47 protein-coding genes and 2 pseudogenes (2 of these 49 running past the window's edge) are annotated in these 57,671 nt (G+C 60.6%); 25 read left to right on the top strand and 24 right to left on the bottom strand.

Going from position 1 to position 57,671, the window contains the following annotated elements; genetic code table 11:
* The 3 genes from AB0P14_RS03725 to AB0P14_RS03715 form a co-directional block, all read left to right on the top strand.
* Positions 1–677: the 3' portion of a LysR substrate-binding domain-containing protein gene (locus AB0P14_RS03725; RefSeq protein WP_363837876.1), read on the top strand. Its footprint begins 235 nt before the window's first position; the window shows 677 of its 912 coding nt (coding positions 236–912); its start codon lies off the left edge, out of view; it ends in the stop codon at positions 675–677.
* Between the two features lie 1,216 nt (positions 678–1,893).
* Positions 1,894–2,049 carry a hypothetical protein gene (locus AB0P14_RS03720; RefSeq protein WP_363837873.1) on the top strand — a complete coding sequence of 52 codons (156 nt, stop codon included), beginning with the start codon at positions 1,894–1,896 and terminating at the stop codon, positions 2,047–2,049.
* 196 nt (positions 2,050–2,245) lie between these two features.
* The gene (locus tag AB0P14_RS03715) at positions 2,246–2,563 is read left to right on the top strand and encodes an EthD family reductase (RefSeq protein WP_363837870.1); all 318 of its coding nucleotides are present in this window, start codon (positions 2,246–2,248) and stop codon (positions 2,561–2,563) included.
* 43 nt (positions 2,564–2,606) lie between these two features.
* Here the strand turns inward: AB0P14_RS03715 and AB0P14_RS03710 are convergent, their stop codons facing one another.
* The gene (locus tag AB0P14_RS03710; RefSeq protein ID WP_363837867.1) at positions 2,607–3,389 is read right to left on the bottom strand and encodes a GntR family transcriptional regulator; all 783 of its coding nucleotides are present in this window, start codon (positions 3,387–3,389) and stop codon (positions 2,607–2,609) included.
* Between the two features lie 315 nt (positions 3,390–3,704).
* Here AB0P14_RS03710 and AB0P14_RS03705 point away from each other — a divergent pair, with 315 nt between their 5' ends.
* From AB0P14_RS03705 to AB0P14_RS03680, 6 genes are all read left to right on the top strand, one after another.
* Entirely contained in the window at positions 3,705–4,514 is an 810-nt protein-coding gene (locus AB0P14_RS03705) for an ABC transporter ATP-binding protein (RefSeq protein ID WP_363837865.1), read from the top strand.
* 13 nt (positions 4,515–4,527) lie between these two features.
* Complete coding sequence (locus AB0P14_RS03700) at positions 4,528–5,574, top strand: ABC transporter substrate-binding protein (RefSeq protein ID WP_363837862.1); 1,047 nt, start codon at positions 4,528–4,530, stop codon at positions 5,572–5,574.
* Positions 5,575–5,576: 2 nt separating this feature from the next.
* Positions 5,577–6,401: an ABC transporter permease gene (locus AB0P14_RS03695; RefSeq protein WP_363837856.1), complete on the top strand. Its 825-nt coding sequence runs from the start codon at positions 5,577–5,579 to the stop codon at positions 6,399–6,401.
* Positions 6,402–6,466: 65 nt separating this feature from the next.
* A complete protein-coding gene (locus tag AB0P14_RS03690; protein WP_363837859.1) occupies positions 6,467–7,513 on the top strand; it encodes an ABC transporter substrate-binding protein in 1,047 nt (348 codons plus the stop codon).
* A 2-nt stretch (positions 7,514–7,515) separates the two neighbouring features.
* Positions 7,516–8,340 carry an ABC transporter permease gene (locus tag AB0P14_RS03685; protein WP_363837856.1) on the top strand — a complete coding sequence of 275 codons (825 nt, stop codon included), beginning with the start codon at positions 7,516–7,518 and terminating at the stop codon, positions 8,338–8,340.
* Between the two features lie 121 nt (positions 8,341–8,461).
* Positions 8,462–9,199 (top strand): sulfite exporter TauE/SafE family protein, encoded by a 738-nt coding sequence (locus tag AB0P14_RS03680; protein ID WP_363837853.1) that lies wholly within the window; start codon positions 8,462–8,464, stop codon positions 9,197–9,199.
* A 75-nt stretch (positions 9,200–9,274) separates the two neighbouring features.
* Here the strand turns inward: AB0P14_RS03680 and AB0P14_RS03675 are convergent, their stop codons facing one another.
* From AB0P14_RS03675 to AB0P14_RS03645, 7 genes are read right to left on the bottom strand one after another with little or no spacing between them, the layout of a single operon-like run.
* Complete coding sequence (locus tag AB0P14_RS03675) at positions 9,275–10,078, bottom strand: SDR family oxidoreductase (protein ID WP_363837851.1); 804 nt, start codon at positions 10,076–10,078, stop codon at positions 9,275–9,277.
* A 5-nt stretch (positions 10,079–10,083) separates the two neighbouring features.
* Positions 10,084–11,562 (bottom strand): pyruvate carboxylase subunit B, encoded by a 1,479-nt coding sequence (locus AB0P14_RS03670; protein ID WP_363837848.1) that lies wholly within the window; start codon positions 11,560–11,562, stop codon positions 10,084–10,086.
* An 18-nt stretch (positions 11,563–11,580) separates the two neighbouring features.
* A complete protein-coding gene (locus AB0P14_RS03665) occupies positions 11,581–12,966 on the bottom strand; it encodes a biotin carboxylase N-terminal domain-containing protein (protein ID WP_363837845.1) in 1,386 nt (461 codons plus the stop codon).
* A complete protein-coding gene (locus tag AB0P14_RS03660) occupies positions 12,966–13,496 on the bottom strand; it encodes a biotin/lipoyl-containing protein (protein ID WP_363837843.1) in 531 nt (176 codons plus the stop codon). Before AB0P14_RS03660 ends, AB0P14_RS03665 begins: the two co-directional genes overlap by 1 nt.
* A 32-nt stretch (positions 13,497–13,528) precedes the next feature.
* Positions 13,529–15,598 carry an acetate--CoA ligase family protein gene (locus AB0P14_RS03655; RefSeq protein WP_363837840.1) on the bottom strand — a complete coding sequence of 690 codons (2,070 nt, stop codon included), beginning with the start codon at positions 15,596–15,598 and terminating at the stop codon, positions 13,529–13,531.
* Between the two features lie 48 nt (positions 15,599–15,646).
* The gene (locus tag AB0P14_RS03650; protein ID WP_363837838.1) at positions 15,647–16,780 is read right to left on the bottom strand and encodes an acetyl-CoA acetyltransferase; all 1,134 of its coding nucleotides are present in this window, start codon (positions 16,778–16,780) and stop codon (positions 15,647–15,649) included.
* On the bottom strand, positions 16,773–17,162 hold the full coding sequence (locus AB0P14_RS03645) for a zinc ribbon domain-containing protein (protein ID WP_363837836.1): 390 nt from the start codon (positions 17,160–17,162) through the stop codon (positions 16,773–16,775). Before AB0P14_RS03645 ends, AB0P14_RS03650 begins: the two co-directional genes overlap by 8 nt.
* Before the next feature lie 343 nt (positions 17,163–17,505).
* Here AB0P14_RS03645 and AB0P14_RS03640 point away from each other — a divergent pair, with 343 nt between their 5' ends.
* The 4 genes from AB0P14_RS03640 (at position 17,506) to AB0P14_RS03625 (ending at position 22,850) form a co-directional block, all read left to right on the top strand.
* A complete protein-coding gene (locus AB0P14_RS03640; RefSeq protein WP_363837833.1) occupies positions 17,506–18,747 on the top strand; it encodes an aconitase X catalytic domain-containing protein in 1,242 nt (413 codons plus the stop codon).
* A gap of 10 nt (positions 18,748–18,757) precedes the next feature.
* Positions 18,758–19,180: a DUF126 domain-containing protein gene (locus AB0P14_RS03635; RefSeq protein ID WP_363837831.1), complete on the top strand. Its 423-nt coding sequence runs from the start codon at positions 18,758–18,760 to the stop codon at positions 19,178–19,180.
* 29 nt (positions 19,181–19,209) lie between these two features.
* Complete coding sequence (locus AB0P14_RS03630) at positions 19,210–19,902, top strand: biotin transporter BioY (RefSeq protein WP_363837828.1); 693 nt, start codon at positions 19,210–19,212, stop codon at positions 19,900–19,902.
* A gap of 140 nt (positions 19,903–20,042) precedes the next feature.
* Complete coding sequence (locus AB0P14_RS03625; protein WP_363838179.1) at positions 20,043–22,850, top strand: FAD-binding and (Fe-S)-binding domain-containing protein; 2,808 nt, start codon at positions 20,043–20,045, stop codon at positions 22,848–22,850.
* Here AB0P14_RS03625 and AB0P14_RS03620 read toward each other — a convergent pair.
* Positions 22,832–23,431 (bottom strand): annotated as a pseudogene (locus AB0P14_RS03620) (oxygenase MpaB family protein); the annotation flags it as partial. The gene AB0P14_RS03625 and the pseudogene AB0P14_RS03620 sit on opposite strands and share 19 nt — an antisense overlap.
* 201 nt (positions 23,432–23,632) lie before the next feature.
* Here AB0P14_RS03620 and AB0P14_RS03615 point away from each other — a divergent pair.
* A complete protein-coding gene (locus AB0P14_RS03615; protein ID WP_363837825.1) occupies positions 23,633–25,027 on the top strand; it encodes an IS1380 family transposase in 1,395 nt (464 codons plus the stop codon).
* 229 nt (positions 25,028–25,256) lie between these two features.
* A complete protein-coding gene (locus tag AB0P14_RS03610; RefSeq protein WP_363837822.1) occupies positions 25,257–26,489 on the top strand; it encodes a Shedu immune nuclease family protein in 1,233 nt (410 codons plus the stop codon).
* A gap of 84 nt (positions 26,490–26,573) precedes the next feature.
* Here AB0P14_RS03610 and AB0P14_RS03605 read toward each other — a convergent pair whose 3' ends face one another.
* The gene (locus AB0P14_RS03605; RefSeq protein ID WP_363837819.1) at positions 26,574–26,774 is read right to left on the bottom strand and encodes a hypothetical protein; all 201 of its coding nucleotides are present in this window, start codon (positions 26,772–26,774) and stop codon (positions 26,574–26,576) included.
* Between the two features lie 244 nt (positions 26,775–27,018).
* Here AB0P14_RS03605 and AB0P14_RS03600 point away from each other — a divergent pair, with 244 nt between their 5' ends.
* Positions 27,019–27,261 carry a hypothetical protein gene (locus AB0P14_RS03600; protein ID WP_363837816.1) on the top strand — a complete coding sequence of 81 codons (243 nt, stop codon included), beginning with the start codon at positions 27,019–27,021 and terminating at the stop codon, positions 27,259–27,261.
* Between the two features lie 796 nt (positions 27,262–28,057).
* Here the strand turns inward: AB0P14_RS03600 and AB0P14_RS03595 are convergent.
* Both AB0P14_RS03595 and AB0P14_RS03590 read right to left on the bottom strand, forming a co-directional pair.
* A complete protein-coding gene (locus AB0P14_RS03595) occupies positions 28,058–28,846 on the bottom strand; it encodes an Abi family protein (protein ID WP_363837814.1) in 789 nt (262 codons plus the stop codon).
* A 368-nt stretch (positions 28,847–29,214) separates the two neighbouring features.
* Complete coding sequence (locus AB0P14_RS03590) at positions 29,215–30,108, bottom strand: LysR family transcriptional regulator (protein ID WP_363837811.1); 894 nt, start codon at positions 30,106–30,108, stop codon at positions 29,215–29,217.
* Between the two features lie 117 nt (positions 30,109–30,225).
* On the opposite strand from AB0P14_RS03590, the gene AB0P14_RS03585 reads away from it, so the two are divergent.
* From AB0P14_RS03585 to AB0P14_RS03575, 3 genes are read left to right on the top strand one after another with little or no spacing between them, the layout of a single operon-like run.
* Positions 30,226–31,569, top strand: a complete 1,344-nt coding sequence (locus AB0P14_RS03585) for an MFS transporter (protein ID WP_363837808.1) — start codon at positions 30,226–30,228, stop codon at positions 31,567–31,569.
* A complete protein-coding gene (locus AB0P14_RS03580) occupies positions 31,559–33,217 on the top strand; it encodes an amidohydrolase (protein WP_363837805.1) in 1,659 nt (552 codons plus the stop codon). The genes AB0P14_RS03585 and AB0P14_RS03580 overlap by 11 nt, the downstream gene beginning before the upstream one ends.
* Before the next feature lie 52 nt (positions 33,218–33,269).
* Positions 33,270–34,550, top strand: a complete 1,281-nt coding sequence (locus AB0P14_RS03575; protein WP_363837802.1) for an ArgE/DapE family deacylase — start codon at positions 33,270–33,272, stop codon at positions 34,548–34,550.
* Between the two features lie 123 nt (positions 34,551–34,673).
* Here the strand turns inward: AB0P14_RS03575 and AB0P14_RS03570 are convergent, their stop codons facing one another.
* From AB0P14_RS03570 to AB0P14_RS03550, 5 genes are all read right to left on the bottom strand, one after another.
* On the bottom strand, positions 34,674–36,047 hold the full coding sequence (locus AB0P14_RS03570; RefSeq protein ID WP_363837799.1) for an NAD-dependent succinate-semialdehyde dehydrogenase: 1,374 nt from the start codon (positions 36,045–36,047) through the stop codon (positions 34,674–34,676).
* A gap of 46 nt (positions 36,048–36,093) precedes the next feature.
* Entirely contained in the window at positions 36,094–37,743 is a 1,650-nt protein-coding gene (locus AB0P14_RS03565) for a thiamine pyrophosphate-dependent enzyme (protein WP_363837797.1), read from the bottom strand.
* 61 nt (positions 37,744–37,804) lie between these two features.
* Positions 37,805–39,451 (bottom strand): amidohydrolase, encoded by a 1,647-nt coding sequence (locus AB0P14_RS03560; RefSeq protein ID WP_363837794.1) that lies wholly within the window; start codon positions 39,449–39,451, stop codon positions 37,805–37,807.
* A gap of 123 nt (positions 39,452–39,574) precedes the next feature.
* Positions 39,575–40,456, bottom strand: coding sequence for an alpha/beta hydrolase (locus AB0P14_RS03555; RefSeq protein ID WP_363837793.1), 882 nt, complete (start codon positions 40,454–40,456; stop codon positions 39,575–39,577).
* A gap of 85 nt (positions 40,457–40,541) precedes the next feature.
* Positions 40,542–41,876, bottom strand: a complete 1,335-nt coding sequence (locus AB0P14_RS03550) for an MFS transporter (RefSeq protein WP_363837790.1) — start codon at positions 41,874–41,876, stop codon at positions 40,542–40,544.
* A 132-nt stretch (positions 41,877–42,008) separates the two neighbouring features.
* Here AB0P14_RS03550 and AB0P14_RS03545 point away from each other — a divergent pair, with 132 nt between their 5' ends.
* The 5 genes and pseudogenes from AB0P14_RS03545 (at position 42,009) to AB0P14_RS03525 (ending at position 47,880) form a co-directional block, all read left to right on the top strand.
* Entirely contained in the window at positions 42,009–42,908 is a 900-nt protein-coding gene (locus AB0P14_RS03545; protein ID WP_363837787.1) for a LysR family transcriptional regulator, read from the top strand.
* A gap of 179 nt (positions 42,909–43,087) precedes the next feature.
* Positions 43,088–43,465 (top strand): annotated as a pseudogene (locus tag AB0P14_RS03540) (IS3 family transposase); the annotation flags it as partial.
* A complete protein-coding gene (locus tag AB0P14_RS03535; RefSeq protein ID WP_363838176.1) occupies positions 43,466–44,236 on the top strand; it encodes an aldo/keto reductase in 771 nt (256 codons plus the stop codon).
* Positions 44,237–45,653: 1,417 nt separating this feature from the next.
* Positions 45,654–46,637 carry a CocE/NonD family hydrolase gene (locus AB0P14_RS03530; RefSeq protein WP_363837784.1) on the top strand — a complete coding sequence of 328 codons (984 nt, stop codon included), beginning with the start codon at positions 45,654–45,656 and terminating at the stop codon, positions 46,635–46,637.
* Positions 46,638–46,764: 127 nt separating this feature from the next.
* On the top strand, positions 46,765–47,880 hold the full coding sequence (locus AB0P14_RS03525) for a magnesium and cobalt transport protein CorA (protein WP_218713650.1): 1,116 nt from the start codon (positions 46,765–46,767) through the stop codon (positions 47,878–47,880).
* 82 nt (positions 47,881–47,962) lie between these two features.
* On the opposite strand, the gene ppgK is transcribed toward AB0P14_RS03525, so the two are convergent.
* The 7 genes from ppgK to AB0P14_RS03490 all read right to left on the bottom strand — a co-directional run bounded on the left by ppgK (position 47,963) and on the right by AB0P14_RS03490 (position 56,064).
* The gene (gene ppgK / locus AB0P14_RS03520) at positions 47,963–48,712 is read right to left on the bottom strand and encodes a polyphosphate--glucose phosphotransferase (RefSeq protein ID WP_218713661.1); all 750 of its coding nucleotides are present in this window, start codon (positions 48,710–48,712) and stop codon (positions 47,963–47,965) included.
* Between the two features lie 151 nt (positions 48,713–48,863).
* Positions 48,864–49,919: a LacI family DNA-binding transcriptional regulator gene (locus tag AB0P14_RS03515; protein WP_363837781.1), complete on the bottom strand. Its 1,056-nt coding sequence runs from the start codon at positions 49,917–49,919 to the stop codon at positions 48,864–48,866.
* A gap of 4 nt (positions 49,920–49,923) precedes the next feature.
* Positions 49,924–51,426, bottom strand: a complete 1,503-nt coding sequence (locus AB0P14_RS03510; protein WP_363837778.1) for a GH1 family beta-glucosidase — start codon at positions 51,424–51,426, stop codon at positions 49,924–49,926.
* Entirely contained in the window at positions 51,423–52,334 is a 912-nt protein-coding gene (locus tag AB0P14_RS03505; protein ID WP_218713648.1) for a carbohydrate ABC transporter permease, read from the bottom strand. Before AB0P14_RS03505 ends, AB0P14_RS03510 begins: the two co-directional genes overlap by 4 nt.
* Entirely contained in the window at positions 52,331–53,353 is a 1,023-nt protein-coding gene (locus AB0P14_RS03500; protein WP_363837774.1) for a sugar ABC transporter permease, read from the bottom strand. The genes AB0P14_RS03505 and AB0P14_RS03500 overlap by 4 nt, the downstream gene beginning before the upstream one ends.
* Positions 53,354–53,472: 119 nt before the next feature.
* Positions 53,473–54,777 carry an ABC transporter substrate-binding protein gene (locus AB0P14_RS03495; protein ID WP_363837771.1) on the bottom strand — a complete coding sequence of 435 codons (1,305 nt, stop codon included), beginning with the start codon at positions 54,775–54,777 and terminating at the stop codon, positions 53,473–53,475.
* Positions 54,778–55,089: 312 nt separating this feature from the next.
* Entirely contained in the window at positions 55,090–56,064 is a 975-nt protein-coding gene (locus AB0P14_RS03490; RefSeq protein ID WP_363837768.1) for a glycoside hydrolase family 6 protein, read from the bottom strand.
* 479 nt (positions 56,065–56,543) lie between these two features.
* On the opposite strand from AB0P14_RS03490, the gene AB0P14_RS03485 reads away from it, so the two are divergent.
* Positions 56,544–57,671: the 5' portion of a glycoside hydrolase family 9 protein gene (locus AB0P14_RS03485; protein ID WP_363837766.1), read on the top strand. Its footprint extends 2,226 nt past the window's final position; the window shows 1,128 of its 3,354 coding nt (coding positions 1–1,128); it begins with the start codon at positions 56,544–56,546; its stop codon lies off the right edge, out of view.

Below are 57,671 nucleotides of genomic sequence, written 5' to 3'. Positions count from 1 at the left end.
AGGAAGCCCTGGAGCATGCTCGGGGCGAGCAGGCCACCATTTCCGGAAGCGTTCGCATGGCCTGTTTTCAAACCTTGGCACCGTTCCTGCTGCCGGGCCTGCTGAGTCGCTTGCGGGCCGACCATCCCGACTTGGAGCTGGAAGTGGTGGAGGCAGATGCCAAAGGCTGCTCTTCGGCTTTGCTCAGTGGACGGGTGGACTTGGCTCTCTGCTACGACATGGGACTTCCTCCAGAAGTGGCAAGCACGGCCGTACACGTTGCGAGACCTTATCTGGCGCTGCCACCCGGTCACCGCTTTGCGGATCGTAAAGAGCTTGCCTTGGCTGAGATGGGTGACGAACCGTTTGTGTTGCTTAATCTGCCGCACACCAAGGAGCTAATGATCGGAATTCTGGAAGGAGCCGGGCTTAAGCCCGACGTACGTTTCGAATCCGGGAGTTATGAAACGGTGCGCACCTTCGTGGCCAACGGCCATGGATATTCCATCCTGCACCAGCGTCCACAGCATGATTTCACCTACGACGGCGGCCGGGTAGTGCCCGTCGAGATCAAAGGTCCCGTGCCTGAACTGGCAACGGTCATTGCACGTTTGCGTACCCAGCGTTCCACGGCCAGAATGCGGGCAGTGGCGCAGGCGGTACGCCAGCAAATCGCCAGTCTCCAAACGCGGGCATAAGTACCTCTGTGCGTTTCATTTCCGAGAATGATTTCCCGGCGGACGTCGAATAATTTCTATTCCACCGATGTTGTCAGAGCGGCTGGCGCTGCCCGCGCTAACATGGGCAGACTCCATTTGGACAGGCTTTGTCGGGGAGTCTGCTGTGTCCGCAGGAGGGAGCGTTCCGCAAGTGCTGCGGTTACGATTTTCAAAACCTCGAATGGATACACGGCGACTTGGCCGAGGTGCTCTCCGGCAAGTCATAGCGATTCGACGTACAACCGACCAGCAGGGCGTGTTTGACTGGGCCCACGCGATCAAACGGACTTGCTCTTTCCCCGTGGTACCGTCCCAGCCTGACTGTGATGCCCGTAGGCGAGTCATACGGCATCTGACCAAGCATGCCCAAGACACTGGCTGGAGGCATGCACTGCTGAAACCGTCGATTAGCTTTTATAGGATCCTTGCCCAGAAGTCAACGATGCGGCATCGAATATTTTGGGTTGGTTATTATGCATTGGTCTGAAACAGTGGATGAATGTAACCGACTCATTAGAAACTCATTAAATTGGTTGACAAGTGCCGCCTTTTCAGTACCATCCGTTGTTATGCTTCCTTCGCATTGACAAAGGTCAGGAACGGCTTCTGACAACTCGAAGTGGTCGATCGAGACGACAGCGGGGCTCGTAACCGTTGACAACCGATGAACGGCTTGTAGTACCCAACATGCTCTGACCTGCGGCGATGGCCTTCGTTGGCATTTACATTCAGTTGTATTTCCTGCCGTCCAGGACCGGCTGTTTCGGTCCGAATTCGGGAGCCCGCTGGAGACTGAACTCGGCTTGGCGTTGAACTCGTGCTGCTATGCCAGCGCTGGACCGAATCAGCTAGTCGCATCTCACCACCATTCGCTTCGTCGGCCCGGCGGTGGCGAGGCCGAGGGCGTCGGCGAGGGCATCGGTGAGACGGTCGCCGTCGAACATGGCGGAGAGCATTGGCCTGGTGAACGGCCGGGCGGGTGCGGGGAGTCAGGATTTGAGGACTTGGCCTGTGCTGGACATCAGCTGCGCGCCAGCGGGGGAGTGGGCGATGTTGTCACGCTCGTAGCGGTCGAGGAACTGCTCTGCGCCTTGGATTGTCAAGGGGATACCATCGCGATGTCCATGCGGGCGCCGAGCTCTTGGTGGAACAGTCTTGCCGCAGTTTCCTCCGCCGGTGTTGGTGCCCTTCAGGCGTGTGCGCGGGCCCAGCGGACTGGGACGACGAGGAGGGTGAGCAGGACGTAGAGGAAATCGTCGTGGCCGCCCGGGACTTAGCGGCGGGCATGGTTGAGCCGTCACATTATGTGGCGGCCGCGGTCACTGTTCGGGCCGTGGCGATCAGCTCGTAGGTGTCGATGGTGGCTTAGTGGACGCACCTCATGGGGCGGGTGGCGATTTCTCCGTGGGTCGCCGTACGCGAGGGGAATTGAGCATCCTGTTCCATGGTTGCCCATTGACAAGATACGTTTCATAACGTTACGTTACCATTGAGCCTAATTTCTTAGCTCAAAAGTTCCCCTCCCCGCCAACACGAGAGGTTTCATCATGACGAAGATCGCAATTATTCTGTTCCGCAACGACCAGACTTTGGAGGAGCAGCACCGTTGGTGGCTGGAGGACCACGCGCCAATGGCGAAGAAGATGCCGGGGCTGCTCAGCTACACGATCAATCTTGCGGGCACGGACGAAGACAACAATGAGCCCGCCATTGCCGGCACGGACTACCTCGAGTTCGCCGATTGGGATGCTGCCATGACGGCCTACAACTCAGAAGAGTGGAAAGCGGCTCGCGCCCATACCCAAGCCAGCGGCGCCAAGACCATCCGAACCTGGCTGTCGGACACCAAGCAAATCGAAATCTAGTCCGGTTTTGTGGGGACGCGGCAACCGCCGCGTCCCCACGCATTTAAGTTTCAAAGGTGTAGTTAAAGTCTTGGTTGGCATCTGTGACCACGTCTGCCCGAATTTCAAAGCCGCTCGGATGGAAGTGTGTAATGGTGCATTCCAGGGGTTCCCCGGCGGAGGTGTAGGTGACGCGCTCCAACCGTGGGACAAAGGGAATGTCCGACAAATCCAACAAGTCCGCCAAATCAGCCGGCGGCGGCTGCAGAGTGACCACGAGCTTTGCGTGGTCCAATCGCTTTGTGCTCCGCTCCTGGATGACATGGTAGACCGGATGCTGCTCCAGGTCCGCTCGACTGACAAGCCGGCCGATCTCGGCAGGCATGAAGATGTCTGCAATGGCGAATGGTTTTCCCTCGCTGGCGTATGCCCGGCGGACAACCAGGAACGACGTATCGGCGGAGGCAATTTGAGCCGGAATGCCATCGGTTCCCTCAACCCACCCATACGCCAGCATGGATACCACAGGGTTCAGACCGGCCGCTGTAAATGACTCGACAAACGGAGCCAAACGATTCAATGACTGAATGGGACGGGTGGACGTAACAAACGTTCCCTTTCCCTGGCGGCGAACCAGGAACCCCTTCTCGGTCAATGTGTCGATGGCCTTGCGGACTGTAGTCCGGCTGACGCCGAAATCCTCGATCAGCTCTTCCTCGGTGTGGAACCGGGATCCGGGTTGGAGTTTGCTTACCTCGTCCACGAGCACGTCCGCCATCTGTTGATAGACGGCGACTGGACTGTTCCGCTGCAGGACGGCTAGACGGTTCTCAGCTGGATGGGCCATTGGAATCCCCCTTGAAGATGCGCGGACTGTTAACGTCACCTAATGCGTGATGACGATTAGAGATGTTTTGATGATACCCCGTCGACTGGAACTTGTGCGGGATATCTGGCATCAACGGTGGGTGCGCATCGAGTTCCATCGACATGGAGTCTGCCGGCCAGAAATTCATCTCCAAAGGTATTGCGATCCAAGTCACATCTGACTATGGTTGTTCCAATACGTATCCATACGTTACCAGTCTCATTGATCGACTTTGGAGTCACACTGATGCATACTACGTTGACCGACGAACCCCGTCGGCAAAAGGAGCAGGGAATGAGCCAAGATACCGCCGTTGAAGGAAAAATCGTCTTCTCTCAAGTCGACAAGATCTTTCCCTCACCCTCCAAGGGCGGGGAAAAAGTCTCAGCTCTGGTCGGTTTGGACTTGTCGGTCCAACTGTCTGAAATTGTCTCAATAGTTGGGCCGACCGGGTGCGGAAAGTCCACAGCCTTGAACATGGTTGCAGGTTTTGATTCGCCATCAAATGGCCGTCTGCTCTTGGACGGCCGGTCAATCCACAAGCCTGGTCCGGACCGTGCCGTCGTTTTCCAGCATGCGGCACTCTTCCCCTGGATGAACGTTTTTGAGAACGTGGTTTTTGGTGTCAAATCACGAGGAATGCCGAAGGCGGAGTACACAGAGAGCGCCGCGAAATTTGTCAAGGCAGTCGGTTTGTCCGGTTTCGAAAAGCACTATCCCTACCAGATCTCCGGCGGCATGCAACAACGCGTGCAAATTGCCCGGGCACTTATTTCCAATCCTGAAGTCCTGCTGATGGACGAGCCGTTCGGTGCCCTGGACTACCAAACCAGAATTCTCATGCAGCAACTGCTGTTGGAACTTTGGGAGGAATTCCGTCCCACAATCCTCTTCATCACCCACGACGTCACGGAAGCAATTTACGTGTCAGACCGGGTCATTGTGATGGGTGCCCGTCCGGGGCGCGTCAAGCTGGAGGTCACCGTAGAGGAACCCAAGCCTCGTCCCCTGGAGTTCCTGACGTCTGAGACATTTACAAATTTGGAACACCAAATTCTTGAAACCGTCCAGCACGAAATCACCGCGGCACGTGCAGCCCACTAGCAGGAGCATCCACATGTTCAAGAAGACTTTTGCATTGCTGACCGCGATCACCCTGATTGGTGGGCTGGCTGCATGCGGAAACGCCGGCGCCAACAAATCAAGCGACAACAATGACGGCATCAAGTTCAATTGGGGCATCGCACAGGGATCGTATCTGGCCCTGTACGTGGCCGACGACAGAGGCTACTTCAAGGATGAAGGGCTGGATCCGCAATTCCAAGTATTCCAGACCGGCACACCGATGCTGGCCGGCCTCCAGAGCAACAGCTTGGACATCATTACGACCGGACTCGCCTCTGTATTTGCACTTGGCCAGGGAATCCCGCTCCGATACATCGCCCTCGAAGGCGACGCGTCCGCCGCCGAAGGAATGGTTGTAGCAGATGGCTCGCCCGTGAAATCGGTCAAGGATCTTCCGAAGGCAGGAAAGATCGGCGTGCCCACTGGGACGTGCGCCCAGATTTCGGCATACTGGGCCGCCGAGGCAGCAGGCGTCAAGTATTCAGACCTCGACACGGTCAACATCACCCCGAATCTCTATGCGAACGCGTTTTCAAGCAATTCAATCGGTGCTGGCTTCTCTTGGTCCCCATATTTGATCGACCTAGCTCAGCAGGGCAACAGAATTGTTGGCTATGACGCATCCTGGGTACCAGGAGGAGGGACCTGCCCTGAGATGCATGCAGGAAACCCAGCCTTCCTGGATGCCAACCCGGAAGTTCCGCAGAAGATGCTGCTGGCCCTCGCCCGTGCGTGGGCGGACATAAATGCTGACCCCAGCGTTGCCAGCGCTGCGCTGGTGAAGCGCCTGCACGTCAGCCAGGCTGTGGCGGATGAGACGGCGAAACTCTACATCGATGCCAACCCGACGCTTGCAGACCAACTGAACCCCGATCTTCGATTCTCGTTCAATGGTGACAAGGGTCTGTTTGCGCAGTTGAACCTGGCGTCGACGACTTTTGCGACTTTGGGTGTTATCAAGGAGCCGGTTCCGGAAGCGACGCTTCGGAAGGCCCTGGATCCGCAGTACATTGAGGCTGCAGTGAAGGCAGGGAAGTAGCCATGGTTTTGACGAAATCTGTACGGCAGGCCCGGCCCACCGACCCGGATGCGCGGCGGCGGTACATTCCCAGCCCCGTCATCTCTGTCATCTCGCTGGCCGTCATCATGGTTGTCTGGTTCATTCTGACCAACACCGGCATTATCGGCCCCCGGCAATTCCCCTCGCCGCAGGCGCTCTTCTCGCGCTTTATCGAGCTGGTCAATGACGGATACGGTGGTGCCAGTCTCATGGACCACATCACCATCAGCCTGACGCGCACCCTGGTTGGATTCGTTATCGGCTCCATCCTGGGCATCATTGTTGGTCTGATCGCCGGCTCCAACCGGGTCTTCAACGCCGCGATCTCACCGATCATGTCCTTTATCCGCCCAATCCCCCCGATCGCCTTCATTCCGATGGCCGTGCTGTACTTCGGCCTGGGCGAGACGGGCAAGATCGTTCTCATCACGGTGACTTCGTTCAACTACACCGTGGTCAACGCCCAGGCCGGTGCGGCGGGGGTTCCCATTGCCTACCGGCGTGCGGCCGCCACCCTTGGTGTCAGCCGGATGCAGGAGTTCTTCCACGTCATTGTTCCGGCAGCCCTGCCCAACATCTTCGCCGGGCTCAAAGTCGCCCTCGCATTGAGCTGGGCTGTCGTTGTCGCCGCGGAACTCGTTGGCGCACAGAAGGGACTGGGCTTCATGATCAACCAGGCTGCCTTGTTCTTCGACATCCCCACCGTGTTCATTGGCATCATCCTCATCGGCCTCATCGGCCTGGCCCTCAACCTGACCCTGGGCTTCCTAGAAAAGAAACTCGTCCACTGGCTCGGACGCGGATAAACACCAACCACAGCTAATGTACGTGACCATTGCTTCACGTGCAGACTACTTTCAGGAGCATCGACATGTTCAAGAAGACTCTCGCGGCGCTGGCCGCAGTTGCACTAATTGGTGGACTTGCTGCCTGCGGAAATGCCGGCGGCAACACCTCAGCGGGGAATCCCGACGGCATAAAGTTCAACTGGGGCGTGCCCCAGGCCGCCTACCTGACGCTTTATGTGGCGGATGAAAAGGGCTACTTCAAGGATGAAGGGCTGGATCCGCAATTCCAGGTATTCCAGACCGGCGCACCTCTCCTCGCCGGACTTGAGAGCAACAGCTTGGACGTAGTTACAACGGGGCTGGCCACAATTTTCGCGCTGGGCAAGGATATTCCGCTGCGCTACATCGTCGCTGAGGGCAACGCTTCTGCTACGGAAGGGCTCGTGGTATCCGCCGACTCCCCAATAAAAAAGGTCACTGACTTGGCCAAGGCCGGAAAGATTGGCGTTCCGACTGGGACGTGTGCCCAGATTTCGGCATACTGGGCGGCCGAGGCTGCGGGGGTCAAGTATGCAGACCTTGACATCGTCAACATCACCCCGAACTTGTTCGGAAATGCCTTTGCCAGCAAGTCCATAGATGCCGGCATCTCTTGGGCCCCGTACCTTGCAGATTTGGAACAGCAAGGTCAGCGGATTGTAGGACACGACAACGAATGGGTTCCTGGCGGGGCCGCCTGCCCGGAGATGCATGCAGGAAACCCAGCCTTCCTGGATGCCAACCCGGAAGTTCCCAAGAAAATGATTGCGGCACTGGGGAAAGCATGGAATGACATCAAGGCCGACCCGTCCGTAGCCACGGAAGCGCTCATGACCAAGCTGCATGTCACGAAGCCCGTGGCTGAGGCAACGGCGAAGCGATACATCGAGACGTACCCCACCCTCGAAGATCAGCTGGACCCGAGCAACATATTTTCATTCTCCGGTGACAAGGGTCTGTTTGCGCAGTTGAACCTGGCGTCGACGACTTTTGCGACTTTGGGTGTTATCAAGGAGCCGGTTCCGGAAGCGACGCTTCGGAAGGCCCTGGATCCGCAGTACATTGAGGCTGCAGTGAAGGCAGGGAAGTAGCCATGGTTTTGACGAAATCTGTACGGCAGGCCCGGCCCACCGACCCGGATGCGCGGCGGCGGTACATTCCCAGCCCCGTCATCTCTGTCATCTCGCTGGCCGTCATCATGGTTGTCTGGTTCATTCTGACCAACACCGGCATTATCGGCCCCCGGCAATTCCCCTCGCCGCAGGCGCTCTTCTCGCGCTTTATCGAGCTGGTCAATGACGGATACGGTGGTGCCAGTCTCATGGACCACATCACCATCAGCCTGACGCGCACCCTGGTTGGATTCGTTATCGGCTCCATCCTGGGCATCATTGTTGGTCTGATCGCCGGCTCCAACCGGGTCTTCAACGCCGCGATCTCACCGATCATGTCCTTTATCCGCCCAATCCCCCCGATCGCCTTCATTCCGATGGCCGTGCTGTACTTCGGCCTGGGCGAGACGGGCAAGATCGTTCTCATCACGGTGACTTCGTTCAACTACACCGTGGTCAACGCCCAGGCCGGTGCGGCGGGGGTTCCCATTGCCTACCGGCGTGCGGCCGCCACCCTTGGTGTCAGCCGGATGCAGGAGTTCTTCCACGTCATTGTTCCGGCAGCCCTGCCCAACATCTTCGCCGGGCTCAAAGTCGCCCTCGCATTGAGCTGGGCTGTCGTTGTCGCCGCGGAACTCGTTGGCGCACAGAAGGGACTGGGCTTCATGATCAACCAGGCTGCCTTGTTCTTCGACATCCCCACCGTGTTCATTGGCATCATCCTCATCGGCCTCATCGGCCTGGCCCTCAACCTGACCCTGGGCTTCCTAGAAAAGAAACTCGTCCACTGGCTCGGACGCGGATAAGGAACAGCCCGGACGTTTGATTCGAAAATCCCCTTGAGCCTCGGTTGTGTGTCGGCATGTTCGCCCGGCACGCAACCGAGGCTTTTCTCGTGTAATCGGCCAGGGCTGGAAAGAGTGGACTATGGAAACGGCTTGGCTGCTCGGTGTGGCAGTATTTTCTGGCGCCATCATGCAACGCCTGACAGGCATGGGGTTCTCCTTGGTGGCAGCCCCCTTTCTGGTCTTGATCATGGGGCCCGTCGCCGGCGTGACCATGGTCAATTTTTGCAGTGCTGCGGCGTCGGCCTGCGTTCTCGCAGTTGTCATCAAGCACGTGGACTGGAAAAGGTATCTGGTACTGGCACCGTCAGCCCTGCTGGGCATATTGCCAGGAGTTGCCATAGTCGCCATTGTGCCGAGTGCATGGCTGCAAATCGGTATCGGCACAGTAGTTGTGGCAAGTCTGACCTTGTCACTTTGCCTAAGATCAACGAAACCTGAAGCGGGACTCGGGGCACTGATAACTGCTGGCGCCACCAGCGGCATCATGAGCGCGACAGCCGGCATTGGGGGCCCTGCGATCAGCGTCTATGCAGTGGCAGCGCGATGGGAGCAACGGAGCTTTGCTGCGACCATGCAGCCATATTTTCTCACCACCGGGGCAGCCGCGATTGCGGCGAAGATGCTTCTTGATCCTGCAGCAATGCCGGGGCTGCCACTCTGGACCTGGGGCGTGGCTGCCGCTGCCATTGTATCTGGTCTGGTGGCCGGGGAACTGCTCGCGAAGCGCATGCCCCTGGCATGGGCACGGCGGCTGGTGATCTTCCTCGCCTATGCAGGTGCCCTTGCCGCCACCCTGCGGGGGATGGCGGAACTTTAGTGGAGCATGTTGGGTGCTGAATCAGGCATTGCAAAGGCCGGCCTCCATTGGGAAGCCGGCCTTGTCGATGGTGGGTTACTCGATTCTGGCCAGGCCATCGGTGGCTGTCCATCCGCCGTCGACCATCACATTCGAGGCCGTAACGAATGCACCGGCATCAGAGGCGAGCAGCAGCATGGGCCCGACAAAGTCCCGAGGCTCGGCCCAGCGGCGGAGCATGGAACGGTTGGCGACAATGTCCACCCATTCCTGCTTTGAGCGAACATCGGCAGTCAGCGGTGTCGCCACGGGGCTTGGCGCAATGAGGTTGACCCGCACACCTTGCGGACCGAGCTCCACCGCAAGAGTTCGCATGAGCTGCACCAATGCAGCTTTGGTTGCTGCATACATGCCGGAACCCGGTTCTACCACGGAGGCACGAACACTCGAGAATGTGATGATCGAGCCCTTGCCGCGTTCGGCCATCTTGGCACCAAAAGCTCGGGCCAGCAAGAGTGTGTACTTGATGTTCATGTCCATCTGGAAGTCGATGTCAGCTTCGCTGTGATCCAACAGGGTCTTGCGTACAAGAACAGCGGGTGTGATGACCAGGACTTCCACATCCGGATGTGCCGCCACGAGCCTGTCAATGTCATCAGAAGACGTCATGTCCAAGGCCACGCCGGTGCTTGCCAAGCCGTCGGCGGCCAGCGCGGCGACGGCAGCGTCCGTCAGCTCGGCAGTGCGGTCTGAGCAGATCAGTTCGGCGCCGAACGCGGCCAGGCCCTTGGATAGTTCCAGTCCGAGCCCGCCGCCAGCGCCCACAATGAGCGCCTTGCGACCGGTGAGGTCGAACAGCGATCCGAGGCTGCTCTTGATTTCTGTTGCAGTGGTTGTCATTGGTTCTATCCCTTTTCCATGTTGTACTGCATGCGCACCGACTGGCCCGGGCGGGTTAGCCGGAAATTGCTGATCTTCTGGTTCCTGTTGACGGAGTCGATCAAGTAGCTGAAGGCGTCCGTGGGTACGTGCTTGTAGCCGCCCCAGTCCTTGAGGTTCCAGCCCCTGAGAAGCGGCGGGGAATAGAACAAGGCGAGAGTGAGAGCCTCCTCTGTTTCAAAGGGCCCATTTTCGGCTTTGAAGCGCTCCACCATGGGTTCCAGCACTTCGCCGGGCCGCTGGGTGATGGGCGCTTCCCCTTTGGCGACCTTGTCCAGGACGTCTTGGTCCACGGGGCCCGGAGGTGTGCCGTAGTAGCCCAACAGGTAGCCCCGGATCTCGTCAGGAACCACCGAGTACCGATCCCCAGTGACCACGTTGAGCACGGCAGTGATGCCCACATATTGGGCCATGGGACTGACCAGCAACGGGTAGCCCAGGTCCTTGCGCACCTGAATGACTTCCTCCAGAACTTCCGGCAGCCTGTGGACCATTCCCTGGTCCGTGAGCTGCTGGCGCAGGTTGCTGAGCATGCCGCCCGGCACCTGGTGCTTGAGCATTTCCGGATCGTGCTTGAGCGCGTGGCTGGTGGGCAGCCCCCGCTTGCGGGCCAGGAGCATGAAATATGACTCCATGTCGCGGATGGCTTGGCGATCCACGTCCACTTCGAAGCCGCGATCCGCCAAGTTGTCCAGCAGGAAATCGTGGGAGGGATGCGAGGTGCCCCACGCCAGCGGGGGTACCACGCCATGGAACACGTCGGGGGCGTCCTCGCCCATGTCCATCGCGGCCTGATGCACTTCCGGTCCGGTGCCCGTGGATGTATGGCAATGCAACTGCAGCTTTTGCCCTTGGAGCACTCCACGCATCCGCTTGAGCAGCATGCGGGCCCTGTCCGGGGTCAGCATGCCGCTGGGGTCCTTCAGCGACACATGATCCACGCCCATGTTGACGAGTTCACGGGTCTTCTCGATGAAGTGTTCGTCCGTGTGGTACGGGCTTTCGGTGTAGGTGACGCTGCCAATGATGTTCAACCCCAGTTCCTTGGACACCTTTGCCGAGTACTCCAAGTTCCTCATGTCGTTGAGCGGGTCAAACAACATGATGGAGCTGATCCCGTTCTCTGCGAAGGTCCGTATGGTCTGCTCCGCCACGTCATCGGGGTACTGTGTCCACCGGAACACGCTTTGTCCGCGCGAGTTGAAGTTCAGCAACGTGTTTGGCATGAGCTTCTTCAACAGGCGGATGCGCTCAAACGGGTCCTCCTGCAGGTACATGATGGAGGTGTCCATCATGGCGCCTCCGGCCACGTCGACAATTTCAAAACCAGCCCGGTCCATGGTGGTGGCGATCGGGATGATCTCCTCCGTGGACAGCCTGGTGGCCCACAGGCACTGAACACCGTCACGGATGGTGACGTCCTCGATGCTGACTTTCTTTCCCATCGTCTGCTCCGTCTCTACTTAGGCCGTCTGCAGCGCGGCGCCGGCCGGCTGCTCCAACAGGTCACTTTGGTTTTCTTCCAGCCACTTCGTGTGGACCTGGTTGGCCGCATAATCCGGATGGCTGAGAATCTTTTCCAGGAAGCCGATGTTTGTATGGATTCCGCCAATGCTGGTCTCGGCGAGTGCCCTCAGCGCCCTCCTGATCGCCCTGTCACGGTCGACGTCGTGAATCACCAACTTTGCGATCATCGAGTCGTAGTACGGGGAGACTTTCCAGCCGGGCACGCAATGCGTGTCCACGCGGATGCCGGGACCTCCAGGCAGCACCAGTTCGGTGATAACCCCGGGGGAGGGTGCGAACCCGTTGGACGGATCCTCCGCACAGATGCGCAACTCGATCGAGTGCCCTCGCAGCAGCACCTCGTCCTGGGTGAAGGTAAGCCGGTGCTCCGGGTCTGCAACCCACAGCTGCTCACGGACCAGATCGAAGCCTGAAATCATTTCCGACACAGGATGCTCCACCTGGATGCGGGTGTTCATCTCGATGAAGTGGTGTTTGCCGGTGAGCATGTCCACCACGAACTCCACCGTGCCGGCACCAACGTAGCCGATCTCAGAGACCAACTTCACGGCGTCGGCCTCGATCCGCTGCCGCGACTCAAGCGGGATGCTGACCGCGGGGCCCTCCTCAATCACCTTTTGGTAGCGGCGCTGGACGCTGCAGTCGCGCGTGCCCACATGCACCACTGTCCCGCCGTGGTCGCCAAGGACTTGGACCTCCACATGCCGGATCTTCGTCAGGAACCGCTCGCCAAAGATGACCTCGGAACCGAAGGCAGCCAGTGACTCGCGTTGGGCGTCCTCGAAGTTGCTGCGCACATCCTCCTCGGACTGCAGGATGCGCATGCCGCGCCCGCCGCCACCGGCCGCGGCCTTAATCAGGATCGGGTAGCCGCCGGTGCGACCCAGTTCCACCAGGTCCTCGTACGTGGCGGGCTTGTCGCCGGTGCCCGGTACCACGGGGATCCCGGCTGCCGTTGCGATCTTGCGGCCAAAAACCTTGTCGCCAAGCTGCTCGATAACGGTAGCGGTGGGGCCGATGAAGATCAGCCCGTTGTCGGCGCACATTTGTGAAAACCCGGCGTTTTCGGCCAGAAACCCGTAGCCGGGGTGGACGGCGTCGCATCCGGTTGCCAGCGCAACCTGGACGATCGTCTCGGGACGCAAATAGCTCTCGGACGGCTTGGATGGGCCAATCTTCACGGACCTGTCGGCCAGCTTCACGTGCCGGGAACCGGCATCGGCCTCCGAGTACACAGCCACACTCTCCACGCCCGCTTCCTGGCAGGCTCGGATGATGCGGACGGCAATTTCGCCACGGTTGGCGACCAGGACACGGCGCATCAGGACTCCCCGTCCGTGGCCTCAATGTAAAACAGCGGCGAGCCGTGCTCCACCAAGGCCTCATTCTCCACGACGGTCCGGCGCACCACGCCATCCACGGGGGAACCAATGCGGTTCATCAGTTTCATGACCTCAATGATGGCCAAGTCCTGACCCTTCGTCACGGTGTCGCCCACCTGGACAAACGCCTCTGCCGTGGGACTCGGTTTGGCGTAGAACACGCCGGTCATGGGTGCGGCAACAACCGTCAGCCCGGTCACCTCTGATTCATCAATGCTCGACGCCGGGGCCTGGGGGTGAGCCGAAACAGCGGGCTGTGCCGACGCCGGCTCTGCAGCTGCGGGGGCCGGAGGTGCAGCGGCTGCCGCTGGCGGAGCAACTTCGCTCACCGCTGTTCCACTTCGAGTGGAAACTTCCAGAGTGACATCGCCAATCGTAATCTTGACTTCACCGTCACGAGGAGCGGAATCAATGATGCGCAGGATGCTGTCGAGTTCTTGGAAGGTGAGGGTGGGGACGTTCTCAGTCATGATGTTCTCCGCTTTCTGATTCGATATTGGTTCTAGGCCTGGATGGCAAGGGCATCGACCGCTGTTACCTGGCCGTTGCTGATGATGACCGGATTAATCTCCACTTCCGTCAGCCGCCCGGATGAATCCGCCACGAGCTGTTGGAGGGCGCCCATGACAGCTGCAACCTGATCCAGCACTGCATCGTCGGTTTCGCCGGCGAGGATGTCCAGGGACTGCAAACCGGCCCGAATTTCCACGGCAGTTGCCGGGGTGGGGATGAGCACGCGGTCGTTGATGGCCTCGACATTGGAGCCGCCGGCACCGCAAAGAATGAAGCCGCCCAAAGACTCATCACGTATGTATCCCAGGATTAGCTCGGTGCCGGGTGCAGCCATGCGCTGAACCACGACTCCACGGTATTCAATGTCTTCCAGTTTGGCGATGTTTGCCAGAATTTCCTTGGTTCCCGACAGCACCTGGGCGGCGTCGTGAAGGTGCAACTTAACGCCACCGGCGTCGACCTTGTGTGGGATATCCGGTGACTGGATTTTCACTGCAACAGGGAAACCAACGGCATCCGCTGCTGCGATGGCTTCCTCTGCCGTGGCGGCCAGTCGCTGGTCCGGGACCTTCACACCGTAGCCAGCGAGTGCTGTCAGTACGTCAAACTCCACGGAGCGGTGCCAGTCATGGCCGGCAGTTGAATGATCTCCGGCCACTTCAGGGCGGACCATGCCGGGAAGTCCGGCCTGGGCATTAGTGAAGGCAGTGAGGCGGTCCATGGCCTTCAGCCCGCGCTCGGGGCTGCGGTACACCGGGATCTTGGCATCGCTGAGAATCTTGAAGGCTTCTGCATTGAGGCTGTTGCGGGAGGCCCACGACACCACAATTGGCAGGTTCAGAGTTTCGGCTGCTTCCGCGATGGCGGTGGCGATCTTGACGCCGACCTCGCTGTGCACCGAGGCCACACAAGCCAGGATCTGGTCCACGGCCGCGTTTTCCTGCAGAACCGAAACAACCTTTTCAAAGAGGTCGGGCTCATTGAAGATCTGGGCCGTCACATCGATGGGGTTCTGCGCAGTTGCAAAAGTGGGCAGCAGCGCGCGAATTTCCGATTCGGTCTTCTCGCCCAAGTCTGCCAGCTTGAGGTGTTCGGAGCCTTCCAGGAAGTCCGCGGCCACCACGCCGGCGCCGCCGGAAACAGACACCACCCCGACGCGGCCGCCGGTGGGGCGGAAGTGGTGCTGGGACAGTCGCAGCACGTCCACCATGTCCAGGGAGTCACCAACTTCCACCACCCCGTATTTGGCGAAGATCGAACGGTAGCGGTCAATGTCGCCGGCCAGGCGGCCCGTATGGGAGACCACCGCAGACATGCTGCTGGCGTGCTGGCCGGCCTTCCAAATGACCAGTGGCTTGTCAGTTTCCAATGCGCGGTAGGCTATCGATTTAAGTGCTGCAGACTTTCCGAGTCCTTCGATGTAGGCCACCAGAGTGGTGATTGAGTCCTCGGAGATGAAGTGTTCCAGCACCGTCTCAATGTCGATGTCCGCAGCGTTTCCTGTATGCACAAAATAGCCGAAGTCGACGCCCTCATCATCGCCGATGGTCAACAGCGATCCGCCCACACCTCCGCTCTGGGTCACGAACCCGACGCCACCGGCATTGAAGTTGTAGTCAAAAAACGCGCCGAATCCCGCATAGACACCGGCCTGCATGTTGATGAAGCCGACTCCGTTGGGTCCCAGGATTCGCACATTCGCGTCACTGGCCACCTCCAGCAGCTGTTCCTGAAGGATGGCACCCTCCGGCCCTGCGTCGGCAAAACCTGAGCTGAGGACCAGTGCATAGGGAATGCCGCGCTCGCCGCATTCGGCGACTACCCCGGCCACTCGCGGTGCCGCCACCGCAATGATGGCCAGGTCGATCCCTTCCGGAAGTTCAGTGACCGTGTGGGTGCAGGGGATCCCCTGGACCACGTCCCGGTTGGGGTTGACCGGAAATATCTCACCGGCAAATCCGTGGCTGCGCAATTGCTTGATCGGCTTGCCGCCGATGGCGTCCTCATTGCTCGATGCGCCAACAATTGCGATCCGTTGGGGTTTGAATAAGCGCTCCATTGCTGCTCCTGATTCTAGGTGTATGGGTAAGGTGGTGCCGAGTGAAAGCTAGATGCTGAGGACCAGGGTGGTGTGGGCGGACATCGTGCCGCCTATCCCATGGGCCACGGCTCGCCGTGCGCCTGGCACCTGACGGTCCCCGGCACGGCCGCGCAGCTGCTCCATGGCCTCGAGTACGGTGTAGATGCCAAACATGCCGGGGTGGGAGAAGGCCAGGCCCCCTCCGCTGGTGTTGGTGGGCAAACTGCCGCCGGGACTGGTGTGGCCGTCTTGAATGAACGTTCCCCCGGTGCCCTTGGCGCAGAACCCCAGGTCCTCGAGGAGAAGTATCGTGTTGATGGTGAATGCGTCGTAGACCTGTGCGATGTCCATGTCCTCCGGACCCAGTCCGGCCTCGCCAAAGGCGGCCAGGCCTGAGACGGCGGCGCCCGTCCGGACCAAATCCTTCATCGCCATCATGCCTTCGTGCGAGGAGTACTCGCTGGAACCCTTGACGGTGACCGGTGACCGATCCATTTTGGCCGCGCGCTCCGCCGTCGTCACCACAACGGCTCCCGCCCCGTCCGTGATCAGGCAGCAGTCAAGCTTGTGGAAGGGGGTGGAGATTTTGGCTGACGCCGTGACGTCTGCTGCCGTGATGATCTCTCGGCGCTGCGCAGCAGGGTTCAATGCGCCCCAGCGGCTGGCCGCCACAGCAACGGCGCTGAGCTGGTCACGGGTGGTGCCAAATTCGAGCATGTGCCTCTGCGCCATCAAGGCGTAAGAGGAAATCGGGAAGAGTGGGTTGTACAAGGACTCAACAGGAGGGCAGGACGCGACGGCAGGCCTCTTGCCGGTGGCTTTGAGCATGGTTCGTTGGGTGCTGCCGTAGACCACCAGCGCTGCCTCGCACTTGCCGTCCCGGATTGCTGCCACGGCATGGTGGATGTGGGAGAGGTTGGATGCCCCGCCGTGCACCGTTGAATCCAGGTAGCGCGGGGTGATGCCCAAATACTCACTCAAGGCGAGCGTGGGCAAATCCACCTGGGCGGTAGCGGTGAAGATGCCATCGATGTCCTTCAACCCCAGTCCCGAGTCGGCGACGGCCTTGAGTGCGGCATCTGCCATGACATCCAGGGTGTCCCTGTGCGTGGGGGCAGAAGTGGCGGCCATTCCCATTCCGGCCAGCACAATTTCACTCATTGCCGGCTCCCTGGATTGCCAGGACGGGCACCTGCTGGCCACGTCCAAGGTCGGCCGTGCCCACGCGGACGGGGCGGCCCATGGTCAGCAGGGTCAGGTCATCGGCCTGAAGCTGGGCGTAGTATTTGCTGCCGTCCGTGATTAAGTCCAGGTCGGCCAATCCAATGATCCTGGCGTCATCGCCGTCTCCAATGACCGTGTAGCTGTAGAGCGTTCCGGCAGCACCGAGTGCCGGGATCCAGCCGGGGCTGGCCGTGCCGCATTCTGGACAGGCGGCCCGCGGGGGCATGAACACTGCGCTGCACTTGAGACAGTGCGGCAGCACCGGATCGCCGGCGGCGGCGCGCTCGGTGTAGTTGCGGAAATGAGCATGTGAATTCAAGATCGGACCCCGATCTTGCTCTGTCGTGTCATAGCTTGCCTTTCAGGGGCCGGCCCGAAGCCTGGTTGGTCCGGGAGGAGCGCGGTCTGCATAAACATCATTCAAGATACGTATCGAAACGTATTGTTGTCTACGCTAGTCACATGTGAGCTGGATCGCAAGCTCCCGGGTGGTTTATTTTATGGCCCCGCATCCATGCAATCAGCCTGAATCCTTGCTTTTGTGCGTTTCCTGGGGAAAATCAGCGGCAACCTTTGAGTGAGGCTTGCGTCACATCGCAATAACGTCTATAAAGGTATTGAAAGGTATCGAAACATATCTATATGACTATCAGGAGGTATCGATGATTTTGACCACGGAGGAACAGGCGATTCTCGACAAGGGTGACGCCCGGGCCGAGGCTCTGAAAGAGCAAATCCAGGTCGGCGAGTTCTTTGGTGCCGAGCGCATGGTGCCGGTGGTCAACGCCCACTTCACCGGCGACCCCGAGGTCTTCGGGCAAGCCGGCATCGACTACCTGGAGCGCATGACCGGGGCAGGTTTGCGTACGGTTGTCCCCACCAGCCGCAATGCAACCTGTGTGGACTTGGATCAGATGGAGAGCTTTCAGCAGTTGGCCTCCTTGGCCAAGGAAGAGGTCGGTGTACGCAAGCAGCTGACGAACCTGGGTGTGCTGGTGGTCAATACCTGCATTGGCTACCAAACGATGTACCAGCCCCGCCTTGGAGAGCATGTGGCCTGGGGTGATACCGGCACCGTGGCCTACGCCAACTCAGTTCTTGGTGCACGCACAAACTATGAGGCAGGAACAGCTGCCCTGCTGGCCGGAATTACAGGGCGCACGCCCGGCTATGGCTTCCATCTGGACGAAAACCGCCGGGCAAACGCCGTCGTGCGTGTCTCGGCAAATATGACTGATCTGGCACACTGGGGTGCCCTCGGTGCCGTGGCCGGCTCCACTTTCCGGGGCTATGACAATGTTCCTGCCATAATTCTGCCGCCAGGAGTGGTGCCGTCCTCTGACGCACTTAAGCATCTGGCCGCGGCAATCGCCAGCTACGGCTCCATGGCCATGTTCCACGTTGTGGGGCACACTCCGGAGGCCGCAACGCTGGAGGAAGCCAGGGGCAGCCGCGAACTGTTGGGCGAAACAGAGTTCGACCAGGCCGCCCTTGACGGTTCCTTGGGGGCCTTTGACCCTGCTGCGGCTGCGCCGGATGTGGTGGTTTTCACGGCTCCCCAGCTGTCACTTTTCGAGGTGCAGGACCTTGCCCAAAAGCTCCAAGGACGGAAGGTCCGGCCAGAAACAAAACTGATCATCACCACCAACCGCAGCGTTCTTGTTGAGGTGGAGCGCACCGGACTGCTGGAAATATTGGCAGCAGCTGGTGCGGTGATCTTGCAGGATACCTGCTGGTACCTCATGGATCCTGCACAGCAGCGCAAGGACTTTGGCTGGAACACCCTGGCGACAAATTCGGCCAAGTTGGCGAACATCGTCAAGGCCCACGGCTACGTGCCGACCATCATGACAACCGCGGACTGCATTCTTGCGGCCACGGTCCCTGCAGAATCCCAAGCCTAGGAGAGCTGAGATGAAATTTAGCCTGAAGCGCGCCGTCGGAAAGACCATTGAAGGGGAAGCGCTGGTCAGCCCGGTGCCGTTCAGTGCCCGCTACGACCTCAACCGAAACGAAGGAATCATCAGCCGGATCGGACATCCGCTGCAAGGCCAATCCATTACGGGGAAGATCTTCATCTCACCCGGTGTCCAAGGCGGCGTGGCAGCCGGCTGGGCCCTTCTGGCAATGGAACAACGAGGTGTCGGATTTGCCGGGCTTGTTTTTGGAGACACGAACCCGGTCATGGTGCAGGGTGCCGTCACCGCGGGGATTCCCATTGCCAGCGGCGTGGACAGCGAATGCTGGACCAGGATCAAGAGCGGGGACAGGATCAGCCTTGACCCGTCGAGCCTGGAGCTGACTTTGCTGGAAACCGTGGATGGGCGCGATATCTGATGGGCAGGCCGGGCGGGCTGGCGAATGCATTGGAAGAAATCCAAGGGCCCGGAGGCATCAGGGTGCCGCAGCCCAAGCCCAAGAAGCAGACGCCGCGCAGGTCCGGACGAGGTCTGCGGGAGGGCAGGAGGCTGCGGTGGTCGTCGCAAGACCTGGCCTACATCGCGGTCTTTGCGGCCCTGATTGCTGTGTCTGCAGCAGTCCCTGCCATTCCTGCAGGCAATGTCCTCGGCGTCCCCCTCACCATACAGACCTTGCTTGTAATCCTTACCGGCCTGGCTCTGGGAGCCTGGCGGGCCGGTGCCGCGCTGGCCCTGTACGTATTGTTAGGCGTCATCGGGCTACCCATCTTCTCCTCGTTCAGGGGCGGGCCGGGCATCTTGATCACTGCAGGTGCCGGCTACATTGTTGGGTTCATCGGCGGGGCACTGGTGGCCGGAATCGTTGCGCAATTTCTGCTTCGTCGGAGACTGCCAACCATTGCAGCATTGTTCACGGCGGCAGTGGCGGGAACGGTGGTTATCCATGTTGCGGGAATCATCGGCATGATGATTAACGGCAACCTCTCGATAGAAGCGGCTGCCCTGATCGACCTGGTGTTCGTGCCTGGTGACCTCCTTAAATGCGTTCTGGCCGTTGTTCTCGTGTTGCCGCTTCACCGGGCGTTTCCCGATTTGATGATTCGACGCCGTCCAGGGAATCTCCCGGATCTCAAGCAATGACATATTTGGGGCTGGGCCATCTGTCACGACTGCCTTCAGCCTGCCGGCATTCGCCACAATGAAGGGAAATTGACATGGCTCCGCAGAGACAACGGTCAGTGGAAGAAACTACGCTGGACATCGACCATGTTCGTGCGGCCATGGCTGATCCGGGGCAGGTTCGTACGGCGGCTCTGGATCGGCATGCGAATGCCCACGACGCCTCCCACTTTCTCCTCATTCCCCAGGCCGTGGCCGTTCCCGTAAACGCCGCCGAGGTCGCCGCGTTGATGCGTGTCAGCGCCGTGCGCGGGCTGCCGTTGACGCTGCGTTCGGGTGGGACGAGTCTGAGTGGGCAGGCTGTCAGTGGTGGCCTGCTGGTGGATGTGCGCAAGAATTTCCGTGGCATTGAGGTCCTCGATGGCGGGGCCCGGGTTCGGGTGCAGCCTGGGGTTACGGTGCGGGAGTTGAATGCGCGGCTGCTGCGCTTTGGCCGCAAGTTTGGTCCGGATCCGGCCAGTGAGGCGGCGTGCACGATTGGCGGGGTGGTCGCGAACAATTCTTCGGGCATGGCCTGTGGCACCACGGACAACGCGTATCGGACGTTGGAGTCGATGACCCTGGTGTTGCCCAGCGGCACGGTCATCGACACGGGCGCCGCGGATGCTTCGGCCCGGTTGAAGGCGTTGGAGCCGGAATTGTTCAGGGGCCTGGGTGAGCTGGCCGAAAGGGTGCGCAGCAACCCTGCATCACGGGCCACGATTGAGGCGCAGTTCGCCATGAAAAACACCATGGGCTACGGGCTGAACTCGCTGCTGGACTTTGATGATCCGGTGGAGATCCTGGCCCATCTGGTTATTGGCAGTGAGGGCACGCTGGGGTTTGTGGCCGAGGCCGTGTTCCGGACGGTGCCGCGGCTGGCCCACGCCACCTCCGGGTTACTGGTGTTCAAGAACCTGGAGGCTGCCAACATGGCCCTGCCGGCCCTGGTGGACAGCGGGGCTGCGACGATTGAGCTGATGGATTCGCTCTCGCTGAAGGTGGGGCAGGGGCTGGTGCAGGTTCCGGGGGTGGTGCGGGACCTGGATGTGGCTCAGCATGCGGCGCTGCTGGTGGAGTACCAGAGCGGCGATGCGGAAGAGATTGCGGAACTGAACGCCAGGGCGGTGGCATTGGCCGGGTCGTTGGGGTTGGATGGGCCGGCGGAGTTCAGCACGGATGCCACGGTCCGTGCGGGGTTGTGGCATCTGCGCAAGGGCCTGTACACGGCGGTGGCCGGGGCCCGCCCGCAGGGGACCACGGCGCTGTTGGAGGATGTGGTGGTGCCGGTGCCCGTGCTGGGCCGGACCTGTGTTGCCCTGGGTGAACTCTTTAATAAGTACAGTTATGCCAATTCGGTCATTTTTGGGCACGCCAAGGACGGCAATATCCACTTCATGCTGACCGACAGGTTCGCCAGTAAGGATGAGCTTGACCGCTATGCCGCGTTCACCGAGGACATGGTGGAGGTGGTCCTTGGTGAGGGTGGCTCGTTGAAGGCCGAGCACGGCACAGGGCGCGTCATGGCGCCGTTTGTGCGCCGCCAATACGGCGACGAACTCTACGATGTCATGCGCCGCATCAAGGCGCTGTGCGACCCGGCCGGCATGCTGAACCCCGGCGTCATCCTGGACGAGGACCCCATGGCACACCTGCGCCATATCAAGGCGGCGCCGCCGGAGGTTGATCCGGAGGTGGACCGCTGCGTGTCCTGCGGCTACTGCGAGCCGGTGTGCCCCAGCAGGAACCTGACCCTGACCCCGCGCCAGCGCATCGTCACACTGCGCGACATGGAACAAGCCCGCAGCGAAGGCAACACGGAACTCGCCGATGCGCTCGCCAAAGACTACGACTACGCCGGTGTGGACACCTGCGCGGTGGACGGCATGTGCCAAACCGCCTGCCCCGTGGACATCAACACCGGCACCCTGGTCAAGCGCCTGCGCGAAAAGGATGCCGGAACGGTGGAAAACGCCGTGTGGGGGACTGCCGCCAAACACTGGGGCGCCGTTACCCGGGGCGCCGGGCTGGCACTGGGCGTGGCCGCGAAGGTCCCGCCCGTGCTCGTGCAGCCGGTGAACACGCTGGGACGAAAGGTCCTCGGCGCCGACACACTGCCCCTGTATTCCCCGGAGCTGCCCGCGGGAGGGAAAGCACGACGGCGGCCGGCACCTGCCGGGGAACCGGCGGCCGTGTATTTCCCCGCCTGTGTCAACGTCATGTTCGGTCCTGCCGGGGAAGGTTCGGCCGGGGTGCAGGCAAGTTTCGAGCAGCTGTGCGCGGCCGCCGGGGTGGAACTGCTGGTGCCCGAGGGCATCTCGGAGGCGTGTTGCGGGACGCCGTGGTCCTCCAAGGGCATGGCGGCCGGGCTGGCGGACATGCACGCACGGACACTGGCACTGCTGCGCGAAGCCACCCGCGACGGGGAGCTGGACGTCATTTGTGATGCCTCCAGCTGCACCGAGGGGCTGCTGCACACCATTGAAAGCGAGCGGCTGGTGCCCGGACAGAGACCGCTGCGCGTGCTCGACGCCGTGGAATTCACGGCCCGGACCCTGCTGCCACTGCTTGGCGGGGACTGGCAGAAAGTGGAATCACTGGCCCTGCACCCCACCTGCTCCTCGGTCCGGCTGGGCCTGAACCCGGCCCTGGTGACGGTGGCCGAGGCCGCCGCGGAAACGGTCCAGGTACCCGAGAACTGGGGCTGCTGCGGCTTCGCCGGGGACCGGGGCATGCTGCACCCGGAACTCACCGCCTCGGCCACGGCGGCACAAGCCGCGGATGTAACGGCGATGAACGCCGTCGAACACGCATCCTGCAACAGGACCTGCGAGCTCGGCATGACACGCGCCACCGGACAGGACTACCGACACGTACTGGAAATCCTCGCCGACACCATTTCCACCACAGATCACGTAACAGGCAGGTAAAGCGGATCCACTCGGGACCATCGGCCTGAAATCTGTGGGCATCCGGGCGATGACGCTGCGTCGGCGAGGCGGCTGTCGTCGAACATGGCGGACAGCATTGGTTTGGTGAACGGCCGGGCGACAGTGGGAAGTCTGTACTTCAAGACTTGGAGTGTGCGGTCCATCAGATGGGCACCAGCGGGGGAGTACGCGATGGTCGCGCGCTCGTAGCTGTCAAAGAACTGCTCGGCGGCTTGGAATGTTGCCGGGATGCCGGCGATGTTCATGCGTGCGCCGAGCTCCTGATAGAAACGGGTGGTTGCGTTTTCCTCTGCTGGCGTTGGTGCCCGCCAGGCATGTGCACGGGCCCAGCGGATGGGGACGACGAGGAGGGTGAGGAGGACGTAGCGGAAGTCGTCCTGGCTGCCGGGGACGTGGCGGTGGGCGTGGTTGAGCAGGCGGATCATCTGGCGGCCGCGGGCGCTGTTAAGGCCGCAGGTGATGAGCTCGTAGGTCACGATGGCAGTGTCGTAGGATCGCTTCATGGGGCGCTGGGTGATTTCGCCGTTGCGTTGCAGTGTTGCGGCGATGCGGGGGACGGCGAAGTTGCGGTAGTAGGCGAGAGAGCCAGATTAGTTCTTACGGATTATTCCAGTGAACCCAGCAACGAAGAGTGTTACTAACCTCGAGATTTCATGACCGTATGACTGCGCGGCGTCATTAAAGCCTGAAAGGTGCCTCTGACATGGGAAAATGTAGTTACCACACCAAATTTTCCGCACATGTTCAGGAGCACCAATCAGGTGAACAACATTACCGGCTTTTACCCTTCCCTTCGAGTTGACGCCACCGGCGACGGGGTCGTGTCCCAGGGTGGCGGGATTATCCTGACGGAAATGCTGAAGGCATCCGGCCTGACTATTGGGTTGGCCGAGGTACTGGAGCCGTGGCGCAAACCGTTCGCCACACACAATCCGGGCAAGATCCTCACAGACCTGGCGTTGTCGCTGGCCACCGGCGGTGACTTCGTTTCCGACATTGACCGGCTCCGCAACCAGCCCGAAGTCTTCGGCCCGATCGCCTCGGACCCCACGATCAGCCGCTTGTTCAAGGTCCTGGCCACCGCACAGCCCGCGAAGGTGTTGGCGGCAATCAACAAGGCCCGCGCCACATCCAGGGCACATGTGTGGAAACAGGCAGGTGAAGACTCGCCCCTGCACGATGCCAGCAGGAAGAACCCCCTGGTCATCGACCTCGATGCTTCCTTGGTGAATTCCCACTCAGAGAAGGATGACGCCCGGCCTACCTGGAAGAAAGGCTTCGGCTTCCACCCGCTGTGTTCCTACGTTGACCACGGCGCCGCAGGTACCGGGGAGCCCTTGGTGACGTTGTTGCGGCCCGGCAATGCTGGCTCGAACACGGTCGCCGACCACATCCAGATCGTGAAGGATTCCATCAAGCAGTTGCCGAAGGGGTGGCGGTCCGGGCGGAAGATCATGATCCGCACGGACTCTGCTGGTGGCACGCATGGGTTTCTGGACTGGCTTACCGATAAGCGCCGCAACTTCTCCTACTCCGTCGGGTTCACGATCAGCGAGTCCGTCGCCAAGGTGCTGCCGCTGATCCCGAAGACGGGGTGGAACCGGGCCTACGACAGTGACGGCACCGAACGAGACGGCGCCTGGGTTGCCGACATCACCGGCATGCTCGATCTGTCCTCGTGGCCAAAGGGGATGCGGATCATCGTCCGTAAGGAGATCCCGCATGTGGGCGCGCAGTTGCGGATCACCGACATCGATGGGCACCGGTACACGGCCATGGCAACGAATCAGGAACACGGCCAACTCGCTGACCTTGACGTCAGCCACCGACTCAGGGCCCGCTGTGAGGACCGGATCCGGAACGCTAAAAACACCGGTTTCGCGAACTTGCCGTTCAAATCCTTCACCGCCAACGAGCTCTGGTGCCATGTGGTCATGATGGCCACCGAAATCATGGCCTGGACCCAGATGATCGGCTTCAAAGACACCAAAGCCCGCCGGTGGGAGCCAAAGAAGCTCCGGGCCAGGCTCTTTGAAATCGGCGGGAAACTCGCCAAACACGCCCGCCAAACAACCCTGCACCTGGCCTCCACAGCGCCAGAGGTGCAATTGCTGCTCAAGGCAGTGAAAAGGATCGCCGCGCTCAGCCCGCCATAAAAGGCAACCAGCCGACCATCCGCACACACCAAGAAAAGCAAAAACCAGCACCACCGTGACAGGTGTGGAACCGTCACCGATACCCGCCCCACAGGTCAGCGGCCAGAATGTCACACCCAAATGCCACAATAAGAACCATCAGGCAGACGGTCAGCCCTGATTCACCAGAAACCTCGTGTCATGAAATTTCGAGGCTAGAGTGTGAGCAATAACCAATTGGGGGCACTAAATGGCGCAGAGTCATGACGTTATTTCTTTTTCCGTACCGTTCGATGCTCTGGACGAGCCGACTGAATCTGATTACGTCGAACTACGTAGTCCTGGGATCTTTTACAAAAGCCGAAATTCGACGCTCAATTTGGTAGCCTCCCAAGACAGGGGGCTATGTTTCTACCGGGCCAGACAGGTCTTTGACGACACAAATTATCGCGAAGAAACCGGCGAACTACGTGAATCCCCGAAAGACAATCAGGAGTGTGTCATCCTCGTGCAGAAACCCCGTGTCCAAATTGAAGCGATGATCACGCGAGAAGCCGGAAATATTCGGTCCGTTGAGTTTCAACGACTGAAGACGTCAAACGGTACAACGGTTCTCCAGCGCGTTTTGGAGTTCAATAGAGACGAAGCCGCGGCCTTGCAAAGCTTCTTCAAACACTTGGATGCCATCGATCTCGAAGCAACTCCGGGTAACACTCAATATCTGGATGACAAGACTCGATTCGAGGTCACCAGGAGCGAGGCATCTCTTCTGGAGGTTCTGCGTGAGAACCCCGAAATGACAACGAAGTTGATTTCCGATGACCCTGAACTCTCGCGGTTGCGCCAGTTGTACGAAAGACGAGAGGCTGTAGCGACGTTTGAGGTGCTTGTAGCTAACGACAGCGCGTCTGAAAGCGACTACCAGAAGTTTTTTGAGGCGAACAAATGGCTCATCGGCTTGTCTATTGATGCCCATCTATTCACGAGTGTCGATGAAGGCAAGCTCGAACAAACAACCACAGGGTTCAGCGTCACCGGAGCTGGGAAGCGCATTGATGCCCTGTTGAAAACGGCAGGCGTAATCAACTCGATCGCGTTCGCCGAAATCAAGAAGCCTAATACGAAGCTCGTCGCTCCTACTTCTTATCGGTCTGAGGCGTGGGGTCCTTCAACCGAACTCGGCGGCGCTGTCGTGCAAGTCCAGCAGACCATACACAAGGCGCTCGAGACAATTGCGCGTTCAAAGTTGGACATCCGAGATAGCAACGGTGCGTTGAGCGAGACACTATACTCCTATGCACCTCGAGGCTATGTAGTCGCTGGCCGACTGAATGAGTTCCTTTCCCCAAACGGTGACGTTGAGGAGTACCGCTTCCGTTCCTATGAGTCATTCCGAAGAAGCATTGCTGGGATCACAATTCTCACCTATGACGAAGTTTTGGGACGTGCGAAGGCCGCCATTGAATTTGACGAATCTGCTTGACCGGAAGAAGTGAGGTGTACTATTTCGAGTCCTGGCAACCGCCGACAAGATGCCCTCGTTACCTCCGATCGGCCGATTAGGCGACTACGTCTGGGTCGGCCAACGAGGCGGTCCCGCTATTGTCGACAGTTCGTAGGACGGGTGGCCCTTGACGATCATGTCCAGCACGACGGCGAGGTCGCCACCGTCCTCGGGCAAGCGCGAGAACCCTGCGTTGCTGTCCGCGATCTCCTGTGCGCGCTCTCCCTTAGTCGTACTTGACGCAGTCCACCGAGCTGAATCCATCCACAACAGTGAACTCGTCCTGACAAACTCAATCGAGCATATTCATGACTCGACTTTCTCTTATTGGCACCGGGCGGATGTTGGCGATCGATAAATTGATTAGCACCGGATGGTACCTGCTCGATAAGGCGGTTGGTGCGGCAGCTAGTCAACCGCAGCTCTTTGCCGCACGAGGCAAGGTTGCCGAAGGAAATGGGCAGTGTTCGACCGCCTCATTCAATACTCAGCGTGAGAGGATCCATACATGGGTTTTTTCTCCGTTGCACGCGCATTTGGCAGCCTTCATCCGCTATCCGACGAGGAGCTTGCAGAAGATCACGAGGCATTGCGACTGCGTTACGTCTCCGGAGAAGATCAATACGATGAGTTGCACCGGTACAACGACGAGATGGTGCGCCGTGCCAACGAGGCCTACAACCGCGAGCACCCAGGCCCACCAGAGTCCAGAAATCGCGAGCATGGCTGGTACCTACCGAACGACGACTAGCCGTTCGACGCCAGGGCCGGCTTTGCGGACATCATTCGGCCCGCCGTTATTTGAAGGCTCAGAGGCCTCAAATTCCTGAGGTGAGAATGGCTGACTGAAAACGTGGAAGGATTTCAACCTACTCATTAGAAACCCATTAAATTGGGCGACAACTGCTGCCTCTTCGGTACCCTCCATTGTTATGCCTGTCCCGCACTGTCAAAGGTCAGGAATGGCTATTGACAACTCGAATTGGTCGATAGGGGCGACAGCGGGGGTCATGGGTTCGAATCCCATAGGAGGCCCATTGGTGGTCGGTAGTTGCCAAGGGCCCTCAACGATGGGCGTTTTTGCCGCGAAATGGGCCATTTTCAGGGATATTGACCGCATAGATTGCAACCGTCGTCGGTTCAAATCTGATAGGGGCCCTCGAGTTTTTTTGGGGCCAAAAAGCCCGGATTTACAGGGTTTTCGCAGTGGCGGGGTGGGTTTCCGCCCCGTTATTTCGCGTCTAAATGGCTTTGGTGTTCGAACGCAACGGTCGTCGGTTGGAATCGTTCGATAGGGCGGGGCATGTACCGGTGACCTGCGGTTTCGCTGTGGAGGAGTGGCTTCGCGGTGTGCTATTCGGATCGAACTCATTAAAAACTCATTAAATCGAAACCCGGTCCGTATCGCGTTCGAATCTTGCCATGGGGCTTTTGACGTTGGGTTGACTCCGCGGATGGTGGCTTTTTGGTTGCCGCCAGATCAGCGTTTCGCTGGCCTTGCCCTGGAACTCCGTCGCTGGCCGGATATGTTGTGTGCGTGGTAGTGCTCAAGCGTGCCAAAGTTCCTGCGTCGCCCAGCCCGGGGGGACGCCCATTGTGCTGGTCGTGAATCCGGGCTGTTCAGGAAAGCTTTGGATAGTGTCGACGACTTTTTGCGACCAGGGGGATTCCGTGTCGATGGATCGCAGTAAGTAGGCCAGGATGTCGAGTGCGTTGTACAGCCCGAACACGGCTTTTGCGCTGGTCTCGTCACGCAAGTGGTCTAGGGTACGGATGAGTCCTGGTTTGGGCCGGCCAGGAGCGGCGACAGATTTTCGATTGAAGAGGCGCGCGTGGTGCCCGGACACGTTGCGAATGTAGTTGAGGCTGGAGATCCAGCTAGTCATCAACTTTTTGGTGGGCGCTCCGTAGGCTTGTGCGATCTCGGTGGTCAGGGAGTTTTTGAGGCCTGTGTACAGGCGTTCGAGGTGTCCCATTTCCAGGATCTCGGTCAATGCCCAGATTGGCATTTGATCGTCATACTTCGTCCGGAAGTGAGTGTCGAACGCCTCATCTGAGTCAGTCCGCCGTGCGTCGGCTCGCTGTAGCCACTGAGCGTGGCGACGGCTCATCGTATTAGTTCGTGGGTCGAGGTGCTCGCCGGTGAAGGCGGAGACGAACGCCGACGGCTGCTGAGGGGCAAATGGTGAAGAGCGGCCAAGTATGTATCCGATCTGCAATCGAAGTGAGACTTCGATACGTTCGATGCCATCGAGAACGAGCAGTCGCAACTCTCGATCGAAATCGATGGAGCGGGAAGCCTGCTCTAGGGACGTTCCGTGCTTGTAGTGATTCAAAATGTGAAGCTGTGGATTTGTCCATCTTGACCTTGGTGAGTTCGCGGGCCAAGTCGCGGTCCTGCCCGGCACTCGCTCGGGCGTCTCCCGCCAGGTCGCTGCCGGCAGGTGCGGTGGTTTCATCAGCGGTGAGGCCTGGCAGTGATTACTGCCCCGGCGCATTAGAAGTGCCGTCGTTCACACCACCATTGTGCAATAGTTGGGCGCGAAAGCTGAATTCAGATCCTGGGACGCGGGATATGCTGCCGCGGCGGGCAGCTGATCACGTGCGTGCCGCTGACTTCACGCTTACGGCGTGGCTCTACTGCCAGCACGAGCCTGAACTCGTCGAGTTTCGCCTGCACAGACGAACTGCGGAAGGGCTCGAGTTACGGAACCGCCCGGCTGATTTCCGCCAATCGGTGTCCGGACCATGCAGCCAGCTCCCCGACCAGTGCCACAATCTCGGGAGCGGCGTAGTGCTCGGCATCCCACGCCGCGTAAAGTTGGATCTCCAGCTGCCGGCCCTCAAACTGCAGGAATACGGTGTTCAAGCCGAATTGCGGCGGTTCCACCACTACGGCGAGTCCCTTGCCCGCGGCCGCCAATGCTTGGGCCACTGTGCTGGAGCTGACCGATGCGTCATAGACCAAGGGAACATCCGCCTTGTCACGGGCTTCGTCAAGCACGCGGCCAATGGCGCTTCCGGCGCGCGGCACGATGAGCCGTTCGTCCGCCAGATCGCCCAGTTCAACCGTCCCGCCATTAATTAGCCGGGCTGTTTTGGCGGGGAACTGCACCATAATGGCCACCCGGGCAATGCGTTGGCCAATGTAGGGTGACGGCGGTTGTGCCGTGCTGATGCAGAAGTCAACGCTGTCATTTTCTAACAGGTGGTAGAGGTCCTCCGGCGTGGACGCGCGAATGTCCGCAATCGGCGTTCCGCCCCGTGCCACGAAAGGAGCCAGGAGGTGTTCCATGGTGGTTGACGGACAGGCCGCCACCAGCTCCAGCGACCCGGTTCCCAGTGAACCCATGAGCTTGGCGGCGCGGTTGGAGCGCTGCAGGATGTCCGTGGCAATGGGGTAGTAGCGCCTGCCTGCCGCATTGAGCTGCAGCCCGGCGTGCGAACGGTGGAAAAGCTTGACACCCAATTGGGTTTCCAGTGCGGCAAGTTGGCGGGAGATGGCGGGCTGGCTCACGAAGCAGCGCGCCGCAGCCCCAGTGACGGTGCCAGTGTCCGCCACGGCAGTGAAGTATTCGAGGACGCGCAATTCAATCATAACTACAGGTTATACCAACCTATCAATATGGGTATTGGACGGAATGGCCTGCCGCTGTGAAAATTAATCCTGTCACATGGTGTGGCCCATGCCACTTAATCGCCTCCTGGAGACCCAATGCCTTCCTTAACTACAGCCCAGCACGTCGCGCGGCAACGACAGCGTCGTTCAACGACCGGCGCCTTTGTTGGCACCGCCCTCGAATGGTACGACTTCTACATCTTCGGCACCGCCGCTGCTTTGGTCTTTGGCCACGTCTTCTACCCGGGCGCAGCGCCTGGTGCGGCGCTCATGGCCTCCTTCGCCACCTTCTGGGTGGGCTTCCTGGCCCGCCCCATTGGCGGTGTGATCTTCGGCCACCTGGGCGACAGGATCGGCCGCAAGAACGTCTTGGTCACCACCTTGATCATGATGGGCGTGGCCACCACCTTGATTGGCCTGCTTCCCGGCTACGCCCAAATCGGTGTCGCAGCCCCCGTCCTGCTCGTCATCCTGCGTGCCCTCCAAGGCATCGCAGTCGGCGGCGAGTGGGGCGGCGCCGTCGTCATGGCGACGGAAAACGCCGTCGGCAAGAAGAAGGGCATGGCCGGCGCCTGGGTCCAGCAGGGCTCGCCCTTTGGCTCCATTCTGGCAACGCTCATGTTTGTCATTGTTGGATGTCTCCCCTCGGAACAGTTCCTGAGCTGGGGCTGGCGCATCCCGTTCCTGATGTCTGCACTGCTGGTGATCGTTGCCCTGGTCATCCGGCTGCGCGTGGAGGAATCGGCGGCGTTCGTTGAATCCAAGGCCACCAACAAGGTGGTGAAAATTCCCATCGTGGAGGTCTTCAAGAAGGCGCCCACCATCTTGTGGCTGGGTGTTGCGGCCTCGGTCATCGGCATTTCACTGGCCTACTTCACCAACACGTTCCTGCTCGCCTGGACCACCACGGAGCTGGGCATTCCACGCCAGACCATGCTGAACATCCTGCTGGGCACCGCCGTTCTCCAGTTCATCTGGCAGCCGCTGGCGGCCTTGATTGCCGAACGCATTGGCGCCGGCAAGGTCATGATCGGCGGGCTGCTGCTGAACATACTCCTCACCGTCCCGTTCTTCATGTCGATCGTGTCCGGCAACCTGGTCTTCCTGACCGTCATGTTGTGCCTGACAATCCTGGGCGGCAGCGCCTACTACGCCATGCTGGCAACCCTGCTCTCATCATCATTCCCCGCCAATATCCGATACACGGGTGTTTCGCTCGCCTACCAGCTCTGTGCCACCATCATTGGCGGATCCACGCCGCTGATTGCCCAGTGGATCCTGACCTCCACGAACGGCAGCCCCTGGGGCGTTGCGGCGTTCTACGTCTCGATGCTCCTGGTGACACTGTTCGGTGTCTGGGGTTTAGGCCGCAAGGTGCGCAAGATCAGTGAGCAGCAGGCAGAGGAAACAGAAGACAAGGAGCGCATTCATGCGCATTGATGCGATTTTCGACAACGGCCGCTTCCGCACAATGGACCCGGACCGGCCCAGCGCCAGCCGGCTGGGTGTCCTCAACGGTAGGATTGTCGGCTTTGATGAAGAGCTCGACGGCGTCACTGCGGACCGCGTGATTGACCTCGCCGGCGCTCCGGTGCTGCCCGGTTTTCACGACGCCCACTACCACGTGTCCCTCACCGGGGCGCGGCTGGCCTCCATTGACCTGCGACCCGGCACCGTCAACACCTTGGACGAGCTGTACGAGGCAGTCCGGCGCGGGGCCGAAGCGTTGCCGTCGGGGGAGTGGGTTCGCGGCTCCGGATACGACCAGAACATCATCGGCGCACACCCCACGGCAGCCGGGCTTGACCGGGTGGCCGGCGGACGCCCCGTCCTGATTGAACACGTGTCCGGCCACATGGTGGTTGCCAACACCGAGGCGTTCAACCGCGCCGGCTATCCGGGCGCCGTCGGCGTGCCGGATGTCAGCGGCGGCCACGTGGCACGCCTTCCCGGCGGACGGGCCTTAGGCCTGCTGCAGGAAACAGCCAACGGGCTGATCTACAACATCGTCCGGCCCATCCCGCTCGACGACGTCCAGCGCAACATCGGACTGGCCTCCGCGCAGGCCGTGAAGTTCGGCCTGACCAGCCTCACCGAACCCGGGCTGGGCGCCATGGAAGCGGTGGGCAACAGCCCCGTGGACTTCCACAGCTACCAGCTCGCACTGGAAACCGGCACGCTCAAGCCCCGCATGACCCTTATGCCGTTCATCAGCACGCTGCACGGCATTGACGGGTACAAGGACGGCTCTCTCGAGCGGGATTGGTTTGGCTTGGATCTGGGCATCCGCACCGGCTTCGGCGGAGATCGGCTGAAGCTGGGGCCGGTGAAGATTGTCTCGGACGGCTCCTTCATTGGCCGTTCGGCGGCCATGCATCACTGCTACCACGGCGAACCTCACAACAAGGGGTTCATGCAGGTTGACCCGGAGGAACTGGCCGCCATGATCATCGGCGCCCACCGTGCCGGCTGGACTGTGGCCACCCATGCCATCGGCGACCAGGCCATGGACCACGCCATGGACGCCGTCGAACAAGCCCAGCGCGTGGCGCCGCGGGCAGGGGTGCGGCACAGGATTGAGCATTTTGCCCTGGCCAGCGACGCACAAATTGCCCGGGCAGCCATGCTGGGCATCATCCCCGTCCCGCAGGGCACGTTCATCTCGGACTTCGGCGACGGCATGATGGCCGCCGTCGAACCGGAAAACCAGCACAACATCTACCGCATGAAATCCCTGCTGGACGCCGGAATCGTGCTGCCGGGATCCACGGACTCACCCGTGTCCAACGGCAACCCGCTGCGCAGCATTCACGACATGGTCAACCGCCGCACCGAATCCGGAGCCATCATGGGCCCGGCCGAACGGCTCACCGTCGAAGAAGCCGTGCGTGCCTACACCTACGGCTCCGCCTACGCCGTCAACGAGGAACACAACAAGGGAACGCTGAGCCGCGGAATGCTGGCCGACTTCACGGTGCTCTCCGATGACCTCTTCACCATCGAAGCGGAGCGCATCGCAGATGTGACCGTTGGCGCCACAGTTATTGGGGGGAAAACCGTCTACACCGACGGCGCTATCCTCGACTAGGAAAGGCCGCCTGAGAAACATCGTTTGACCTCACCGCTTGAAAGGAACCACCATGATCACCACAGAACAACGCCAAAGCATCCTGGACGCCGTTGACACAGCCTTCGACGAGCAAGTCGCCTTCACCTCCCGGCTCATCGCCGAACCCTCCCTGCGCGGATGCGAAAGTGCCGCCCAGGAGATCATGTACCAGGCCATGGTCGAGCGCGGGCTCAAAGCCGACCGCTGGACCCTTGACCCGGAAAGCCTGGCCACGCACCCGGGTGCCGGGGCCGTCGTCGTCGATTACAGCCAGACGCCCGCCGTGGTGGGCAGCTATTCACCGCGCACGACAGGCGGACGCTCGCTGATCCTGAACGGTCACGTGGATGTGGTGCCCGTGGGCCGGCAGGAACTGTGGTCGCGCAGCCCGTGGGAGCCGGCGATCATTGACGGCTGGCTGCACGGGCGCGGCGCAGGCGACATGAAGGCCGGGCTTGCGGCGAACCTGTTCGCGTTTGACGCTGTCCGCAACGCAGGTCTGCTGCCCACGGCCTCGATTTACATCCAGTCGGTTCCGGAAGAGGAGAGCACGGGCAACGGCACGCTTGCCGCCCTGCAGCGCGGTTACACGGCCGACGCCGTGCTCATTTCCGAGCCGACCGAGGGGAAGCTCGTGCGCTCGCATGTGGGGGTCATCTGGTTCTCCGTCCGGTTGACCGGACGTGCCGCCCATGCCTTTGAGATGGCCGCCGGCAGCAACGCGGTGGATGCCGCCTATGCCGTCATCACCGATCTGCGTGAACTTGAAAGCGAATGGAATGAGCGCGCCAAAGACCACGAGCACTTCTCCGAGACGGAGCACCCCGTGAACTTCAACGTGGGCCTCATAGAGGGCGGGGACTGGGCCTCCAGCGTCCCGGACTGGTGCGAGTTCACGATGCGTGTGGCCGTGCTGCCGGGTACCTCCGTGGAGGATGCGTGGGCGGAAATCAACGACACCGTCCAACGCTCCGGACGGGAAAACCCGGCCGTCGCCGGCATGGAACCGACCGTCACAAAGAGCGGCTTCTTCGCCGACGGCTACGTGCTGGAGGAAGGCAGCGACGCTGAAAACGGCCTGTCCGCCGCCCACGCCCAGGCCACCGGCAAGGAGCTGGAAACACTCATCGTCCCCGGCTACATCGACTCCCGCGTGTACGGGCTGTACACGGGCACGCCGTCCATGGTGTTCGGCCCCGTAGCGGAAAAGCTGCACGGCTCCGACGAACGCGTCAGCCTCGACTCACTGCGCGAGGTCACCAAGACCATGGCCCTGTTCATCGCCGACTGGTGCGGGGTGGAAGAAGCGTAGAGCAGGTGCCGGGGTTTCCCGGCGCACGCGTTAATACAGTTAAAAAAGGAGGCAGCTCCCGCCGTCTGGCGGAAGCTGCCTCCTTTAGTGCGCAAGTAGATCAGGCGAATTGGGTCCGAAGGATCAGACGGAGAACTTCACGAGCTTGCGGTTGACGAACTCCTCCATGCCGTACTTGCCCAGTTCGCGGCCCACGCCGGAGCGCTTGACCCCGCCGAAGGGCAGCTCGGCGGCGGTTCCGCCGGCTTCGTTGATGGAAACCATGCCGACCTCCAGCCGGTTCGCGATGGCGCCGGCCCGGTCAACGTTGGCCGAGTGGACCGAGGCGCCGAGCCCGTAGACGGAGGAGTTGGCCAGCTCAACGGCAGCGTCGTCGCCGTCGACCTTGTACAGCACAGCCACCGGGCCGAACAGCTCCTCGGAGTAGGCGCGCATGTCAGGGGTGACATCCGCCAGGACGGTGGGGGCGTAGAACGCGCCCTCGCCCTCAAGGACCTGGCCGCCGGTCAGGACGGTGGCGCCCTTGTCAATGGCGTCCTGCACCTGGGCGGCCAGTCCGTCGCGGGCGGCGAGGGAGGAGAGTGGGCCCATGAACGTGTCCGCCAGGGTGGGGTCGCCCACCTTGATGCCGGCGACGGCGGCCGTGAAGCCGGCCGCGAAGTCCTCGTACACGCTTGAGTCAACAATCATGCGCTTGGCCGCGTTGCAGGCCTGGCCGGTGTTGCCGAAGCGGCCAAAAACGGCGTGCTTGGCGGCAGATTCCACGTTGGCGTCGGCCAGGACCAGGAACGGGTCGGAGCCGCCGAGTTCCAGCACAACTTTCTTCAGATTCCGCCCGGCGACCTCGGCCACGGCCATGCCGGCACGCTCGGAGCCGGTCAGGGACACGCCCTGCACGCGCGGGTCGGCGATGATGTCCGCCACCTGCTCGTTGCTGGCGAAAATGTTCACGTACGCACCCTCGGGGGCACCGGCTTCGCGGAAGATCGCCTCCATGGCCAGTGACGATTCGGGGCACTGCGGTGCGTGCTTGAGCAGGATCGTGTTGCCGTTCATCAGGTTCGGCGCGGCAAAGCGGGCCACCTGGTAGTACGGGAAATTCCACGGCATGATGCCCAGCAGCACGCCCAGGCCTTCCTTGCGGATGAACGCGTGGCCGCCGGCGGCAACCTCCAGCTCCTCGTCCGCCAGGAACTTGGCGCCGTTGGCGGCGTAGTAGCGGTAGATGCTGACCACGATGTCCACCTCGATGCCGGCCTGGAAAACGGGCTTGCCCATTTCGCGGGTGATGATGGCGGCCAGCTCGTCGCGGCGTTTGGTGTAGAGATCGGCGACCCGGTGCAGCAGGGCCTCGCGCTCGGTGATGGCGGAGGCGTTCCACTGCCCGAAGGCTGTGTGGGCAAGAGCCACGGCGTCGGTGATCTGCGCGTCGGTGGCGGCGTCATAGCTCGCCTCGAGGGTCCCGGTGGCCGGGTTGATGACTGCATAGCTGCTCATGGGAGCTCCTTCGTGGGTTCGGTTGGGGTTCACGTTACGGCACCTTTTACGGCAGGGCGATGGCGGGGTCGGCCACCACATGGATCAGGGCCGGGATGCGGTCCCCGGTCACGGCCTTCAGGGCGCGTTCGACGGCGCCGGCCACCTGCTCGTTGCCCGTCACCGTTTCGCCGTGCCCGCCATAGGCGCGGGCCAGGGCGGCGAAGTCCGGGTTGGCGAGCTGGGTTCCGCTGACGCGGCCCGGGAAGTGGGCTTCCTGGTGTGAGCGGATGGTGCCGTACTGGCCGTTGTCCATGACGATGGTCAGCACCGGCGCGTTGAATTGGGCCGAGGTGGCCAGTTCCTGTCCGTTCATGAGAAATTCGCCGTCGCCGCACACGGCCACCACCAGGCGTTCGGGATCGGCCTTGGCTGCTGCGATCGCGGCCGGGATGCTGTAGCCCATGGAGCCGTTGCGGGTGCCCAGCTGGGACGGGAACACATCCGTGGGCAGGTAGTACTGGGCCCACGCGCAGTGGTTGCCGGCGCCGAAGGTGGAGACGATGTTCGCGGGCAGGTGCGCCAGGAGCTCGGCCATGACGGCGGACATGTGTGCTGTGCCTTCTGACGTGGCGGGCAGTTCGGCCAGTGCCGGGATGGTGGACTGGGCCACGTGGGCGGCCCGGCCGGGTTCGAGCCAGCCGGCCCAAGCGGCGGCGCGGCCCAGCTGCAGGCCGGACACGGCTTCGGCGAAGGCAACGGGGGAGGCGAGCAGGTGTTCGGTGACGGCGCCGGAGCGTCCGCGCAGGGAGGAATCGATCGTGACCAGGATGTTGGTGGCGGACGAATCCTGGCGCAGGGTGAAACCGTCGGTGGGGACGTCCGTGGGAACGGCACCCACGGCCACCAGCACATCGGCCTGCTCAAACATGGCGGCCGTGACGTCGTGGCGGCCATAGCCGAGCCAGCCTGCGTTTACGGGGGAGGAGGACGGGATGTGGTCTGCCGCGTGCCAGTCCTGGATGACCGGGATGCCGTTGGCTTCGGCGAATTCTGTCAGGCCCTGTGCTGCGGCCGGGGTCCAGCGCTGGCCGCCCAGGAACAGCAGGGGGCGTTCGGCGCCGCGCAGCAGTGTTGCCAGTCGATCCACTTCGGCAGCCGAGATGGCGCCTTCGGTGACCTTGATCTGCGGGTGCAGGGTGCCGGTGAACTCGTGTTCGAGGACGTCCTCGGGCAGTCCCACCACCACGGGGCCGGGGCGGCCGGAGCGGGCGGCGAAGAACGCTTCGGCCACCACCTCGGAGGCGCGGCTGGCCTCATCCAGCACAAACACGCGCTTGGTCTGGGTGCCGAACCAGGCGTGCGGGTCGAACTCCTGGAACGACTCGCGCATCCTGTCGGCCAGGGGGATCAGGCCCACGAACAGCACCATGGGGGTGCCGTCCTGCCAGGCCGAGTGCAGGGCCACCATGGCGTTGGCGGCGCCGGGACCGCGGGTCACCATGGCCACGCCGGGGTTGCCGGTGAACTTGCCGTGGGCTTCGGCCATGTAGGCGGCGCCGCCCTCGTGGCGGCACACAACGGTTTCAATGTCGCTGCCGTGGAGGCCGTCAAGGACGGCGAGGTAGCTTTCGCCGGGGACGGCGAAGACGCGCTTGACGCCGTGCAGGGCCAGTGAGTCGACGATCGCCTGGCCGGCGTGGGTGGGATGTGCCATGGGAGGGTCCTTCGAAAGTGGGGAGAAAAGAGAGGGAGAAAAGAGGAAGAGTGGGTGGAGCTCAGCCTTGGGGGAAGGCGCCGGCGGCCAGCGCCCCGCCCACCACGGTGGCCATGACGGTGATGTTTTCAATGTCGGCGGCCGGGACTGCGTAGATGTCCTCGGAGAGGACGACGAAGTCGGCGAGCATGCCCGGCGCCAGCGTGCCCTTGATGGTGTCCTCGTGGACGGCGCGGGCACTGCCCACCGTGTAGGAGCGGATGGCCTGCTCCACCGTGATGCGCTCTTCCGGGACGAAGTCCGCGCCGGAGGCCGTCACCCGGTTGACCAGTGCAGCAATGTTCAGGATGGGATTGGCATCCACCACGGGGGAGTCGGTGCTGGCGGGGATCTCAATGCCGACGTCCAGGAACGCCTTCACACGGTAGGAGATGCGGGTGCGTTCCGGGCCCATGGCGCGGGCAACGCCGTCGCCCAGTTCCGTCACGAAGCGGCCCTGCGGGACAGGGGTCAGTCCCAATGCGGCCATGCGGGTGATCTGGGCGTCGCTGGCAACGGAGACGTGCTCCACGCGGTGGCGGGCGTCGGGGCGCGGGCTGATCTGCTGCGCCTCCTCGAAGATGTCCATGACCACGTCCAGGGCGGCGTCGCCAATCGCGTGCACGGCCAGCTGCCAACCGGCCAGGTGGGCGCCGATCAGGCGTTCGCGCAGCTGGGTTTCGGGGAACTGGAGGAGCCCGCGGTTGCCGGCCTCGGCGTCGTAATCGCAGCACATGAACGCGCTGCGGCCAATGAGGGAACCGTCGGAGAGGACCTTGGTGGGCCCGATCCGCAGGAAGTCATCGCCCAGTCCCGAGCGCAGGCCCAGGTCCAGGCCGAAGAGCTGGTGGCCGTCAATGGTCTCGTCGCCGATCGGGTGCAGCGTGGTCAGGTACGGCATGACGGTGGCGCGCACGCCCAGCTGTCCGCGGTCCTTGGCGAGCTGGAAGCCGGCCAGGTCCCGCACCGACATGCCGATGTGGTCCGGGGCGCCAATTCCGGGTTCGGTGATGGAGGTGATGCCCAGCTTCAGCACTGCCTCGCTGCCGGCAGCCACGATGTTCGCCACTTCCTCCACCGTGTGGGCGGGGATGTGGTCCATGACCAGGGCGCGGGCGGTTTCCTGCAGCAGCCCGAGCGCGCGGCCCTCGCTGTCGGCGGGGGCGGCGCCGCCCTCGGGGGCCTGGACGTTGCGGCGGCCGAGGAAGCCGGAGAGTTCAAAGGCTGCCGTGTTGGCCACGCCCATGTGGCGCGAGTTGTGCACCAGGTAGACGGGATGTCCGTGGCTGACGGTGTCCAGCTGCTCCGCCGTCGGATGTTCACCGAGGTAGTTCTGGTCGTAGCCTGAGCCCAGAACCCAGGTGCCTTCTTCCGCTGCGGCGGCATGGCGCCCAACAGCGGCCAGCAGTTCATCGAGGGAATTGACGACGCCGGGGCGCAGGTCGATCTCGTGGGTCGCCTGGCCAATGTGGGACAGATGGCAGTGGGCGTCGTTGAAGCCGGGGACCACAACGGCCCCGCCCAAATCGACGACCCTGGCAAAGGCGCTCGCAGAAAGATCGGCGTCGAGGCTGACCACGCGGCAGTTGTGGATGCCCATGGCTGTTGCTGACGGACGGTCGTGGTCCTGGGTGTGGATCACGGCATTGGTGTACAAAACATCCAACATGAGGTGCCTTTCTGCTGCGGGGTGTGTTCTACGTCCCAGTATTGGCTCAAGCATTCATGCTGTCCAATACATAAATTGTGCTTTTATCATGCCTAAAAGTTATTGATGGGGATCCGTGTGCCGTCATGAAGAATCCACAACGTGCCCGGCCAGCCAGTCCACTGCCGCCCAGGCGGCCGGCAGCATGCCGACCATGTGGAAGAAGCCGTGCATTTGCCCGGGCCAGCGGCGGTGGATGACGGGAACGCCGGCGGCGGCCAGGATGTGTGCGTAGTCCTCGCCCTCGTCGCGGAGCACGTCATGGGCGGCGGTGATGACCACGGCTGGCGGTGCTCCGGCGTGGCTGCCCGCGCGCAGCGGGGCAACTGCCGATTGGGTGCGGGCGTCGCGGTCGGGGACGTACTGGTCCCAAAACCAGGCCATGGTTTCCGCCGTGAGGAAGGTCTGGTTTTCCGGTTCGCCATAGGAGGTCCGGGCAAAGTCCGCGTCGACGGCAGGGTAAATAAGCAACTGCCCGGCCAGCCCTCCCGGCACCGCATTGCTTTCCAGGGCAAGCGCTGCGGCCATGTTGCCACCGGCGCTGTCGCCGGCGATGAACAGGGACAGGTCCTTGGCGCACGACTGCCGCGCGAACCAATGCAGTGCCGCGCGGCAGTCGTCGAGGGGGACGGGATAGGGGTGTTCCGGGGCCCGGCGGTAGTCGGCCAGTGCCACGATGGCGCGGGCGCCATGCGCCAGCCGCTGCGCCATGGGGGTGAAGCCGTCAACGTCCTGGAAAACCCAGCCACCGCCATGCAGATAGCAGATGGCGGATTCGGCCCGGCTGTCGGGGGAGGCTCCGGCAGTTGTGCCGGGGACGAGGCCCGGGAAGACAAGCCGGACGCGGATGGATCCGTCGTCGACGGCAATCGTGTGGTCCTCGACACGTCCGGCGGGAGTGCCGGGGGTGTAGGTGTCATTGCGGGACGCCGCGGCGGCCCGGGCCTGGGGGAGTGGCAGTGCCATAAGCGGCACGCCACTCCCTCCCTTCGCCATGTCAGCGAGCAGTCTCTGTGTGGGAAGGTCCAGTGCCATGGGTACGACGGACTGTCTACGCGTTGGCCGTGGTGGGTTCCGAGGCGGCTAGCGAGTCCCGGGCCGCCATCTTGGTGTGCAGCCCCCAGACACCCAGAAGGGTGACAATGGCAATCACGCCGTAGAACGCGGCGACGCCCCACGGGCCGAAGCCGTTCAGAATGGACTGGGCGATCAGCGGTGTGGAGCCGCCGATGATAGAGGCGCACAGGCCGTTTGCCAAGGCCACACCGGTGAAGCGGACGTTGACGGGGAAGGCGCGAGAGATGAAGCTGGCCAGCATGGCGTAGTAGGCGGTGCCGCCGAGGATGGAGATGCCCAGCACCACGGCAATGAGGACCGGGTTGGCCGTCATAATGGCCAAGAACAGCGGCACAATGATGACCAGGTTCAGCAGCAGCCCGCCAATCATGACCTTGGTGGTGCCGACCTTTTCGGCAATTCGGGCGGCAATGGGCTGCCAGATGAACTGGATGACCGCCATGAGCAGCAGGATGTTCAGGATGGTCTGGCGCGCCATGCCGAAGCCGCCGTCGGCAACGGGTGTGGTGGTCCAGGATAGCAAGAAGGTGTTGTTGAAGAAGGCGATGGCGATACCCAGGACAGAGGCGGCAACACCGAGCCACACGTAAACGGAGGCCTTGCGGAAGACTTCAACGATGGGAAGCTGAACCACCTGGGACTGCTTCTTGGTTTCCAGGAAGTCCTGTGATTCCTCCACCTTGGCGCGGATGATCAGGCCCACGATAACCAGGACTGCCGAGAATAGAAACGGGATGCGCCAGCCCCAGGAGATGAAGGCTTCGTCCGGGAGTAGCCCAACGAGGAGGAACATGCCGGTGGCCATGATGGAGCCGGCAGGAGAGCCCTGCTGTACCCAGGCTCCGGCTGCGCCCTTCTTCTTTTCGCTGGCACTCTCGGTGGCCATCAGGGTGGCGCCGGCCCATTCGCCGCCGACGGCCAGGCCCTGGGCGGCACGGAACACGACCAGGAGGATGGGTGCTGCTACTCCGATCGTCGCGTAGCCGGGAAGCAGACCGATCAAAGTGGTGGCAGTGCCCATCAGGAACAAGGTGGCAACCAAGACGTTCTTGCGCCCGAACCTATCGCCGAGGTGGCCGAAGAGGACGCCGCCGATCGGACGGGCCAAAAAGCCCACCCAGAATGTGGCGAACGAGGCCAGTAGGCCCACTCCGGCATCAACGCCGGGGTAGAAGACCTTGCTGAAAACCAACGCGGCGGCGGTGCCGAAGATAAAGAAGTCGTACCATTCAATGGCTGTGCCGACGAAGGCGCCGGCGGTCGCGCGTTTTTGCCGTTGTGTGGGGGTGAGGACTGAGGTGGATGGCATGGGGTGCTCCCAGGTTTGGCATCGACTGTGACGCGGGACATATCTGATTTCAACTAATCATGGGCGCTCGAATTCATCCTGTCCAAGACCAAATATGTTCATTCTCCATGCCGAAAGGTTATGGTTGGCTTTATGAATTATCGGCGCCTGCTCTATTTTCTCTCCGTTGTCGACGTTGGCACTATCACCGGGGCCGCCGCTGAACTCCATATTGCCCAGCCCGCACTGAGCAGGCAGATCAAGTCCCTCGAAGCGGAACTGAAGCTGCGCCTGTTCCAGGCGCAGGGTACCCGGCTCGTGCTCACACCCAGCGGTCGCGCCTTCGTGCCCATGGCCCGGCGCCTGCTGGTGCAAACCCGCCAACTGGAAAGCGCCGTCGAGGTGCTGCGCTCGGGCTCCGTGCAGAGACTGACCGCAGCGGCAACAAGTGCAAGTGTCAGGGGATTTTTGGCCGACTTCATCGCTTCCATGCCCGCCACGGAACCGATGATCCTCACCAGAACAGTGGGCCACTTTGAGCTTGAGGACGAGCTGGCCAAGGGCGCCGATTTCATCATCAGCCCCATGCTCCCCAGCGGCGGGCTGACCTCGGTGAGCCTGGGTGTTGTCTCGCTGCGCGCCCTCGTGGGGCCAGGTCATCCGTGGCATGGAGACGGGCGCACCACCGTGGGGATCAGCGAGCTGTGTGCACAGCCTAGCCTCATCCTGCCCTCCCACCACAGCGTCAGCCGGCACATCCTGGAGGAGTCGCTCAAGCGGGTGGGTGCGACACTGGGTAATGTTGCCGAGTGCGACGACGGCCCCATCTTGATGGCGTTGGCGTCGGCCGGGCGCGGGGTTGGGGTGAGCACCGAGGTGGTCAACTTTGGTGTCAGGGCACTGGACATTGTTGACGATGCTGATGACCCCAAAAATCAAGGCCCGGTGCTGGCCATGTACATGGCCTGGTACGGGGGGCACTATGCGGACCGCGTGCTCCGAGAGCTGGCGGCACGCCTGGGGCCCCTGTCAGAACGGCAACGCCGGGCCTGACCATTCTGGTCATCACGAGCGGAACCATCGACCGCGTTTGCCCGTGTTCGAGGTGCACTTAAACTCACGAGTACCGCTCCATCCTCTCTACGTCAAACCCTCTACGTCAAGCTGGTTGTGAGCCACCAACTTGGCTGAATTCTTTGGCTGAAACGGCCTACAGATAGTTGATCACATATATCTACTCGAATAGGATCGTTGGGCACTCCATCAGCTCCCGGATGAAGGCTGCTCTATAGCGACAGGGACTCTCAAATCCGATCCAACACGTACGTTCGCCTGATCGGTTCCGCTGGCCTGCAGGGCTTTATGGGTCGGTTTGGGGCAGATAATGCCGCTATGGAAAGTTTATTCTCGCTGTTGTAAAAGAATGTGCTGAACCAGAAAAGGTGGGAAGCTCGGGACGAACTACGCCTGACTATCGTTCTCTGGATCGAGAAAACCTATCACCGCTGACGCCGCCAACGACGACTCGGCAAGCTAACACCATAGAATTTGAGAAGATAAACAAGACCACTAAACCGGTCCCTAAAATATCAACCCAGCCTGTCAACTAAATCCTGGGCAGACCCGTTCGAGATGCTGTCAAGATTGGCTACCGGAACATCGACACCGCCCAGGCCTACAGTAACGAGCGCGGCGTCGGCGAAGGCATCCGCACCAGTGGGGTCGACCGTGAGGAACTGTTTGTCTCCACGAAACTGGCCGCTGAGATCAAGAACTACGACGAAGCAGTGGCAGCGATCGAGGAGGCCCTCCATGCAATGGGGCTGGGGTACATCGACTTGATGCTCATTCACGCCCCGCAACCGTGGACCGATTTCCGCGGAGGCGACTACGCCGAAGGGAACCGTGAGGCCTGGCGTGCGCTTGAGGAGGCCTATGAAGCGGGCCAGCTACGCTCCATCGGTGTCTCTAACTTCCTGCAACAGGATCTGGAGAACATCCTTCAGCACAGCGTTGTTGTTCCGCACGTGAACCAATTGCTGGTCCACGCAGGCAATACCCCTACCGAGCTCATCACGTTTTGCCAGCAAAAGGGGATCCTCGTCGAAGCCTATTCGCCTATCGCCCACGGCGAGATCCTGAAGAATCTGGACGTCGCAGCGATGGCCGAGAGGTACGGCGTGACGGTTCCACAGCTATGCATCCGCTACACCCTGCAGCTGGGTGCCGTGTCGTTGCCGAAGACCGCCAACTCCGAGCACATGCGAAGCAACGCTGAGGTGGATTTCGAGATCGCACCAGAGGACATGGCCACGTTACGAGAACTGCGCGCACTGGAATACGGCGAGAACAGCGCATTCCCCGTCTACAGTGGCAAGTAAAAATTGTCTGTCGCGACGTCTGGAGGAGTTCTCAGGTCGTCGCGGCAGACGGCAGCTCGGCAAGTTGGCGCATCCGCGCCTCAGTTGATGTTTTGGGCTCGAGACTGTGGGCCGCTAGGGTCAGACCATTCTCCGCGAGAAGCATGAGGGCATCGAAGCCGGAGGTAGCCCATAGAGAACGGCGGAACTCTTCGTAGCCGCTCCGGTCTAGATGCGCTTCGGGTCGGTCAAAAAATGTTAGGAATGCCTCGGTACATAATGTTAGGAATGCCTCGGTACATAGGGAGACCTTGCTGATAGGGCTGGCACGGCAATTCAGTCTGAGCGTCCGAGGCCGCAGAAAATTCGGCATACCGAAGCCTATTGGACCCAGATCCCCAACAGGTGTCAACGCTTTCCAGGAAATGATGGGATCAGATCCGACCCCACCTGCCGCATCTGAGCTCATCGAACACGCACATGAAAGTAAGTTGCATTCTCGGATATTTTGGGATGGTTATGCATTGCTCTGAAACGCTGGATGAATGTAACCGACTCATTAGAAACTCATTAAATTGGGCGACAATTGCCAACTCTTCAGTACCATCCATTGTTGCGCGCCTTTCGCACCAACAAGGGCCAGGAACGACCATTGGCAAGTCGAAATTGACGGTAGAGGCGACAGCGGGGTGACAAACGTTGAAAACTCTTAATAGGTTTCTCTCGTTGAATGCGACGCTGACCTGCGGCGATAGTTGCCTGCGTGCATTGGGTCCGATAATTTCGACTGACTATCTCATGGAGCAATATCGGTTCGAAGGTCGTGAGGTTCGAATTGCGACCGCTCGTATGATGATAGTCGGATCTCGCTCTTATCTAAACGATGTGCTCACTTCCTCTCACTGCCGGCCACATTGAGCACTGTCTGAAGATCAATCGCATGTTGACCAGTGAAACGAAGGCTGCTGTGCTTACCATCTAGGACGAGGGAAATTTCGACGAGACCCTGTCCCTCTTTGGCCTTGGTGTTCGCCAGGGCCGCGATGAGTTCCTCATTTGGAGTTTCTCGTGCGTGTTTGTATAGGGCCGCGCAGAGGGGGCACAACGATAGGGAGTTGGCTGTGTGCACCTGTTCGAGCGGTTTTACAAAACGGACTGATTCGAAATACCAATTTCCCTCGACTCTGAATGGAAGTGGTTTGTGGCACGACTGGCAGAACATTTCACCCGCGTCGGTCGTGTACTGCGCCCGGAGGTAGGCTTTCGACTCTGCGGCAGCCTGGGTTTGACCGTTGACGACACTTCGGAGTCGTGATTCGACTTGGTGTTGCGGGGCGGCATGCCGGACACGGGATTTGCTGCGGTCTTGAAGAATGGGAGCTTCTGGGGAAAGAACCAAAAGGAGGACATCCTTGCGGAGGCAGAAGCCTTCCCGCTAATGACCGAGCTCTGGGAAAACAAAATTCCGGACTTCGACCGAATCACCGTTCCCGCCTATGTCGTGGCCAGCTACTCAAACACCCTCCACACCGCTGGCACGTTCCGGGCCTGGCGCCGGATGGCATCGGAGCAGAAATGGCTTCGCATCCACAACAGCCAGGAATGGCCCGACTACTACGACCCGGCAAACGTTGAGGACCTGCGCCGCTTCTTTGACCACTTCCTCAAGGGTGCAGACAATGGGTGGGAGCAGACACCACCGGTCCGCTACTCCTTGCTCGACCTTGCCGGCGGGGACCAGGTCGCCGTTGCCGCCGAAGCATTCCCTCCCTCGAATGTCGCCTCAACCAAGTACTTCCTCGACGGCCGCACCCGCGCATTGATCCCGACCCGCCCCGAACAGGATGCAACAGCAACCTACGTTGTGGAAGCCAATACGGATCTGGTCTCCTTCATCACCCGTTTCGATCAAGAGACGGTGATGGTGGGCTACCCGAAAGCACATCTGTGGGTCGAAGCTCGGGGCGCTGATGACATGGACCTGTTCGTCCTGGTGCAGAAGCTGGATAAGTTTGGAACGCCGTTGCAGCAGTTCACCGCTCCCAATCAAAACGCGATGATTCACGACGTCACCGAGCGCGGTGGCTCGATCCTGCGCTACAAAGGTTCGGACGGCCGGCTTCGAGTCTCCCTGAGGAACCTGGAAGAGGAACTGTCGACTCCAGATATCCCTGCGCATAGTTTCGATCGAGTCGAGAAGCTCGCACCCGAGCAGATCGTGGACGTCGAGATTGACCTGCTTCCCATGGGGCTTGTCTTCCATCCGGGTGAGCAGCTCCGCTTTGTTATCAGCAGTCGCAGCCTTCTGGGTCCGATGATGCCAGGGGCGCAGGAGTATGTACCCGCGAATAGCGGAACGCACGTCATTCACACCGGTGGAGACCACGCGTCCTATCTGCAGCTTCCCATCAAGGGCAGCTAAAGTACCGGACTAAGCTGGTTGAATGACACGAGAAACCGATGCGCGCTCCACACCGTTTGGAGCGCGCACCGTCCTCTCAAGACCGGGGCGATTCGCCCACACCTGATACCTCGAGCAAGGGAAACATATGCTTCAGCGTTATAGCGATGAGTCCACACGGCGCCGGGGCGCACGATTCCAGCGACGGTCTGCCACTGAACTGCCCCGAGCCGAGGTCTCGTCGTGCAGAACCCGGTACATTGTCGACGGTCACCTTCGTCCCACCCCCGAGCGCATTTCCGTGGCTGAAGCCCTGCATTTTGCAGAAGCGGCCCCACACCGGATGGCCCTGAGTCTTTTCCCCGCGCCAACTCCGCAGGACATTGCTGAGCTCGCCGACGCTTGGGCCTTGCACCCTCTGCTTGTCGAAGACCTGCTGCACGCGGGCCAGCGTCCGAAGCTGGAACGCTACGGAGATGTCCTTTTCATGGTTGTGCGGTCCGCGCGATACGACGACGCCGCCGAGGATGTCGATTTTTCGGAGTTTCACGTTCTGGTTCGCCCTCACGCCATAGCTGTCCTCTGCCAAGACAAAAGGTGGATCGACGGGACCAGTGAGGCAACCCTGTCCGGGGATCCGTCCGATCTTGCGGACCGCGACGGCCACACGCTCCTTGACGACGAATACCTTCTGAACCTGGGCCCCGAAGCAGTCGCCTATCGGCTTCTGGACGCGATCGTTGACGGATACACACCAGTACTCCGTGGGTTGGCTATCGACAAAGAACAAATTGAACGCCAGGTATTCAGCGGAGACGCCGCCGTCGCCGAACGCATCTACCGGCTGAGCCAAGAAGTCATTGACCTGCAACATACAACCACATCGATGGCAGATGTTTTGGTCGGACTTCGGCAGGGCTTTGACCGCTACGAAGTTCCAGAACCACTGCAGGCGTATTTGCAGGACGTTGCAGATCACCTCACCCACGCCAGCACGCGCGTTTCCGAACTCCGTGACGCACTCTCACAGATCCTCAGCGTGAACTCAACCCTCGTTGCCCAGCGGCAGAACGAGGACATGAAAAAGATCTCCGGCTGGGCCGCAATCCTCTTCGCGCCCACCCTCATCGGGGCCATCTACGGCATGAACTTCGATGTAATGCCCGAGCTGCACTGGGCCCTCGGATACCCCCTGGCTGTGGGCGCGATGATCGCCCTGGCGGTCGGGTTGTACATTGTCTTCAAAACGAAAAAGTGGATGTAACCCAAACATGGGGTGAATCCTGACCGCTGCCGGGATTCGCCCCCAGCAACCACCTGATAGTCCGGGGCGTTTGCCAGCGAAGCTAGTTGGTAGGCAACATATGGGTGGCTGCCCCTATGGTTCCTGCAGTATTTCGCAGTTGTGCGGGGATGACCTTTGTTTTCAGTTTGAGAAGTGGGAGGAAGTCGTCTGATCTGGCGGAGATCCCGCCGCCGACAATGATCAGGTCGGGGGAGAGCAGGAATTCCAAGCGTGAGAGATACCGGTTGAGGCGGCGGGCGTACTCTGGCCATCCCATGTTGTTGCGCTCCCTGGCGACTGCAGAGGTGGTGATCTCTGCGTCCTGCCCATCGATTTCCAGGTGCCCGAACTCGGTGTTGGGTATGAGGGTTCCGTCCAGTATGAGCGCAGACCCTATGCCTGTTCCCAAGGTGATGACGACGACGAGTCCTTTGCTATTTCTTCCGGCACCAAAGTTGGCTTCGGCAAGGCCGGCGGCATCGGCGTCATTTATTGCACTGACGCGACGGCCGAGCTGTTCGGCCATGAACTTGTTTACGTCGAGTCCGATCCAGGTGTCGCAAATATTGGCTGCGGACCGTGCGATGCCCTGCTGCATGATGGCAGGTGCCGCCACACCGAGTGGCATGTTGCTGTGAGGTGCTGTCTGAGAACGCTCCAGGTCTTGGAGCAACTGGCCGATGGCGTCTGTTACAGCCATCGGAGTAGCGGGCTGCGGCGTAGGAATCGTTGTTAGAGATCCAGCCAGTTGACCATTTTCTGTATTAACTATTCCGCTTTTGATCGAGGTCCCGCCGATGTCGATCCCCATGGAGTGGGTGGGATGGATGATGGTTCGTGGAGGCTGGATCACCGACGGGAGATTCAGGAGCCGTGTCGGGTTGGTCATTGAACTTATTCCTTGTAATTGGGGCCAAACTTTCACTACGAATACCGTCTGTTGCCCTGGAAACGGCGTGGTGTCAGTATCCGCGAGTGCTTTCCCGGATGATGAGTTCGGGGGAGAACACGATGGGGCTCGGTTGTTCATCGAACGGGGCCCCTTTGTCAAGAAGATGCAGAAGTCGCTCGACAGCGGATGAGGCCATCTCGACAACAGGGTTGCGGACGGTGGTCAGAGGGATGCTGGCGTTCGCTGCACCTCCCAGGTCGTCAAAACCAATGACGGCGACGTCATGGGGAACGTTTTTGCCATGTTCTCGGAGCGCAGCCAGCGCGCCGAGCGCCATGAGATCTGACGCTGCGAACACCGCATCAACACCAGGTTCTCGATGGAGGATGTTGTTCATGGCCTCGTACGCGGTCGCGGTGGTGAAGTCGCCCTGGGCAAATAGATCAGACGGCAGCTTTGCAGCTTGGAGGGCCTCACGCCAACCTCTGGTACGGTCCATGCCCGCAGTCATGTCTTGTGGGCCGGCGATGTGCGCGATTCGGCGGCGCCCGAGACCGATCAGGTGCTCAGTCGCCAGGCGTCCGCCAGCGGCGCTGTCGACGTCGATGTAGTGCAGGAGATCTTCAGCGTGGAAGGGTCGTCCCACAAAGACTCCTGGTATGCGGGAGCCAAGGACGGCGTCTTCGAGTCCGTCTTTGCGGTGGTGTGAGACGATGACTGCGCCGTCCACGTACCCGCTGCGCAGATACTTGGCGATTCGTCCTCCGGACTCGTCTGGCCGGGCAATCAGGAGAACCAACTGTTTGTCGGACGGGGTGAGTGCTGCACTGATGCCGCGCAGGGTGGCGCCGATGAAGGGGTCCGAAAGCACGCGCTCGTCGGGCTCGGGAATCACTAACGCGATGGAGTCGGTGCGACGGGTGACCAGGGAACGCGCTGCGCGGTTGGGACTGTACCCGAGCAGTTTGGCTGCCGCGTCAACGGCTGTCTGGGCGGCCGGTGAGACCCGGAGGCCCCCGTTGATCGCGCGTGACGCGGTCGAACGGGAGACTCCGGCTGCGGCCGCAACCTCATCCAAGGTTGGCGGCGATGCCTCTACCAGCGAATTGCGGTATGGAAAGGCCACAAAGTTAGCTTTCCACTGCTGCCGCAAGCTGGAGTTCCGCTTCCAGCACGGCGGGAATGGCATTGTCCTTCGCGACTTGACCGTACCAGTGGCCGCTGGCCTTTATCGTGCGTTGCTGGGTTTCGAAGTCAACTCCCACAATTCCGAAGCGCTTGCTGTATCCCCAAGCCCATTCGTAGTTATCCAGAAGGGACCAGGCAAAGTAGCCCCTAACGTCAACGCCTGCGTCAAGGGCATCCTTAATCGCCCGCAGGTGGAGGTCGTAGAAGTTGAGCCTGTTTTGATCGTTGACGTAGCCGTTCTCATCGGCCACGTCATCAAAGGCGCAGCCGTTCTCGGTGACGTACAAGGCGATACCCTTGGGCCCGGTGTAATCCTTCTGCAGGCGGGTGAGCAGCCGAGTCAACCCTTCAGGCTGGATCTCCCAGTTCTGATCTGTCATGGGCAAACCGCGGTTGCGGACCTTGACGCCTTCAGCAGCTGGGTAGGGAGACTGGGTGATTCGTGTGACGGGTGCGCTGCCGTCGACTGCGTCGGGGTATTCACGGTAGGAAACTTCCTCGCCGTGGTAATAGTTCACCCCGAGGGTGTCGATTGGGGTGGAAATAATTTCGAGATCGCCGTCCTTGATGTGCGATTCGAGAACGCCGCCGAGCCCGGCTTCAGCCAAATCGGGGAACAGGTCTTGGGGATATTCGCCCAGAAGAATGGGATCGGTAAAGACGCGGTTCATTTGGCAGTCTATTCGTCGGGCAGCGTCCACGTCCTGCGGATCGTTGGGATCCACAGGGTCCGCAACTGTGAAGTTGAGGGTGATCCCGAGGTTTGCTTCCGGCTGTCGGCTTCGGATCTCCTGGGTGACCAGACCATGTCCGAGCATTTGGTGATGAGCGGCAGCGAGTGCATCGGGGTAGGAGGTTTTGCCGGGAGCATGCACGCCGGCGCCGTAGCTGAGGAACGATGAGCACCACGGCTCGTTGAGTGTGGTCCAAATATTGACTCGGTCGGCAAGGGCTTCGTGCATGGTCAGGGCGTACTCGGTGAAGCGGTATGCCGAATCACGGTTGGCCCACCCGCCGTTATCTTCCAATGCTGCCGGGTGATCCCAGTGGAACAAGGTCACCCACGGCTTGATGTCATTCTCCAGCAGTTCGTCCACGAGGCGGGAGTAGTAATCAACACCGAGCTGGTTGACACCTGCCGGTCCCGAAACGGCGTCGGGGCGGACCCGGGCCCAAGAAATGGAGAAGCGGTAAGCGTCAAGATTAAGTGACTTCATCAAGGCAACATCGTCTTGGTAACGGTTGTACTGATCGCAGGCCACCTCCCCGGTGTCGCCGCCCAGGACTGCACCAGGCACGCGTGCGAAGGTGTCCCACACGGAGTCCCTGCGCCCGTCCTGTTGGCTGGCGCCCTCGACTTGAAACGCTGCTGTGGCAGCGCCCCAGAGGAAACCGTCGGGGAATTGGATCCGTGCTGTGCTGTTGAGGTTCAAGTTGTTGGTCATCCTTTTACTGCTCCTGCCATGATTCCGGTGACGAGCTGTTTGCCCGCAAAAATAAACACGACGATCAAGGGGACCGTCGACAGGATGACACCCGCCATGATGAGCGAGTAATCCTGGAAGTAGCCTGCCTGTAGTTGACGGACAACCATAGGCAGGGTCGGGTTTTGGTTGGTGAGGATAATCGATGGCCAGAAAAAGTTGGTCCAGCTGCCGATAAATGTGAACAAAGCGAGCATTGCGGCCGCTGGGCGCGCAGCGGGGAGTGCGATGTGCCAGAACGTCTTGATCAAAGAGGCACCATCCACCCTGGCCGCTTCGATTAGTTCGTAGGGGAGTGCATTCTCGAGGTACTGCGTCATCCAGAACACGCCGAAGGCGGTGACCATGCCGGGCACGATCACAGCCACGAGTTTGCCCGACCAGCCAATGTTGGACATCACCACGAACAGCGGGATCACGCCGAGCTGGGTGGGTACCGCCATGGTGGCAATAACGAACACCAAGAGCGGTCCCCGGCCACGGAATTTTAGTTTCGCAAAGGAGTAGCCGGCCAGCGTCGAAAAGATGACTACCGACAAGGACTGTAGAACAGCGACGATGGTGGAGTTCAACAGACCCTTCAGAAGAGGGATGTCAGAGTTCAAGATGCGTTGGAAGTTCGCGATCAGCTCCCCACCAGGAATCAGGCTGGGAATCGCTGTCTTGGAAATGGTGAGCTGATCCGAGGAGGCCAGCAGGAAGGTGTAGTAGAGCGGGTAGATCGAGATGAGAAGAACGACGCCGAGGATTGCGTAGGTTACCCAGCTTGGACGACGGTCGGCACCGCCGGCTTGTCGGCGGCGTTTGCGGGCCTGCGAACGGGCAGCGCCTTTACCGGAGGTTTGGGCAATGACGGGAAGAGAAGTCATTTTGTCCTCGTTGCTGTGGAATTGGTGGTCTTGGACTTGTTCTTGCCAAGCTTTGAGCTGCCCGAATCCGAGATGCGGCGGGTGATCGCGAAGTTGATGACACCGATCGCAACGATGATGAAGAGCAGGATCAGCGCTACTGCAGAGGCGCGGCCGAAGTTCTTTTGGTTGCCCCAGCCGAGGTCGTAGATGTACATGGTCACGGTGATCCACTGTTTGCTCGCACCGCCGGTACCAGCGGCATCAAATACACGTGCCTCGTCGAAGATTTGCAGGCCACCGATGGTGGCGGTCACGATGATAAAGATGAGGGTGGCGCGCAGTTGAGGCACGGTGATGGAGATGAATTGGCGGGCACGTCCAGCACCGTCAATGATGGCTGCTTCGTAGAGTTCCTTGGGGATGGTCTGCATCGCGGCAAGGAAGATCAGGGTGTTGTAGCCGGTCCAGCGGAAGTTCACCATGCTGGCGATGGCGATGTGACTGGGAATGACATCGGAATGCCAGGCGATCGGGTCCAGACGGAATATTTCCAAGACGGCGTTGATGAGGCCGTACTGGTCGCCGAAAAGGCGGGAGAAGATCAGGCCAACGGCAACGGGAGCAACAACGTACGGTAAGAGAACGCCCATGCGCCAAAACGTCTTGGCGCGAATGTTGGCATTGAGTACCGCCGCGAGCAAAAGCGCGACGATGACCTGCGGGACTGAAGAGAGCAGGAAGATTGAGAAAGTATTGCGCAGCGCCTTCCAGAAGGTGGGCTGGTTGAAAACATCTACATAGTTCTGGAATCCAACGAATTTTCCCTGCCCGAGCAGCAGATGCCACTCATGAACCGAGACGTAAGCCGTGTAAACAAGCGGGAAGAGCCCCGTGATTGCGAAAAGGATGAAGAACGGCGAAATATAAAGATACGGGGAAAGCTGGACATCCCACTTACCGCGCTTTTGGCTGAATGCGATGCGGCGGGGAGACTTCTCCTTCTCAAGCACAGGCTTAGAAGCAGTTTGGACAGACATGAAAGATTCCTTCGGAAGATGTATGAGTCTCTATGAGACCTGTCGGGCGCCGTGGGTTCCTCGACGGCGCCCGACACGATCAGCGAGCCTCGCCTCTATGTGAGCTCGAGAGCGCTAGCTCAGAAGCCGAGCTCTGAGAATTCGGTTAACACGCCCTTCCACGACGCTTCAGCGTCCTGAGACTTGTCTACGTCCACACGAGTGATTCCGTCTTGCACGGCGGAGTGGATCGTGAAGTAGTTCGCTCCTCGGAATACTGGTGCTGCATCGTTGAGCGCGACCGCCCGAGATGAGAAGATTTTTCCGGTCGGGGCTTCATTGAAGAAGTCATTCGTGGAATCCAGGAGCACCTGCGAGCTCTGAGCCTCGATCTGGCTCGGGAAGGCGCCAGCAGTCTCGAAGGCCTTGACCTGCTGCTCGGGCGCGGTCAGCCAAGCTGCAAGTTTCCTCGCTTCCTCGGTGTTCTTACCCGAAGCAGGGACCGTGAGGAAGGACCCGCCCCAGTTGCCGCCGCCGCCGGGGTAAACATCGGCGATGTTCCATCCTTCGACTCCGCCTGCACGCTCTTCAATAGGACCAGTCATCCAAGCCGGGCACAGCATGGTCGCGAATCCGTTGTTCTGGAACGCGGAATCCCAGTCGCTTTCCCACTGGGTGAGTCCTGCGGAAAGGTCAGTCGATTCTTTCAGGACTTGGGTGAACATGTCCTTGACGGTCTTGTTGTCCGCAAGTTTGGTCGGCTCACCGCTTGCGGGGTCCTCATATGCGGCCTCGACCTGGCCGACCATGCTGTGGAATGTGGCGTTAGCCGAGTCGAACCAGGCAGTGTCGGATTTTGCTACGAATTCGTGGCCGGCTTCAAAGTAGTCGTCCCAGGTAGCCTTTTCCCCACCGAGGAATTCGGCGAAGGCTGCCGGGTCAGATGGCAGCCCGGCAGCCTTGACAAGATCCTCGCGGTAGCAGACGGCCTGTGGCCCAATGTCGGTTCCATAACCAATCAGGGTGCCGTCAGTGGTACGTCCTTGGGCTTCCTTCCAGGGGAGCCATCGCCCTTCCACATCAGCCGAGGACAAGTCCATGAAGGCGTTCGGAAGCTGGGAGAGTTCCGGCATCCAGTCAATTTCGATGGCTTCGATGTCGGCAAGTCCCTCACCTCCGGCTGCCAGCCGGGTGGTGAGGTTGGTGCGGGCATCCGGGGCGGTTGCAGCCTGCTGGTGCTTGATGGAGACGTTCGGGTTGGCGTCGGTGTACTCCTTGAGGAGTTCATCGGTGTACCCAAAGTTGTTGAACGTGGCAACGGTGAGGGTGACACCTGAGCCGTCACCGTCGGAAGGCGGCGTACTGCTTGAACATCCTGAAGCGAGCAGGGTTAGGGAGGCCAGCGAAGCGATCGCTGCCCATTTCCTGTGGATGGGTAAACGCATATTGACTCCTTTGTCCGAGAGCCGATTTTGTTATCGGTCTCGATTAAATCGTTCACACCCCGGCCGAGCATGGGCACCGCGTCGACAATCTTGAGGTGTGACGTAACTAATGTTCTGATTCGAAAACGGGAGCGCTTCCATGAAGCTGACCCAATAATGCTATGGCTGTGGGAGCGCTGTCAAGGGCCCCATTGGAAACACAACCGGAAGCGCTCCCGGTTTCGTGCAGGGCTGCAGGATTTTATGGGCGCGCGTTACTGAATTGTTATTTTTGTCTTGTTCGTGGATTGACTGCCGGGTGTGCGTCCTGGGCTAGTACCCATAAATCATGTCGTAGGCAACCTGGGGCAGGAACGCTCCTGCTGTGGAGCCGAGCCCGACTCCGCAATCGCCGTCGGATTCGCCGGGCGTCTTGATCCAGAGGAGCATTTCGGCTCCTCCGCCATACTGGCTCGAGGAGCCGATTTTTTGGCCGCCCGGGTTGCACCACGGCGTGCTTGAGTTTCCATTGGCGTTGCGATTTGAGTCGATCACATAGGGCTTGGTGTAGCCAAAGCGCGAGTTCAGTTCAGCATTGACGGCATTGCCGTAGGCGGTGTTCTCAGCGTTGTTGTGAAAGTTGGAAATATTCAGCGAGAAGCCATGGGCATTTTGCAGTCCTGCCGCATTGAGCCGTTGGGCCATCGTTGCAGCGTCAACCCATCCGGGATTCCCGGCGTCCAAATATGTCCAAGTGTTAGGCGCCTGTGCGTTGAACTGGGCAATGGCATTGATCAGCATGTTCTGCCGGTCGCCCACCTGGGATGAACTCATGCAGTCGAAGTCACCAAGGGCGTCGGGTTCCAGGATGACGATTGCGGGCCTGTCGGCGATGCCACCTGCAAAGCTTGCTATCCATGTGTTGTATGCGTCAACAGAGCCCGCGCCGCCGCCGGAGTGCCCTCCGCAGGCGTCGCGACCTGCAATGTTGTAGGCGACCATGATGGGAAGTTTGTTGTGATAATCGGCCGCGCCGACGTACGCGCCGGTGGCGGTGCCGATGGTTCCGCTCCAACTGCCAAACCATCGCGCCATGGGCTGCTGCCCGATTGACGTGCGGATGGCGCTCGACCTGCCGTCTTGGGGGTTGGCGTCAGCCCACTGGAGGACGGTTGAGTCCGGATCGACATAGAAGCCGTTCGTGAGTTCAGGCGGACTTGCCGCAAAAGCTGTGGGTGCCGTGCTGAGCGAGGCCAGCGCCAAGGCCAGGACAGTTGCTGCGAGGCGAATGCGAGGTTGTGATGACAAGCGCATTTGTTGCTCCGATCTGTTGAGGTTGGGCGGCCGAAATCGGCCGGTTTCCTGAGGAGAGTCACTATTTCCGGTCCGCGCCGTCATTGCCCTGGATCGCGAATGGTCGTACGGGATCAAGGGGTGCGGATTCAGCGGTATCGTGCGGATTGGTTGAGGGTTAGAACCGGCAAATTTCCGTTATAACTGGAAGCGATCCCGTCTGATTTCCAGAGTGACTAAGCCAGCATGTCCCGCACTTTGACCCGTTGTAAATAGCAAAGTGGAATCGGTGACATCGAATCCAAAGGGCTTCACCTACAAATTTCTGGAAGCGGTCCCGGCTTGTCGGGACACTGGTTTCGATGGTAGCTTCTAGCCATCCATTAAAGTGACGCGCAGCACACGATCCGTGTGGGAGCGCTCCTAAACAGTTTGGAGAATCTGTGGTTCCTCGTAACCGGACGCCCCATGTGCGTGCTGCTCGAATTTCTGTTTTGACAACATCTGTCCTGATGCTGAGCATGGTGGCGGCGCCTTTGGCGATCGCCGGCCCCGGCGCCCCTGGGGCTGCTGTGCATGACTTCACCGATGGCGACACCTCGGGATGGCATGCCTATGCCAATGCCGGTGCGGTCTCCTCAGCCGTTGATACCGGCGAGTTTTGTGCTGTGGTGGAAGGAGGCGAAAACCCGTGGGACATCGCAGCTCAACTCGATGGAATTACTTTTGAGCGGGGGTCCACTTATGAGGTTTCATTCGACGCACATGCATCCGCCGCCCTGAGTATCCCGATGCAGGGAGGTGCCGGCTACCCTGCTGCGTTCGCCTACTCTGTGGCCCTGGACGGGACTGAAACGCCACAGCATTTTGAGTTCACCTTCTCCCCCGAAGACTGGCCCACGGCTGCGGAGAATTCAGAATCACCGGTGGAGGACGCCTGGACCACGGCGACGGGCAACATCTCCTTCCAGCTGGGCAACCAGGAACAGCCATACAGCGTGTGCTTTGACAACTTTTCCCTGCTGAACAGGTCCGCGGAACAGATCGTTGGGGGTGATTTTGAAGATGGCGAGCTTTCTCCTTTCTATGCGTCGGGAACCGGTGTGACCAGCAGGGTCGTTGCTGGAGTCCTGCAAGCGGAACTCCAAGGTGGCACGGCCGATAAGTGGGACCAAATCGTTGGGTTCAATGGCGCGGTCATTGAACCGGGAGTCACTTACACATTGTCCTTTGACGCAAGCTCGTCCAGCGGCCGTCCCGTCCGGGTTGTTCTCGGGGATGACGAGCCGCCGCACGGTGTACTTTTTGAACAAACGCCCACGCTCACAACAGGCATGTCCCATTACGAGTACACCTTCACCGCTTCGGCAGGCTTTCCAACCATAGAAGGGGACGGTCCGGGCCGTGGCGAAGTCTCCTTCCAGATGGGCGGAGCGCCAGAGGCGTGGACGTTCAGCCTGGACAATGTCTCTCTCCTGAGTGGCACCGTAGCGCCGAAATTCACTCCAGAAACGGGTCCTCGCGTTCGAGTGAATCAGGTGGGGTATCTTCCTGCCGGCCCAAAACAGGCCACCCTCGTAACAGATGAAAGCGGGCCGGTGGAATGGAAACTCCTGGACGCT

Origin of the sequence: Specibacter sp. NPDC078709, assembly GCF_040686795.1 — a bacterium.
In the GTDB taxonomy this organism is placed as follows: Bacteria; Actinomycetota; Actinomycetes; order Actinomycetales; family Micrococcaceae; genus Specibacter.
Note: the sequence above shows the minus strand (reverse complement) of the source record. Positions and strands in the feature narration are given on the sequence as shown.

Bases quoted from the DNA above. Each gene is read 5' to 3' on its own strand.
- AB0P14_RS03525 (WP_218713650.1), top strand. From the start codon at position 46,765: ATGCTTCAGCGTTATAGCGATGAGTCCACACGGCGCCGGGGCGCACGA.
- AB0P14_RS03625 (WP_363838179.1), top strand. From the start codon at position 20,043: ATGGCTGATCCGGGGCAGGTTCGTACGGCGGCTCTGGATCGGCATGCG.
- AB0P14_RS03555 (WP_363837793.1), bottom strand. From the start codon at position 40,456: ATGGCACTGCCACTCCCCCAGGCCCGGGCCGCCGCGGCGTCCCGCAAT.
- AB0P14_RS03700 (WP_363837862.1), top strand. From the start codon at position 4,528: ATGTTCAAGAAGACTTTTGCATTGCTGACCGCGATCACCCTGATTGGT.
- AB0P14_RS03550 (WP_363837790.1), bottom strand. From the start codon at position 41,876: ATGCCATCCACCTCAGTCCTCACCCCCACACAACGGCAAAAACGCGCG.
- AB0P14_RS03680 (WP_363837853.1), top strand. From the start codon at position 8,462: ATGGAAACGGCTTGGCTGCTCGGTGTGGCAGTATTTTCTGGCGCCATC.
- AB0P14_RS03715 (WP_363837870.1), top strand. From the start codon at position 2,246: ATGACGAAGATCGCAATTATTCTGTTCCGCAACGACCAGACTTTGGAG.
- AB0P14_RS03545 (WP_363837787.1), top strand. From the start codon at position 42,009: ATGAATTATCGGCGCCTGCTCTATTTTCTCTCCGTTGTCGACGTTGGC.
- AB0P14_RS03710 (WP_363837867.1), bottom strand. From the start codon at position 3,389: ATGGCCCATCCAGCTGAGAACCGTCTAGCCGTCCTGCAGCGGAACAGT.
- AB0P14_RS03575 (WP_363837802.1), top strand. From the start codon at position 33,270: ATGATCACCACAGAACAACGCCAAAGCATCCTGGACGCCGTTGACACA.
- AB0P14_RS03685 (WP_363837856.1), top strand. From the start codon at position 7,516: ATGGTTTTGACGAAATCTGTACGGCAGGCCCGGCCCACCGACCCGGAT.
- AB0P14_RS03505 (WP_218713648.1), bottom strand. From the start codon at position 52,334: ATGACTTCTCTTCCCGTCATTGCCCAAACCTCCGGTAAAGGCGCTGCC.
- AB0P14_RS03670 (WP_363837848.1), bottom strand. From the start codon at position 11,562: ATGGGAAAGAAAGTCAGCATCGAGGACGTCACCATCCGTGACGGTGTT.
- AB0P14_RS03640 (WP_363837833.1), top strand. From the start codon at position 17,506: ATGATTTTGACCACGGAGGAACAGGCGATTCTCGACAAGGGTGACGCC.
- AB0P14_RS03510 (WP_363837778.1), bottom strand. From the start codon at position 51,426: ATGACCAACAACTTGAACCTCAACAGCACAGCACGGATCCAATTCCCC.
- AB0P14_RS03605 (WP_363837819.1), bottom strand. From the start codon at position 26,774: ATGGATTCAGCTCGGTGGACTGCGTCAAGTACGACTAAGGGAGAGCGC.
- AB0P14_RS03655 (WP_363837840.1), bottom strand. From the start codon at position 15,598: ATGGAGCGCTTATTCAAACCCCAACGGATCGCAATTGTTGGCGCATCG.
- AB0P14_RS03705 (WP_363837865.1), top strand. From the start codon at position 3,705: ATGAGCCAAGATACCGCCGTTGAAGGAAAAATCGTCTTCTCTCAAGTC.
- AB0P14_RS03585 (WP_363837808.1), top strand. From the start codon at position 30,226: ATGCCTTCCTTAACTACAGCCCAGCACGTCGCGCGGCAACGACAGCGT.
- AB0P14_RS03665 (WP_363837845.1), bottom strand. From the start codon at position 12,966: ATGCGCCGTGTCCTGGTCGCCAACCGTGGCGAAATTGCCGTCCGCATC.
- AB0P14_RS03690 (WP_363837859.1), top strand. From the start codon at position 6,467: ATGTTCAAGAAGACTCTCGCGGCGCTGGCCGCAGTTGCACTAATTGGT.
- AB0P14_RS03495 (WP_363837771.1), bottom strand. From the start codon at position 54,777: ATGCGTTTACCCATCCACAGGAAATGGGCAGCGATCGCTTCGCTGGCC.
- AB0P14_RS03610 (WP_363837822.1), top strand. From the start codon at position 25,257: ATGGCGCAGAGTCATGACGTTATTTCTTTTTCCGTACCGTTCGATGCT.
- AB0P14_RS03530 (WP_363837784.1), top strand. From the start codon at position 45,654: ATGACCGAGCTCTGGGAAAACAAAATTCCGGACTTCGACCGAATCACC.
- AB0P14_RS03560 (WP_363837794.1), bottom strand. From the start codon at position 39,451: ATGTTGGATGTTTTGTACACCAATGCCGTGATCCACACCCAGGACCAC.
- AB0P14_RS03600 (WP_363837816.1), top strand. From the start codon at position 27,019: ATGGGTTTTTTCTCCGTTGCACGCGCATTTGGCAGCCTTCATCCGCTA.
- AB0P14_RS03580 (WP_363837805.1), top strand. From the start codon at position 31,559: ATGCGCATTGATGCGATTTTCGACAACGGCCGCTTCCGCACAATGGAC.
- ppgK (WP_218713661.1), bottom strand. From the start codon at position 48,712: ATGGGGATCGACATCGGCGGGACCTCGATCAAAAGCGGAATAGTTAAT.
- AB0P14_RS03650 (WP_363837838.1), bottom strand. From the start codon at position 16,780: ATGAGTGAAATTGTGCTGGCCGGAATGGGAATGGCCGCCACTTCTGCC.
- AB0P14_RS03675 (WP_363837851.1), bottom strand. From the start codon at position 10,078: ATGACAACCACTGCAACAGAAATCAAGAGCAGCCTCGGATCGCTGTTC.
- AB0P14_RS03635 (WP_363837831.1), top strand. From the start codon at position 18,758: ATGAAATTTAGCCTGAAGCGCGCCGTCGGAAAGACCATTGAAGGGGAA.
- AB0P14_RS03660 (WP_363837843.1), bottom strand. From the start codon at position 13,496: ATGACTGAGAACGTCCCCACCCTCACCTTCCAAGAACTCGACAGCATC.
- AB0P14_RS03500 (WP_363837774.1), bottom strand. From the start codon at position 53,353: ATGTCTGTCCAAACTGCTTCTAAGCCTGTGCTTGAGAAGGAGAAGTCT.
- AB0P14_RS03590 (WP_363837811.1), bottom strand. From the start codon at position 30,108: ATGATTGAATTGCGCGTCCTCGAATACTTCACTGCCGTGGCGGACACT.
- AB0P14_RS03570 (WP_363837799.1), bottom strand. From the start codon at position 36,047: ATGAGCAGCTATGCAGTCATCAACCCGGCCACCGGGACCCTCGAGGCG.
- AB0P14_RS03695 (WP_363837856.1), top strand. From the start codon at position 5,577: ATGGTTTTGACGAAATCTGTACGGCAGGCCCGGCCCACCGACCCGGAT.
- AB0P14_RS03565 (WP_363837797.1), bottom strand. From the start codon at position 37,743: ATGGCACATCCCACCCACGCCGGCCAGGCGATCGTCGACTCACTGGCC.